Genomic DNA, 56,661 nt, shown 5'->3' on the forward strand with positions numbered 1-56,661 from the left:
GTAAGCGCCAACGCTCGGCCAAGCGCAGGCGTAATCGTGCTGGGCGCCTGTTTTGCGTCATGGCCCGCAGCCTCGCTCGCAGCAAACACATTGCGCTGGGCGGTTTTTACCGTCGGATGGCGGGTCGCCGAGGTGGATTGATCGCCAATATCGCCCTGGCGCGCAAACTCGCGGCGCTGTTCTGGCGCGTCATGGTCAAAGGATTGGACTATGTCGAACACGGACTCCAGTACTACGAGGCACAGGCGCTGGAAACCAAACAACGTTCCATGCGTCGACTCGCCAAGCAGCTCGGGTTCTCCGTGACGCCCATCCAGACTGAAGCTCAAAATGCTTCTGCCTGAAAGTTGAGGAAGAACGATATGACGACCGCCCAATCTCCCCCCTGACCATCCCCCTGTCGAGGAGAACTCGGAGAGGGTTCATGGAAAGCCGGCGAGGAACGAGCGTCTCGAACCACGGCCTAGGCGCCTGCGCTAAGTCCCTCCACTGGCGTTCCCGACCGTCGCGTCAACCGCCGCCTTGGTGCGTAGGCACGCCGCTCGGGACGAACTCCATATACGGGTTTTGCAAGGCGGGCCCATGCGTCTTTCGATCCGAGTGATCCGGTAGGCCGAGTCAGCTGAAGTGCGGTATCAGCTGCCGGCGCGCCATTTCCATGTACTTCTCGTCGTAGAAGTTGTAGGGAATCAGCGTCTTGTCGAGGATCTTCGTCCGCTCGGCGGCCGCTTTGGGCAGCCGCTTGATGTGCGTATCTATCCAGATGATGTTTTCGGCCTCGTCGACCATGATGTTGGTCAGGTGCAGGTCGCGATGATAGAACCCCGCTTCGGCGAGTTCGATCACCAGATCGCAGAACCTGGCCATGAAGGCGATGCGGGCCGTCTCGTCGAGCCGTTCGAAGTATTCCCTGCCTGTGCTGCAGTCAGCCAGAAACTCCATCGCATACAGCGAGCCCAGCGGGTTGAAGGGGTTCAGCGCGACGCCGTACAGGCGTACATCGATGGTGCGTTGCCCCAGGCGGGCGAGGGTGCGGTTGCTGAGATACTCCTTCAGCGCATCAAGGCCGCCGGCCAGACGCTTGGAGATGATGTCCCTGGACAGCCAGCGCCAGAAGTGGGCGCGCGGAGAGTACTTGTCACGGGAGATCTTGAACAGGCTGTTGGAGACCGGCTCCAGGTAGAAATGGCTGCTGCTGACGCGCTCCAGGTGCTGCATCCATGGGGTCTGGGACAACTCCTGGGCAACCTGCATACCGCCGACGTTGCGAGCCAGGTACCAGCGCCGACGGCCGGCCAGATTGAAGCGACGCAGTGCCATGTTTCGAAGATTACCTGACCAGACGGTGTGAAGGAGGCTCATGCTCGTCGCTGCGCGTGGCCCTGTCAACCGGGGCGACGGCGCGCTCTGGCACCTTCGCGGGTATGCTATTCTGCGCCCTTTGACTGGCTGGACGATGGCGAAGCATCGCATGAGCAGACGCAGAATCGAACGTGAGCTGGGACGTCGCTTCATCTCTTGGCGGCACGACTACACGCCGGCCCCCATGCCGATGGACGCGGTGAAAAGCGCCGTCGTCTATGTGCCCAAGGCGCTCGGTGACAGCATGGCGACTTTTCCCGCCATCCGGGCGCTGCAGCAGCGCGGGGTGGAGAAGATCATCGTGGTGGCATCGAGGCACGCCGAGGCGGTGTTCGTCCCTTTGCGCGATGAAGGGGTCGAGGTCAGGAGCATTCCCCACGACCGCGCCTATCGCGAGGTCAAGCAGATGGCGCGGTCGATCAACGCCGATCACGGGCGCATCGACCTGTGCGTCGAGGCGACCCTGCGCGACGCCTCCAGCGCGGTTTACTTCGTTGGCACCCTGAAGGCGCGAATGAACCTGCAGTTCAGCGGATCCAGGATGAAGTGCTATCTGCCCAAGGTCAGCGATCGCGCGCTTGCCATGTACGCAAGCGAAGAGTCGGTGCCGCGCTGCTGGGCGGCGCTGATGAGCGATGCGGGCGTGGGCGAGGTGGCTGGACGTTTCGAGCTGCCGATTCCGCTTGAGATCGAGCGCCAGGTAGGCCAGGCGCTGGAGCCGCTCGGGCGCTACATCGCGCTCAACCTCGACGGTGGCGACGATGAGCGCAAGCTGACCCTCGAGAAGGGCTGCGAGATCTGCCAGATCCTGATCGAGCGCTATCGCTTGCCGGTGGTGCTGATCGCTTCTCCCGCGGGGGAGGCCAAGGCCGCGGCATTGGCCGCGCGATTCCCCACCGCCACGCTGCCTGAACTGCCGCGTTCTATCCATCACAGCGGTGCGATCGTCAAGGGCGCCGAGCTGCTGGTCAGTCCCGATACCTCGGTGGTGCACATTGCCAGCGCCTACGATCGCCCCGTGGTCGCGTTCTATTCCAAGCAGCTGGGGCTTTGGCTGCCGCAGTCGACACGCCAGGCGGTGGTGGTCAAGCCGGGTGACGTCAACGCGCTCAGCGCCGCTGAGCTCATCGCCGCGCTGGACGATATCGACGCCAGCGGCCAGGAGAGGTCGCGAACATGAGCCTCAAGGGACTGGACCGTCGCATCGGCAAGCGGCTGCTGGAGGCGAGGAACGACTTTCGCCCGGATCCTTTCATCCTCGACGGGATCGAAAGCGCAGTGGTCTACATTCCCAAGGGGATCGGCGACGGCATGGCGGTCTTCCCTGCGATTCGTGCGCTGCTCGAACGCTCGATCGCACGCTTGATCATCGTCGCGTCTCCCGCCAACGCGATGGTGTTCGAGCCGCTGCACGGCGTCGAGGTGGTGACGGTTCCCCACGAGCGCGCCTATCGCGCCATCGTCCGTCTTGGTCGCGAGCTGCGGGCCGAGCTCGGACGTGTGGATCTTTGTATCGAGGCGACCTCGCGGGACAACTCTGGATCGATCCGCTTCGTCGGCGCACTGCGCGCGCGAATGAACCTGCAGCTCAGTGGTTCGAGGATGAAATGCTATGCACCCTTCAGCGCGCGAGCGGTACAGATGTATTTCGAGCGCGACCTGCCGGTTCCATGGTGCTGGGCGGCGCTGATGCAGGATGCCGGTATCGCCGAGGTCGAGGGCAAGTTCGAGCTGCCGCTGCCGCCGGGAGTGGAGGAGGAGGTCGACGCTTGGCTCGATGGGCGCGGTGAGTTCATCGTGCTCAATCTCGATGGCAGCACGCCGGACAAATGGCTCTCGCTGGAAAGAGGAGAGATGGTCGCGCGTTGCCTGGAGCAGCGCTACGGCTTGCCGATCCTGGTCATTTGCAGTCCCTCGGGCGAAGCCAAGGCCGCTGCGTTGGCGCAGCGGCTTAAGTTCGTCACCCTGCCGGCGCTGCCGCGCTCGATCCACCACAGCGCCGCGCTGATCGCGCGTGCAGCGCTGGTGGTCACCCCGGATACGTCGGTGGTGCACATCGCCTCGGCCTTTGATCGACCGGTGATCGGCATCTATCGTAAAGCCAACGGCCATTGGATTCCGCTGTCGACCGTGAGCGCGACGATCGTCACCGATGGTGAAGTGGAAAAGCTCAGTGAGCAAGCCCTGGTCCAGGCGCTGGACGAGATCGGCCCACTGCCGCCGGCGCATAGTACTGGCGGCCTTGACGCTGTGCGCCTTGGTCCCGGCGCCTGAGCTGGGTTCTGCCAACGAGGATCCGCGATGTCTTCATCATCCCAGCTGCTGGTCTTCACCGACCTCGATGGTTCGCTGCTCGATCACCACAGCTACGATTGGTCACCCGCCGGCGACTGGCTCACGCGGCTGCGGCTGGCGGGCGTGCCGGTGGTGATCGATACCAGCAAGACCGCGGCTGAGGTCGGTCGGCTGGTGGTCGAGCTCGGACTCGAAGGACAGCCGTTCGTGGTCGAGAACGGCGCGGCGATCCATCTGCCCCCGGATTGGCGAAACGAGGGTGAGTCCGGGGTGGTCGAGCTGGGGGGAGGGGCATCGATGATCCGCGCCGCACTCGTACGGCTGCGCGAACGGCATGGTTTTCGCTTCGAGGGCTTCGGCGACGTCGATGCGGCCAAGATCGCCCAATGGACCGGGCTTGCGCTCGAGGATGCCGAGCGGGCTTCGCGTCGGGATGGCTCCGAGCCGCTGCGCTGGCTGGACGACGAGGGCCGGCTCGATGCCTTCGCGGCGGCGCTGGCCGAACACGGCCTGGTGCTCACCCGCGGTGGGCGCTTCCATCACGTGATGGCGGCGGGAGTCGACAAGGGGCGGGCGCTGGTCTGGCTGGTCGAGCGCTATCGCCAGCGCTTCGGTGGCCGGCCTGCGAGCCTGGCGCTGGGGGATGGCGCCAACGACCTGCCGATGCTGGCCGCAGCCGATCGTGGGGTGCTGATTCGCACCCAAGGCGCGCCGCTTAAGGCCCGTTTCGATCGGCCGGAGCGCGTCTACCTGACCCGCGAGAGCGGACCGGAGGGCTGGCGGGAGGGGATGGACCATTGGCTCGGGCAGGGCTGGCTCGGGCAGGACTGGATGGTGTGATCCCGGCAGTTCCCGCCTGCGCTCGGGAACCTTGCCAGCGATGGCCGATCTCACTTCTTGTCCCTGGCCGCTCGTGGGTCGAGGCTGCGTGTGGCGCTCGGTCATCGCAGTCCGGCTGTCGCAAGACAGCCATCGCAAGACAATGACAACGAACTATCTTCGTAAGGCGGCGCCCTACGCTAGGGCGACGAGCACAGGAGCGGCGTATGAGCGATTTTCACCAGGATGGCGTGATCACTACCTTGCACAACCTCGGCGAGCGGCCGGTCGAGGCGCTTGAAGAGGAGTTGAAGCGCTTTTCCAGGCGGCGGCCGATGGGATTGATCCTTCCTTCGCTGTTCTCTGAGCTCGAAGGCCCCGCACTGACCCACATCGTCGACGAACTGGCCAAGGTGCCCTACCTGACCGAGATCATCATCGGTCTCGATCGCGCCGATCGCGACCAGTTCCTCTATGCGCGCGATTTCTTCTCCCGCCTGCCGCAGCGCCATCGCATCCTATGGAACGATGGGCCCCGGCTCAAGGCGCTCGATGACGAACTGGCGGCGGAGGGGCTGTCTCCCGAGGAGCCGGGCAAAGGGCGCAACGTCTGGTTCTGCTCGGGGTATTCGCTTGCATCGCATCGCACCGAAGCGGTGGCGCTGCACGACTGCGACATCGTCACCTACAGCCGGGACATGCTGGCGCGGCTGCTCTATCCGGTCGCACACCCCCAGTTCAACTACGAGTTCTGCAAGGGCTACTACGCCCGGGTCGCCGATGGCCGGCTCAACGGCCGGGTGGGGCGGCTTTTGGTCACCCCGCTGCTGCGCTCGCTGCAGATGATCTATGGCCCTTCGGAATATCTCACCTACCTGGCCAGCTACCGCTATCCGCTCTCGGGCGAGTTTGCCATGCGCAGCGACGTGCTCAGCAACATCCGTATCCCGAGCGACTGGGGGCTCGAGATCGGCGTGCTCTCAGAGGTGCATCGCAACTACAGTATCAAGCGGCTTTGCCAGGTCGACATCGCCGACAACTACGACCACAAGCATCAGCCGCTTTCCGAGGATGACCATACCCAGGGGCTCTCGCGCATGAGCCTCGACATCGCCAAGGCGCTCTATCGCAAGCTCGCCACCCTCGGCGTGCAGATTTCCAGCGAATCGTTTCGTACCCTCAAGGCGACCTACTATCGCACCGCGCTCGATATGATCGAGAACTACTACCACGATGCGACGATGAACGGGCTCGAACTCGACCGGCACAGCGAAGAGCGCACGGTGGAGCTGTTCGCGCAGATGGTGATGGACGCGGGCGCGGTTTATCTCGAGACACCGCGGGACAAGCCTTTCATTCCGAGCTGGAATCGCATCCAGTCAGCCTTCCCCGACCTGCTTGAGCGGATGTACGAGGCGGTGGAGCTGGACAACGAAGGCAAGGTTTGAGGCCAGGCACGACACGGGTCGCCAGTGGCTATTCATTCAATGCCAATGCCACGGCATCGCAGGCTGCGATCAAGTCCTCCACCAGCCGCTCGTTCACGTCCAATTCGCCTTCGTACTCGGCGACGTTGCGCTGGTGGTGGCACTTGTCCAGTACCCGCCATACCTCTGGGCCGAGTCCCAGCGTGTGTGGCAGCACCTGGAATACGATATAGCGATTGCTGGCGCGATAGCCCTTGCAGCGCAGGGCCGCCAAACTGAGTGCGTGCGCCGCGTTGTAAGCCAAGTCGAATTGGCTCTCCAGCGCCAGCGCAGCATTCTTGGCATCACGCAGTCGTGCAATGCCTGAACGCTTCAGGCCTTCCAGTTCACGGGAGTCGGGTGGTTCGGCGGTGAGCGGCTTGCCGGGCCCGGTGAGGTTTTCAAGCGGTGAGGTCATCCATCCCTCCAATTATCCAGATCTTGGGTTGCTGGAGTACTCGTTGCAGAAAGGCATTCTCCTCCCGCAGCCGCTTAGCGTAGTCCGCACGTGTATACAGCGTGGGGTTGACCGCGCGACCCAACCGCGCTTGTGCGCCATCCAGCACTCGCATTAGATCGGCATAGCCTAGGGTGTCGGAGATAATCATTAGGTCGATGTCACTGTGTGCGGTATCGCTGCGCTTGGCGACCGAGCCATAGACGAAGGCCGCAACGATATCGCCAGCGATGGGCCCGAGCGCCTCGCCCAGCGGGCCGCCCAGGCCTATGGTCTTTTGCATGATGCTGACCAGTTCATCATGGATCGGCGAGTGTGGATCTGCCTGATAGCGCTTCTGGTTGCCTGTACGCTGGACGGTGATCAGTCCGACGGCTGCCAGTTTGGCCAGTTCGCGCTGCACGGCACCCGAGCCGGCACCGGTGGCGGCAATCAGTTCGCTCACGCCATAATCGCGATGTGGCTGACCATACAATAGGCCCAGCACGCGTTGCTGGGTTTGGGTAAACAAGGCATCAGCCAGGCTCACAGGACGTGGTATGCCAGGCGTTGCTGTCGCATGACGCTTATTCACTGATCAGTCACTCCGCATGCCCATATTGGGTAGGAATATACCCATATTGGGCATATTCCTACCCAATATGGGCATTGTCAATTCATTCTCAAGAGGGTTGGATGGGGGCAGCCTAGATGCCCTGTATCTATGTCCGCCGATCGAGGCATCTTGCGATGCCCGCGTATCTGCTTACGTTCAGCTCGGCCTCTGTAGCGTGCTGCCGCTGCAGCCGTGCGGCGGCACGCTTCAGGGGGCGATTTTTTCCGACCGGCTCAACCTGGCTGGCTGACCAGCCAGGCGCTGTAGTAGGGCTTGAGCAGGGGCTTCTCGGCCAGCGGGTCGAAGTGGCCGAGCAGGTCCTCCCAGCGATCGGTCAGGTAGGCCTGCGGCAGGTGTAGCTCGATCGGCTGGTCGGTGACGCTATGGATCGCCAGCAGTCTTCTGCCATCGGCCATCGGTCCGCGCAGGAAGGCGAAGATTCCGGGGCCGAGATCGATCACCCGCTGCGGCACGTTGGGATGGAAGCAGGGCTCGCGCCGGCGTTTGTTGAGCAATTGGGTCATCGCCTTGAACACGAAGCGGGTCGGGGTCATCGCGCCGATCAGGTGGTCGAGCTCTTCGCGGCGCCAATGCTTGCGGTTGATCGCGCGCAGTTTGCCGGTGCGCGAGACGTTCTCGTGGTCGTTGGTGGTGCCGGTGAGGCTATGGAAGTAGACGCCGGGGATGCCCTGTAGTCCCATCATGATCGTCTGGCTGCAGAGGAAACGCAGGATCTGCCAGGGGTCCTCGCCCTTGCGCGTGCCTTTCATCGCATCGAAGTAGGTGATGTTGATCTCGTAGGGTGAGTCGCGCCCGTCGCTGTCGGTCTTCATGCTGATGTAGCCACCGAAGCGCTGCATCAGGTCGAGCAGCTGCTTGATCTCGTGATCGGGTAGCAGCCCTTCGAGGGCGCGCACGCCGATGCCGTCATGGCTCGCGGTGAAGTTGAAATAGGTGCAGTCGTTGGGCAGCTCCGGCAGGGTGGCCGCCCATTCGGTGAGCGCCGCGGCGTCTCCCGAAGTCAGGGTATGGACCAGCAGCGGCGGCAGGGTGAACTGATAGACCATGTGCGCCTCGGCGCCGTCCCCGCCGCTGCGGTCGCCGAAGTAGCTCAGGTTTTCCAGGTGGGGCACGTTGGTTTCGGTGATCAATAGCGCCCCGGGAGCGACATGGTCGATGATCGCGCGGATCAGACGCACCACCGCGTGGGTCTGCGGCAGGTGGATGCAGCGGGTGCCGAGCTCCTTCCACAGGAAGGCGACGGCGTCGAGTCGCACTAGCCTCACGCCCTGGGCGAGGTAGTGCAGCAGCACGCCGAGCATCTCGAGCAGTACGTCCGGGTTGGCGTAGTTCAGATCGATCTGGTCGTCGGAGAACGTCGCCCAGACATAGCGCTTGCCGCGCCTGGTGTAGACGGGCACCAGCAGCGGGGTGTTGCGCGGCCGGGTCACCATCGAAACGTCGGTGCCTGGGTCCAGTTCGATGAAGTAGTCGCGACCGGGCTGGGTACCGGCGAGGAAGTCGGTGAACCACAGCGACTCGCGCGAGACGTGGTTGATCACCAGGTCGGCCATCAGGTTGTGATGCTTGGTGATGCGATGGATGTCGGCCCAGTCGCCCAGGTCCGAATTGACCTCCCTGAAGTGGACCACCGAGAAGCCGTCGTCCGAGCTCCAGGGGAAGAAGGGCAGGATGTGCACTGCGCTGAAGGTGTCGCGCATCTGCCCGTCGAGGAAGTTGTCGAGCGCCTGCAGCGGCGTCCGGTGGCCCTCGCCATCGATCAGGCTGTCGCCGTAGCAGATCAGGATCTGAGTCGCCTCGCTCCACAGCGCCCGCGACGGGGTGGCGATCTCCTGGCGATAGTGGCCAAGCTGCTGGAGCAGGCGCCGGAGTATGGCTTCGGTGCGCTCCCCGCCGTAGATCAGGTACAGCTCCGCTCGTGCGCGGTCGATGAATTCCTGTTCGGAGAGAGCCTCAACCCGAGGGGCAAGGGGATTGGCGGATACGTCGACATCTGCTGGGGCCATCCAAGAGTCCTCGATCGTTGGCATTGTGGTCGCGCAAGCCATACCCGGCGGCCATGCTCGAGTTCCTTTGCGGCACTTGGCCCGGACGACCGGGCGAGGAGCGGGCTGAGCGCGGTGCGCAGGGTACGGTGTCTCCTAAGCATAAGACCTAAGTGGAGAAAAGTGGCAGGCGCCATGGCTTAAATCGATTGCTTTTCCCCCTGTCCATGGCCCAAACTTGCCGCGCAGTCAGGAGGGGAGTATTCCCCGGTCGAGCATCGACCAGTGCCGTTCTCGTCAGCACGGGCCAAAGTGGCCCCGGGAGCGGCGGCGCGAGCAAGCCCTCGGGCGTTCGCGTGGAAGAGACCTCCGGTAAACCCGCGCTCGGTCCCTATCAGGATGGGAGCGTAAATTCCGTTTGCCGGAGGCAACCACATGCATGTCCCCCTTTGGGTGTGGATCGCGACCATCGCCGCGATCGCCGCCATCTTCGTGTTCGATTTCTTCACCCACGTCCGTAAGCCCCACGCGCCGAGCTTCAAGGAGTCAGCGCTGTGGTCGGCGTTCTACGTCACTCTGGCGCTGCTGTTCGGCGCGGGGCTCTGGTACGTCTGGGGCCATCAGCACGGTGTCGAGTACCTGGCAGGCTTCATCACCGAGAAGAGCCTCTCGGTCGACAACCTGTTCGTCTTCGCGATCATCATGGCCAAGTTCGGTGTGCCACGTGAGTTCCAGCAGAAGGCGCTGCTGATCGGTATCGTCATGGCGTTGATCATGCGCGGTATCTTCATCGCGGTCGGTGCCGCGGCGATCAATCAGTTCAGCTGGGTGTTCTACATCTTCGGGCTGTTTTTGCTCTACACCGCGTTCAAGCTGGCCATCGAGAGCTTCTCCCACAGCGAGGGCGGGGGCGAGTACGAACCCAACGCGCTGGTCAAGTACGCCCAGCGGCACCTGCCGATGCGTGACGATTTCGACAGCAACAAGCTGCTTTCGAAGCTCAACGGCAAGCGGGTATTCACTCCGATGATGCTGGTCATCCTCGCCCTCGGGGTCACTGACCTGCTGTTCGCGCTCGACTCGATTCCCGCGATCTATGGGCTTACCCAGGAGCCCTACATCGTCTTCACCACCAACGCCTTCGCACTGCTCGGCCTGCTGCAGCTCTACTTCCTGCTTGGTGGGCTGCTCGACCGGTTGGTCTACCTTGGCTTCGGACTGGCGCTGATCCTCGCCTTCATCGGGGTCAAGCTGATGTTCCACGCCCTGCACTTGAACACCTTGCCATTCATCAACGGCGGCGAGTCGGTCGGCTGGGCACCGGACATCCCGACCTGGCTGTCGCTCACCGTGATCATCAGCATCCTGGTGATCACTACCGTCGCCAGCCTGATCAAGAGCCGCGGCGCTCAGAGCACCGCTGATTGACGGACTCGCAGGCAGCAGCAAACTGGAACCCGGCCCGCCATCATTCGGCGGGCCGTTTTTTTCGCTCGCGCGCAGGCGGGGTTCATGCCGCTTGCGACGATTCAGACCCGGGCGACCTTGCGGTAGGCGACGACCGCGATCTGGGCGATGAGGCTGCCGATCACCGAGGTCACCAGGCCGGTGACGCTGAATTGGAGCTCCGGCAGGATGGCGAAGATCGAGGCGATGAAGCTGGCCATCACCGCGCCTAGGGCACCGACGCCCATTGCGCCGAGATAGCCGATGCTGAAGCGGGACGATATGGCCAGGTTGGCGAGCGCACCGATGACGGCGCCGGTAATGATCCAGGAGATGATATCCATCGAAGGGTCCTCGTTTGCAAAGATGTGGACAGGGTGGTTTCCCATTTGAAGACAAGCTTAATCAATAGTTTTCCAAGCGTCGCCTCATTCCCTTGTGCATGGGTGTCGACCCAGGGTGATGGGGCGGTGGCGAATGACGTGTTACTGTTGGTAATGTCGCAAGCCGAGCCGCGGCGTCCGATACCCTCGGGCTCCGGTGCGATGGCGACTTCCACTGGCAGATGATGGATTAGCGTAGTATGCACTGTCCCTTTTGCGGCGCGCACGAGACCAAGGTAAGCGATTCGCGGCTGGTCGCCGACGGCGACCAGGTCCGTCGGCGGCGCCAGTGTCTGGGCTGCGGCGAGCGCTTCACCACCTACGAGACCGCTGAGCTGATCATGCCCCGCGTGGTCAAGGGTGACGGCACGCGCGAAAGCTTCGACCAGACCAAGCTTCGCGCAGGCATGATGCGCGCGCTCGAGAAGCGTCCGGTCAGCGTCGAGCGCATCGAAGCGGCGCTCGAGCACATTCGCCAGCGCCTGCGCGCGCGCGGCGAACGCGAAGTGGTGGCGCGGGTGATCGGTGAAGAGGTGATGCGCGAACTGAAGCTGCTTGACCAGGTCGCCTACATTCGCTTCGCTTCCGTCTACCGCCGCTTCGAGGACGTCGACGAATTTCGCGCCGAGATCGATCGATTGACCGGGGAGCCTTCCTCCACTTCACGCAGCGATGAGTCCGAACCGCGATGAATAAAGCAGAGCAGCAGATCGATGGCGGCGCCGCCGACATGCGCAGCGCCGGCCCACGTCATCCCGACGAGCACTTCATGGCGCGGGCGTTGCAGCTCGCCGAGCGAGGCCTTTATACCACCGCGCCCAACCCCCGGGTCGGCTGCGTGCTGGTGCGGGAGGGGGAGATCGTCGGCGAAGGCTGGCATCGCCGGGCGGGAGAAGCCCACGCGGAGATCCTTGCGCTCGAGGATGCGGGCCCGCGGGCCCGTGGCGCCACCGCCTACGTCACCTTGGAGCCTTGCGCTCACCAGGGACGCACCGGCCCCTGCGCCGATGCTTTGATTGCGGCCGGCGTGGCGCGCCTGGTGGTGGGGATGGAAGATCCCAACCCCGCGGTCTCGGGCAGGGGGATCGCGCGCTGCCGTGAGGCTGGTATCGACGTGACCACCGGGGTCGGCGAGGCGCAGGCACGGCGGCTCAACCCCGGCTTCATCTCGCGGATGAGCAGGGGCCGGCCATACGTGCGGCTGAAAATGGCGATGAGCCTGGACGGTCGCTCGGCGATGGCCAGCGGTGAGTCCCAATGGATCACCGGCAACCAGGCGCGGCGCGAGGTGCAGCGCTTGCGCGCCCGCTCCGGCGCGGTGATCAGCGGGGTCGAGAGCCTGGTCCAGGACGACAGCCGGCTGACCGTGCGCGAAGAAGAGTCCGGACTCGCCCCGGAGCAGATCGTCGCCCAGCCGCTGCGCGTGGTGGTCGACTCGCGTCTGCGCATGCCGCTGGCCGCGAGCATGTTGAGGGAGGAGGGGCGGACGTTGATCTTCACCCGCAGCTCCGACGAGGCCAAGCGCGCCAATCTCGAGGCGGTGGGGGCAGAGGTGCTGGTGCAGCCGCTCAGTGAGCAAGAGGAAGAGAGCGCCGCGCGCAGCGGTGTCGCCAGGGTCGATCTGGTCGCGATGATCGAGCATTTGGCCCGCATCGAGCAGTGCAATGAGGTGCTGGTCGAGACCGGTGCCAGTCTCGCCGGGGCGATGTTCAAGGCCCAGCTGGTCGACGAGCTGGTGCTCTTCGTCGCCCCGACGCTGATGGGCAGCTTCGCCCGACCGCTGCTCGATCTCGAGCTGACCGCGATGGACGAGCAGCAGCGCCTGGTGATCGACGACATTCGCGCGATAGGCAAGGATTGGCGTATCATCGCCCGCCCGGTGAGTGGCGACGACTGATCTCCTTCCCGAGGATGCTCGTCGATCGCACTTCGCGATGGGCACCATGGATCAGCAATTAAGGATGGCTCAAGGGCATGGCTCTATCTCCGATCTCCGCGCTGGTCGAGGACATCGCGCGCGGCAAGATGGTGATCCTGATGGACGACGAGGATCGCGAGAACGAAGGTGACGTGATCATGGCCGCCGAATGCGTCGAGGCCGAGCACATCAATTTCATGGCCCGGCATGCGCGCGGCCTGATCTGCATGCCGTTGTCCAAGGGACGGGCCAAGCAGCTGGGCCTCGACCTGATGGTGCGTGACAACGGCTCCGGCTTCGGCACCAAGTTCACCGTCTCGATCGAAGCCGCGAGCGGCATCACTACGGGTATCTCCGCCGCCGATCGCGCTCGCACGGTGCGCGTCGCCGCCGCGCGCGGCGCGGTGCCCGCCGACATCGTCCAGCCTGGGCACGTGTTCCCGCTGATCAGCGAGGATGGCGGTGTGCTGCGACGTGCCGGGCATACCGAGGCGGCCTGCGATCTCGCCGCGCTCGCCGGTTTCGAGCCCGCCGGGGTGATCTGCGAGGTGATGAACGAAGATGGCACCATGGCACGGCGCGACGATCTCGAGCGCTTCGCCGAGGAGCATGGGATCAAGATCGGCACCATCGCCGAACTGATCCAGTATCGCATTCTCCACCAGCGCACCGTCGAAAAGGTCAGTGAAGAGCCGGTGACCACCGCCTTCGGTGATTTCACCCTGCATGTCTTCCACGATGGGATCATCGACCGCCACCATCTCGCCCTGGTCAAGGGCAAGCCCTCGCACGACGAGATCACCACCGTTCGTGTCCATGTGCCGGACACCCTGCGCGACGTGCTCGCGCTGCAGAACCAGGGGGCGCGCGGCTGGGCCGGCCTCGAGGCCCTCGAGGCGCTGGCCCGTGCCGAGCGCGGGGTGATGGTGCTGCTCGACGACGACTGCTCGCGCCTGGATCTCAAAGATCAGCTCGATATCTTCACCGGGCGCCGTCGGGTGCCCCGCGATCGAGCGTCGGACGGCAGCGGCAATTACCTGTCGATCGGCACTGGGGCGCAGATCCTGCGTGCGCTCGGCGTCGGCAAGATGCGGTTGCTCAGTTCGCCCTGGCGCTTCTCGGCGCTGTCGGGCTTCGGCCTCGAAGTGATCGAGCAGCTCGGCGGCGATACCTTTGAGCCGCATCAGCCGGTAGAATAAGCCTCCCGCGTTGCCGCGGGCGCTACGCGCGGCAACCCTAGGATTTCGATTCGAGCCGCTGTCGCGGCTCCCATTTACTTGTCGGAAACGCCCATCTCGCGGGCAGAGAACACCATGCATCCTATCGCTCAAGTGGAAGGCCGATTCGTCGATGTCGACGGCCATTACGTCATTGTGGTCGGCCGGTTCAACCATCACGTCGTCGATTCGCTGGTCGAAGGCGCGGTCGATAGCCTGGTACGCCACGGCGTCGATGAGCGCCAGATCGACATCGTCCACGTTCCCGGGGCCTGGGAACTGCCGCTCGCGGTCAAACGGGTGCTGTCGCGTCGCGCTCCCGACGCGGTGATCGCCCTCGGCGCGGTGATCCGCGGCGGCACACCGCATTTCGAGCACATCGCTGGACAGTGCAACTCGGCGATGAACCGGCTGCAGCTGGATTTCGATACGCCGGTCGCCAATGGGGTGCTGACCGTCAATTCGATCGATCAAGCGATCGAGCGCGCCGGTACCAAGGCGGGCAACAAGGGGGCCGAGGCGGCGATGGCGGCGATGGAGATGGTGTCGCTGCTGCGTCAGCTGGACGAAGCTCAGGAGGTGGCGTCGTGAATCACCCCAGCCCTTCCGCCAAGTCTCCATCCAAGTCCCAGCTCGCACGCCGCGCGGCGCGCGAGCTGACCATCCAGGCGCTCTACCAGTCGCAGCTGCAGCAAAACGAAAAAGCGATCTCGACCATCGAAGCCGAGTTTCGCAGCCAGCTCGCCGATGACGACATGCCCGACCACGAGAACTGGGTCAAGGTAATGGCGATCGCCGACCTGGCGCTGTTCCACACGCTGCTCCACGGGGTCGCCGCGGCTTGTAGCCAGCTCGATGCCTCGCTTTCGCCGCTGCTCGACCGCAGCATCGACGAACTCGACCCGATCGAGCTCGCCATCCTTCGCCTGGGCGCATACGAGCTCGCCGAGCGCCCCGAGGTACCCTACCGCGTGGTGATCAACGAGGGCGTCGAACTGGCCAAGTCCTTTGGCGCGACCGACGGACACAAATACGTCAACGGCATCCTCGACAAGCTCGCGGCGCGGCTGCGCAGCGTCGAGGTCAAAGCTCGCGGCCGTTGAGCGGGTACGCCCATGCTCGGCGAATTCGATCTGATCAAGCGCCACCTGGCCGCTCTGCAGCGGGGTAGCGCCCTGCGCTCCGACGGCTATCCGGAGTCACGCGATGCCCTCGCTGGGGTCGAGCTCGGCGCGGGCGATGACTGCGCGCTGCTGGTGCCAAGCCCGCATCACCTTCTGGCGGTGAGCGTCGATACCTCGATCGCCGATGTCCACTTCCCCGCGGATGCGCCGGCCGAGGCGATCGGTCATCGCGCGCTGGCGGTGAGCCTGTCCGATCTGGCCGCGATGGGCGCCCAGCCGCGCTGGTGTCTGCTCGCGCTGAGCCTGCCGGAGGTGGATGAGGCTTGGGTCGGCGAATTCTGCCGCGGCTTCCACGCTTTGGCTGCGCGCAGCGGGACCCGCCTGGTGGGGGGCGACCTGACCCGTGGGCATCTTTCGATTTCCGTCACCGTGCATGGCGAGGTTCGCCCCTCGGCGGTGCTGCGCCGCGACGGTGCCGAGGCTGAGCAGCTGATCGCGGTGAGCGGCCCGCTCGGCGGCGCCCGGGGTGGGCTCGAGGCGTGGCGCGGCGGCAGCCGCGCGTACGAACAAGATCCGCTGTTGCAGGCCTATCTGCGCCCGCAGCCCCGGATCGAGGCCGGAATCGCGCTCGCTGAGCTGGCCAGCGCCGCCCTCGATGTCTCCGACGGCCTCCTGGCCGATCTCGATCATCTTTGCCGGGCTTCCGGGGTGGGGGCGAAGATCGACCTGACCCGGCTGCCGCTGGCACCGGGACTGATCGCGGCGCTTGGCCACGAGCGCGCGATCGCCGCTGCCCTCGACGGCGGTGACGACTACGAGCTCCTGTTCACCCTGCCCGAACACTATCTTGCCACCGCCCGCGCTCGCCTCGCCGGCTGTGGCTGCGAACTCAGGGTGATCGGCCGAACCACCGAGGCGTTGGGGATTCGCAACTGGCAAGGCGCACCCCTGGCCGCGAGGGGCTGGCGCCACTTCGATGGTGACGGGGACCAGGCATGAATCGAGCGCCCGCCAGCATCTGGCGCAACCCGATCCATTTCCTGGCCTTCGGGCTTGGCAGCGGCGCCGCTCCCTTCGCGCCGGGCACCTTCGGCACACTGGCGGCGATCCCCTTCTTCTGGCTGCTCTCCTGGCTTCCGCTCTCGCTCTATCTGCTGGTGGTGCTGGTCGCCACGGCGGTCGGTATCTGGCTTTGTGGCCGCACCTCCCGCGACCTCGGCGTGCATGATCATTCCGGCATCGTGTGGGATGAATTCGTCGGCTACTGGATCACCATGGCCGCGGTGCCATTCTCCTGGGAGGCGGCGCTGTGGGGCTTCGTCGCCTTTCGCATATTCGATGTGATCAAGCCTTGGCCGATCCGTACCATCGACCGACGCGTCGCCGGCGGCTTCGGCATCATGCTCGACGACATCGTCGCCGGTATCTACGCCTGGAGCATCATCCATCTTTGGCTGTGGCTCTACTGAGCCTGCCGGGCGTGTCGCAAATCGCGGATTTCCTTCAGTTTCGATCGATCATCACCCATGCGCAGCCGCCGCCGGCGTGCCATCATGTCTGTGGTGTGCGCCGGCGGCGGGATGTGTCGACGGAGATCGGCGGCGGTGCGTCTTCGACGCCCGGGCGAGTGACATGGAGAGGGTGCGACAGATGAGAAGAGGGGCGATGAAAAAGGGGTTGGTCGGTGCCGGCGCGGTGCTGCTGGTGGTCGTGGTGATCGGCTATCTGGCCGGCATCGTCTATAGCCGCCACCTCTTCATGGAACGTCTCGACGAGACGCTGGTGAAGATCAGCGTGGAGAGCGGGATCGCGGTTTCCAAGCAGCAGGTCTCGTCAGGATTCTTCTCCACCAGCATGAGGCTGGTCGCGCACCTCGATCGTTTCGACGCCGGTGGCGAGCGAAGCGAACTGGTGGTTCCGCTCACCGCCCGTCACGGTATTTTCTCCACCAGTCTCGATGGACAGCTCGACCTCGAGCACGTCGCCGGCGATACGCGGGAGGCGCTGTTCGCCGACCTGCTCTCGCCTGGTCGATCGGCCGAGTTCACCGCCAGCGTCAGCCACCTGAGCGAGCGTCTCAAGTCGGAGCTGCGCCTGCCGCAGATCGATCGTGCGGGCGACGAGCGCCTGCCGGCGATGACGCTGCATGCCGGTGTGCTCCGGCTGAATGGGGTCGAGGGAGACTTCGATCTCAGCGGCGAGTGGCAGTCGGCCAGCTTCATCACTCCGGACGCCCAGCTGCAATTCGGTCCGCTGCGGTTCGTGAGTCGCTATGCGGGCGAAGAGGACAACTTCCACCAGGGCGATGAGCTGACCCTCGATCGCGTACAGTTCCAGGGTGCCCGCTCGCTACCGGTGACGCTGGAGCGCATCGACTATCACGGCCAGACCTCCTTCGCCGCCGATAATCTGCGCTATACCCTGGCGCTCGCGGTGGGGGACGCCAGCGTCTACCAGCAGCGCCTGGGCAGTGCGCGGCTTTCGGCGACGCTCGATAATCTCGATGGTGCCGCCTCGCAGCGGCTTCTGAAGGGGCTCGAACAGGGGCTCTCTTCGCGCCGCTCGGCGGCTGAACCGATCACCGACTGGACCGCGCTGGTCGAACCGCATTGGAACGACCTGCTGACCGTGCTGGCAGGCTCCCCGCAGCTGACCGTGGATGAGCTCGAACTTGAGACCTCGATGCTCGAGAAGCCCATCCATGTCGAAGGCGCGCTGAACTTCGACGGCCGGGACATCATGGCACTCGAACCCGACGCGCTGCGCGCCGAAGATGGCTGGCGGCCGCTGCTGTCGAGGCTCTATGGCGATTTCGATCTCGACAACGCGCCCCCGTTGGTATCGCTGATCGCCGGCGTTGCTCCCGACCAGAGTTCGCTCAACATCACGCTCGACGATGGCACCCTGTCGATCAACGAACAGCCCTGGTTCAAGCTCTTCTGAGTTCCCGTCAGCACGAGCCGACCCATCGTCCCCGATGAGCGCCGGCTCGTGCTATCGCCCCCACCCTTGATATGGGCGAGCTCCGCCCACATTGCACAGGCATCCCCATCAATCCTGTTCGCCGAGCACGTCAATCAGGCCGGCGATGTGACGGCCAGGCCGTCTGGACAAGGAAGACGCCATGAGCGAACGCAACGAACTGCGTTTGAGTGATGAAATCGAAGTCTCCCCTCAGACCGAAGCCCCAGAAGGTGTTCTCGAACTTTCCCTCGATGACGAAGCGAGCGTCGCTCAGCCAGGGCAGGGCAGCGCCTATGCGCAGGCAGGGCAGGCGATCGTTCCCGCTGGTGAGGTCCTGCCTGAGCGCATCTATCTGCTGCCGATCAACAATCGACCGTTCTTTCCCGCCCAGGTGCAGCCGCTTTTGATCAATCGCCAGCGCTGGGAAGAGACCATGCAGCGGGTAGCCAATACCAGCCATCACTGTGTCGGGCTCGCCTTCGTCGGTGATATCGCCCGCGACGTGCCCGAGGACAGCGACTTCCCGCTGATCGGCACTGCGGTGAAGGTGCATCGCGCCCAATCCCAGGACGAACAGCTGCAGTTCATCGCCCAGGGCGTGCGGCGCTTCCGCATCGTCCGTTGGCTGTCGCGCAAGCCACCGTTTCTGGTCGAGGTCAGCTATCCGAAGGAGCCTGTCGATCGCGACGCGGACGAGACCCGTGCCTACGCGATGTCGGTGATCAATGGGATCAAGGAGCTGCTGCCGATCAACCCGCTCTATGGCGAGGAGCTCAAGAACTATCTCAATCGCTTCAATCCCAATGATCCCGGCCCGCTGACCGACTTCGCCGCGGCGATCACTTCGGCCAAGGGCCCGGAGCTGCAGAAGGTACTCGAGACCCTGCCGGTGCTGCAGCGGATGCAGGCGGTGCTGCCACTGCTGCGCAAGGAGATCGAGGTCGCCCAGCTGCAGAGCGAGATCTCCGAGCAGGTCAATGCGCAGATGCACGAGCGCCAGCGGGAATTCTTCCTCCGCGAGCAGCTCAAGGTGATCCAGAAGGAACTGGGGATCTCGAAGGACGATCGCCAGAACGACGTCGAGACCTTCCGCGAGAGGCTCGAAGGCAAGTTGCTGCCGGCGCGCGTGCAGACCCGGATCGACGAAGAGCTCGACAAGCTGTCGGTGCTCGAAACGGGCTCGCCCGAGTACGGCACCACTCGCAACTATCTCGACTGGCTGACCGCGCTGCCGTGGGGCATCACCTCCACCGACCAGCTCGACCTCACCCACGCGCGTGGGGTGCTCGATCGCGATCACGATGGGCTCGACGACGTCAAGGAGCGGATCATCGAGTTTCTCGCCGAGGGCGCTTTCAAGGGCAGCGTCGGCGGTTCGATCCTGCTGCTGGTCGGTCCGCCAGGGGTCGGCAAGACGTCGATCGGCCGCTCGATCGCCGAGGCCCTGGGCCGCCGGTTCTATCGGTTCTCGGTCGGCGGGATGCGCGACGAAGCGGAGATCAAGGGCCATCGGCGCACCTACGTTGGCGCCATGCCGGGCAAACTGGTCCAGGCGCTCAAGGAGGTCGAAGTCGAGAATCCGGTGATCATGCTCGACGAGATCGACAAGCTGGGCCAGTCGTTCCAGGGAGATCCCGCCTCGGCGCTGCTTGAGGTGCTCGATCCCGAGCAGAACGTCGACTTCCTCGACCACTATCTCGATGTGCGCCTGGACCTTTCCAAGGTGCTGTTCGTCTGCACCGCCAACCAGCTCGACACCATCCCAGGTCCGCTGTACGACCGGATGGAATCGATCCGGCTCTCCGGCTACATCGCCGAGGAGAAGATGGCGATCGCCAAGCATCACCTCTGGCCCAAGCTGCTCAATCGCGACCGCATTCCGAAGAAGCGGATCACGCTCACCGACGCGGCGCTGCGTCAGGTGATCGAAGGCTATGCTCGCGAGTCGGGGGTTCGCCAGCTCGAAAAGCAGCTGCATCGCATCGTGCGCAAGTCGGCGGTCAAGCTGCTCGAGGGCGAAGACAACGTCAAGGTCTCGGTCAACAACCTGGAGCAGTTCCTCGGCGCGCCGCTGTTTCGTCGCGAGCGGGTGCTCAAGGGGATCGGCGTGGTCACGGGGCTGGCCTGGACCTCGATGGGCGGCGCCACGCTGCCCATCGAGGCGACCCAGGTCCATGCCTTGACCCGTGGGCTCAAGCTGACCGGCAAGCTCGGCGAGGTGATGCAGGAGTCGGCCAACATCGCCTATAGCTACGTGATCGCCAACCTCAAGGATTTCGGCGTCAGCCAGGATGCCTTCGACCAGTCGTTCATCCATCTCCACGTCCCCGAAGGCGCGACACCGAAGGACGGGCCTTCAGCGGGGGTGACCATGGCTACCGCGCTGCTCTCGCTGGCCAAGCGCCGGGAGATCAAGCAGGGCCTGGCGATGACCGGCGAGCTGACGCTCACCGGGCAGGTGCTGCCAGTGGGTGGGATCCGCGAGAAGGTGATCGCCGCGCGGCGCAGCGAGATCTTCGAGCTGGTGCTGCCGAAGGCCAACCAGCGCGACTACGACGAGCTGCCCGACTATCTCAAGAAAGGGATGACGGTGCACTTCGCTGAGCGCTACCGCGACGTGGCCAAGGTCGTCTTCGTCTGACCCTTGGGCGTCCCGCGAGCGGCCCGCTGGCGACAGCGGGCCGTTTGCATTTCAGCCCGGGGTCTCAGCGCTGTGCAGGCGGAAGGCCGCGTTGATCAGTGCGACGTGGGAGTAGGCCTGAGGGAAGTTGCCGACTTGGCGTTGATGGCGGGTGTCGTACTCCTCGGCAAGCAGGCCAACGTCGTTGAGCAGCCCGACCAGACGCCGCATCAGGCCGCGGGCCAGCTCGAGTTCGCCGATCAGCGCATAGCACTCGACCAGCCAGAACGAGCAGGCGAGGAAGGTGCCTTCTTCGCCGGAAAGCCCATCGACTCCCTCGCCGGTGTCGTAGCGCTGGAGCAGGCCGTCCTCCATCAGCCGCTCGGCGACCTTGTGGACGGTGGCGACCATGCGCGGATCGTCCGCTGGCAGGAAGCCCGAAAGCGGCAGCAGCAGGAGGGCGGCGTCCATCTCTTCGTGGCCGTAGCTTTGGACGAAGTATCGGCCCTCGGCATCGAGGCCATTGGCGCAGACGTCGGCATGGATCCGGTCGGCGATGCGCTGCCAGCGGCGCTGATGGCCGAGCAGAGAGCGCGGCAGCGGCGCCCGGCTGATGCGGTCGAAGGCCAGCCATGCCATCACCTTGGAGTGGACGAAGTGGCGACGCTCGGCGCGAATCTCCCAGATGCCGTCATCCGGCGCGCGCCATAGCGTCTCGAGGTAGTCCATGAAGGCGACGATCTCGTGCTGGGTCTGCGGGATCATCTCGAGACCCTTGGGGTCGTCGGTGTCGAACGCGCCCACCAGCTCGCCCCAGATGTCGAGCTGGAACTGCTGGGCGGCGGCGTTGCCGATCCTTACCGGGTGGGCGCCCTCGTAGCCAGGCAGCCAATCGGCGATCCATTCGTCGAGCCGGCGCTCGCCGGCGAGCCCGTACATCACCTGGAGCTGGTGGGGCGCACCGGCCACCGCGCGGCGCACCCAGCCGCGCCACGCCACCGCTTCCTCCACGTAGCCGGCTTGGCGCAGCGCCGACAGAGTGAAGGAGGCGTCGCGGATCCAGCAGTAGCGGTAGTCCCAGTTGCGATGTCCACCCAGGGTCTCCGGCAGCGAGGTGGTCAGGGCTGCGGCGATGCCGCCGGTGGGGGTGAAGCTCAGGCCCTTGAGCGTGATCGCCGAGCGCAGCACCTGGTCGCTCCATTCTCCCGCCGGCCGGCAGTGGGAGGACCAGTCGTGCCAGAAGGCTTCGGTGTGATCGAGGGCGGCATAGGCGTCGAAGTCGTCCGGTGCCTGCGCGTGGGCGGGACAGTGCTGGAGCACGAAGACCAGCCGCTCGCCGGCGCAGACGTCGAAGCGCTGGGCACCGTCGAGATGTTCGGCGAGGGTATGCGCTGGCGCGCGCAGCACCAGCTGGTGGGGCCCGGCGATCAGCGCTGTGCGCTCGTCGTCGCGAGCCCGGATCCAGGGTATGGTGAGGCCATAGTCGAAACGTGCGCAGAGTTCGTGGCGAAGCCGCATCCGTCCCGATATCCCCTCGACCAGGCGCACCACGCAGCTGACCTGGTCATCACGCATCGGCATGAAGTCGATGATGCGAAGCTCGGCGTCGGCGGTGATGAAGTGGGTCTCGAGCACCAGGCCGCCATCGCGGTAGTGGCGCTGGCTGCGGTACTCGAGGTCCGGCGTCAGCGCCCAACGGCCGTGCTCGGGGCCGCCGAGCAGCGCGCAGAAGAAAGCGTCGGAGTCGAAGCGCGGCAGGCACAGCCAGTCGATCGAGCCGTCGGTGCCGACCAGCGCACCGCTGCGGCAGTCGCCGATCATCGCGTAGTCTTCGATGCGAAGGGGCATGGCAGTCTCCTGTGTGGAAGCGGACATCCCCCAGACTAGACTAATGGTCAGCGACTTACGCCATCCTCGCGGTCAGTCGCGATCGACCGCGAAGGGCGACCAGGCTTGGCGCGACGGCATCACTTCGAGCCGATTGATGTTGACATGATCAGGCAGAGTCGCGACGTAGAAGATCTGCTCGGCGATGTCTTCCGCGGTGAGCGGGGTGGTGCCGCGATAGAGCTTGTCGGAGGCGCTCTGGTCGCCTTTCGTGCGTACCAGGGTGAATTCCGTCTCCGCCATGCCGGGTGCGATGTCGGTGACCCGCACGCCGGTGCCGATCAGGTCGCAGCGCAGGTTGTAGCCGAACTGTTTGACGAACGCCTTGGTCGCGCCATAGACGTGGCCGCCCGGGTAGGGCCATTGGCCCGCCACCGAGCCGATGTTGATGATGCTCGCGCCGGCACCGGTCTCGAGCAGCGTCGGCAGCAGCGTGTGGGTGACGTTGACCAGCCCGGTGACGTTGGTGTCGATCATCGTCTGCCAGTCTTCGAGCGCGACGCCCTGCGCCGGGCCGGGGGCGAGGGCGAGGCCTGCGTTGTTGACCAGTGTCTTGACCGCGCGGAACTGCTCCGGCAGGGCGGCCACCATGTCCTGCACGGCCTTCGCGTCGCGGACGTCGAGCTCGGCGACGTGGACCGGCACCTTGGATTCGAGCTCTCCCTTGATTTCGTCCAGGCGCTCCTTGCGGCGGCCGCTGAGGACCAGCGACCAGCCGGCCTCGGCGAAGCGACGGGCGGCCGCGCGGCCAAAGCCCGAGGTGGCGCCGGTGATGAAAGCGATCTGACTCATGGGTCGAACTCCTGATCGAAAATCCTGTTGATGGAAGCGGGTGGCCAAGCCTGGTTCTCTGCGGCCGAACGGTTGCGGCTCTACAAGCGCTCTCTGGACTTTAGATTCCCGCGGCGAACGATGAAAGGTACAGATGGTGGCGGGGCGCGTGACATCCGCGCGGGCTGTCCCTTCACCGGACCCGCTCTGTCCCTGTGCGCCGTCGTCTAGAGTTCCTTAGAGTATCCTCACAAGCACGCGCGGTCCGAGGCGCGTCGCATTCGTCACCATCAACGATGGAGCGCACATGGATATCTCGATCGACCCCGTAGCGGCAGTCACCAACGACGACGTCAAACGCCTCGACCGCCAGGGTGTATTCCACTCGTGGTCGACCCAGGGCAGCCTCGATCCGCTGGTGATCAAGGGCGGCGCCGGCTGCAGGCTCTGGGACTTCGACGGTCGCGAGTACCTCGATTTCTCGAGCCAGCTGGTCAACACCAACATCGGCCACCAGCATCCCAAGGTGATCGCGGCGATCAAGGCCCAGGCCGAAACGCTGACCACCATCGCGCCAGCGCATGCCAACCTGGCGCGCGGTGAGGCGGCCGCTCGGATCCTGGCGCGCGCGCCGAAGGGCTTCGCCAAGGTGTTCTTCACCAACGCCGGCGCGGATGCCAACGAGAATGCGATCCGCATGGCGCGCGCCTTCACCCAGCGCGACAAGGTGCTGTCGGCCTACCGCTCCTATCATGGCAGCACCGGCTCGGCGATCGCCGCCACCGGCGACTTCCGCCGTGTGCCCAACGAGTTCGCCCGCGGCCATGTGCACTTCTTCAATCCCTTCCTCTATCGTACCGAGTTCTGGTCACGCGACGAGGAGGAGGAGTGCGCCCGTGCGCTGCAGCATCTGCGCCGGGTGATCGAATGCGAAGGACCGGGCTCGATCGCCGCGATCCTGCTCGAGAGCATCCCCGGCACCGCGGGCGTCCTGGTCCCGCCGCGCGGCTACCTGCAAGGCGTGCGCAAGCTCGCCGATGAATTCGGCATCGTGCTGATCCTGGATGAAGTGATGGCCGGGTTCGGGCGTACGGGCAAATGGCTGGCCCTCGAGCATTTCGACGTGGTTCCTGACCTGATCACCTTCGCCAAGGGGGTCAACTCAGGCTATGTGCCCGCCGGTGGCGTGATGGTGTCGCAGCCGCTCAGCGACTATTTCGACGATCACTTCTTCTACGGCGGGCTGACCTACTCGGGCCATCCGCTGGCAATGGCCGCGATCGTCGCTACCCTGGATGCGATGGACGAGGAGGGCGTGGTAGAGAACGCGGCCTCGATCGGGAGCCGGCTGCTGGGCCCGGGGATCGCAGCCTTGGCCGAGCGTCACGAAGTGATCGGTGAAGTGCGCGGGCTCGGCGTATTCCATGCCATCGAGCTGGTCTCCGACCGCCAGCGGCGCACTCCGCTCGGCGCGGAACAGATGGGCAGGCTCAAGCGTGCGATGGTGACCCGTGGCCTGCTGCCGTTCGTGGTCGAGAACCGCATCCATGTGGTGCCGCCCTGCATCGTCACCCCGGCCGAGATCGAACAGGGGCTCGCCATCATCGACGAGGCGCTCTCCGAGCTGGCGTGAGTTCGGGCGGGTGATTCACTCGCCGTTGAAGATCCGCGACAGCAGCTCGATCCCGGGCTCGATTCGCTCGACGTCGATCGCGTCGAAGCCCAGGCGCATGAAGTTGCGCGGCGGCACCTGATCGAAGAAGTGCTGGAAGCCCGGCTCGATCAGTATGCCGCTCTGCGATGCGCGCCACGCCAGGCGCTGGGTGTCGCAGGCCTCGGGCGTGGCGATCCAGAAGGCGCTGGCGTGGTCGCCGCTGATCCGCCGGCAGTCCGGCAGGTGGCGGCGCAGCGCCCCGTCGAGCAGTTCCCAGCGCTGGCGCGAGCTCTGCTGCTGCAGGCGCAGGGCGCGATCGTAGTGGCCCTGGGCGAGGAACTGGGCGAGCTGGCGCTGCAGGCTCGATGGCGGGTGGCGGTACATCAGCCGGCGCAGCGCGCGCAGCTCGAAGATCAGCTCCGCGTCGGCGACCAGGTAGCCCAGGCGCAGGCCGGCGGAGAGCGATTTCGAGAAGCTGCTCAGGTAGATCACCCGATGGCCGCGCTGGTCGCTCTTCAGCGCTGGCAGTGCGTCGCGCTCGATATTGGTCTCGGCGTCGTAGTCGTCCTCGATCACGATCTGGTCGCGCTGCACCGCCTGGTCGAGCAGCGCCCTGCGCCGAGCGCGGCTCATCGGTACGCCGCTCGGCACTTGGTGGCTCGGGGTGACGTAGAGATAGTCGCAGTCGTGGGTCGCAGCTTCGAGGGTGAGTCCTTCGGCATCGACCGGGCAGCCCACCAGCTGCGCACCCTGCCGGGCGAAGACGCTGGCCGCTTCGCGGTAGCCGGGATTCTCCATCGCGACGCGGGTCGCGCCGGTGAACAGCAGCTGGGTGACCAGGAACAGCGCATTCTGCGAACCGAGGGTGATCAGGATCTCATCCGCATCGGCGAGGATGCCGCGCTTTGGCAGCACCCGGGTGCGCAGCTGCTCGATCAGCGCCGGGTCGTCCTGGTCGTAGCGATCGTTGAGCCACTGGCGGTCGCGGCGCTCCTCGAGCAGCTGCCGGCTGGCTTCGCGCCACTGGCCGAGCGGGAAGCGCTGGGCATCGCGCTGGCCGTAGATGAACGGGTAGCGATAGTCCATCCAGTTGCTCGGGCGCAGCACGCCTTCGAAATGGCTGGGTCGATGAGAAAAGCGACGGTGCCAATTCGGTGCATGTTCGGGCTCGTCGAGCCGCGTCGATGATTCGCCGGCGAACGGCGGTGCATGGTAGGACTCATGGAGATAGTAGCCGCTGCGCGGCCGGCTGATCAGATAGCCGTCCTCGACCAGGCTTTCGTAGACCAGCGCCACGGTGTTGCGTGAGACCCCGAGCTGGTGGGACAACCGGCGACATGAGGGCAGCGCCTCGTTGACCGGCAGCGTGCCGGTGCAGATGGCATCGAGCAGCGCCTTGCGTATCTTCTCCTGTAGGCTGCCGCGCTGGTCCGTCTCCAGCTGGAAGTAGCGCTCTATCATCTCATGCTCCGTCGATTCCCCGCGTCTTTGGGTAGCAAGATTCGTGCCGTATGGGGTTCCCATCTGACACAAGCAATCCCGCCAACTGGCTCTATGGCTCCGTCGAGGCGATTCACTAGGGTAGGGGCCAAGGCGATTCGCCCTAATGACTGATCGACTACAACGATAACGAAACGCCTTGGAGAGCTGACGTATGCATGCCCCTGCCCCTTTCTCCCGCTTGTTCACCGCCACCGCGCTGATGCTGACCACCCTCGGGATGCTCGCGGCCCCGCTGGCCCAGGCCGCCGATCTCGATGAGATCGAGTCGCGGGGCTACATGAGCGTGGCCACCGAGGATGACTACGCACCGTTCAATTTCATGAACAATGGCCAGCCCGACGGCTTCAACAAGGACATGATCGACGAGCTGAAACAGTATGCGTCGTTCGACGTTCGCCAGGATATCCTGCCGTGGACCGGGCTGCTCGCTTCGGTGGCCAATCGCCAGTACGACGCGGCGATCACCGGTGCGTCGCTGACCGTCGATCGGCTCCGTGCGCTCAATTTCGCCCCGCCGATCGCCTCGGCCCAGCACTTCTACGTCAAGCGCAAGGGCGATGACCGGCTCAACTCGGTCGCTGACCTGAGTGGCAAGATCGTCGGTGTCCAGGCAGGCAGCGCGCTGCTCGCTCGGCTTCCCGAGCTCGAAACGATGCTCGAGGCTTCCGGTGGCAAGCTTGGAGAAGTGGTGCAGTACCAGTCCTACCCCGAGGCCTATGCCGATCTCGCCAATGGACGGCTCGACTACGTGATCGATTCGATCGTGCCGGTCAACAACCTGGTGAGTACCCGACCTGACGTCTTCGAGCGCGGCCAGGCGGTTTCCGGCGGCGGCTTCGTCGGCTGGCCGGTGCCGAAGACGAGCCCTGAGCTGCTCGCCTTCCTGACCGAGTTCCTCGATCACCTGCGCGAGAACGGCCGCCTGGCCGAGCTGCAAGAGAAGTGGTTTGGCGAATCGTTCGACGATCTGCCCACCGAGCCGATCACCACGGCGGACCAGTTCCGCGAGTTGGCCGGCCTCGAAGAGTAGTCCCGTCGTCGCGGCGGCGCTCGCCGCCGCGGATTGAAATCCAGCCGCTTCGCCGCGCTATGCGCGGTGCGAGGAGTCGTCTTTGAATTCGCAAACCTGGCTGCTGCTGCTCGAAGGAGCGTGGACCACGGTATGGATCTCGGCCGTCTCGATCGCCATCGGGGTGGTCCTGGGGCTTGGCATCGCCCTGGTGCGGATGCTGAGGATTCCATTCGTCGACCAGCTGTTGGTGCTCTACGTCAGCATCGCGCGGGCGACGCCACTGGTCACGCTGGTGCTGTTCATCTTCCTCGTCGCGCCGACCTTCGGCATCGTGATGAATCGCAACCTGGCCGCGATCCTCGCCCTGACGCTCAATACCGCTGCATTCAACGCTGAAATCTGGCGCGGTGCCTTCCTCTCGTTCTCCAAGGAGCAGCGTGAGGCGGCGATGGCCTGCGGGATGACACCGTGGCTCTGTTTTCGCCGGATCATGCTGCCGCAGATGATCACCGTGAGCCTCCCTGGGCTGGTCAACGAGATGTCGTTTCTGATCAAGGGCAGCCCTGCGATCGCGGTGATCGGTATCGTCGACCTGACCCGCGTGACCAATCGCATCTCTGCGGTTACTTACGAACCGCTGCCACCGATCCTCGCCGCCGCCTTACTCTACATGGTGGTGATCTACGCCCTGATCCAGCTGCAGGCGCTCGCCGAGTGGCGCGCCCACCGGCTAGCGGTCTGAGGAAAATCCGATGGAAAACTGGCAAATCGTCTGGGAAGCCCGGGACAGTCTGATCTCAGGCCTGTTCACCACGATCGAGATATTCCTGATCGGCAGCGTGCTCGCCTTCCTGCTCGGCTGCCTGGTGGTCTACCTGCTCGAGCAGGCCGGCCCCTGGCTGCGCCGAGCGCTGCGGGTGGCGATCGATTTGATGCGTACGCTGCCGTTTCTGATCTTCGCTTACCTGCTTTACTACGGCTTGCCGAGCCTCGGGGTGCGGCTCGACGCCTGGACCGCGGGCCTGATCGCGCTGGTGATCTACCACGGCGCCTACTTCGCCGAGATGCTGCGCGGTGCGCGGCTGGTGATGCCGGCAGGCGGCGTGGAGGCGGCTCGGGCCTGTGGCTTCCACGGTTTCACCCTGTTCCGTCGTATCCTGCTGCCGCAGCTTTTGATCCGGGTCCGGCCGCTGATCGGCAACCAGCTGATCTACTGCCTCAAGGACACCGCCTTCCTGACCATCATCACGGTCAACGAACTGACGGCGGCAGCCAATTCGATCCAGGCGATCTATTTCATTCCGATGGAGGCGTTCGTCGCCGTGATCGGGCTTTACTGGATGGTCAGCATCGTCATCGAGCTGTTGGTCAAATGGGCCGGCAGGTTCGGCCGCAAGCGAGGATTCGATCATGTCTGAGGTTCCCGTCGTCAGCCTCGAGGGCGTGTCGAAGAGTTTCAACGGGGTGGAGGTGCTGCGCGACATCCATCTCGAAGTCGCCCGTGGCGAGGTGGTCAGCGTGCTTGGGGCGTCCGGCTCGGGCAAGTCGACCATGCTGCGCTGCATCAACTGGCTCGAGCAGCCGGATCGCGGCACGGTCAAAATCAACGGCGAGCATATCGGTGTCGACGCGCAGGGCAAGCAGATGTCGGTTCGCGCGTTGGCCAGCCTGCGTGCGCGCACCGGGATGGTGTTCCAGAGTTTCAATCTATGGCCCCACCTCACCGTGCTGCAGAACGTCATCGAGGCGCCGGTGCACGTCAAGCGGATTCCGCGCAGCCGTGCGGTGGAGGAGGCGCTGGCGCTGCTCGACAAGGTCGGCATGGGGCATAAGCGCGATGCCTACCCCTACACCTTATCCGGTGGGCAGAAGCAGCGGGTGGCGATCGCGCGCGCCTTGGCGATGGCGCCGGAGGTGCTGCTGTTCGACGAGCCGACCTCGGCGCTCGACCCGGAACTGGTCGGCGAGGTGCTGGCGGTGATGCGCGCACTCTCCCTGGATGGCTACACCATGGTGGTGGTCACCCATGAGATGGAGTTCGCCCGCGCGGTGTCCGACCAGGTGGTGTTCCTCGACAAGGGCAAGCTGATCGAGCGCGCGCCTCCCGAGCGGTTCTTCACCGCCCCCGAGAGCGAGCGGGTGCAGCGCTTCCTCGCCACTCACCGCTAGCGAGCGGTTTACGCACATGGCGCGAGATGCCCCCACTGTGGCAAGATGAGGGTCAATTTCCGCTTGGCGTATCGCTCGACGCCCCGTGCCGACCGTCACGGGGCGCTCCCAGTCCCGCCCACGCCGCGACGCCGCTTCACGAGAGCGGCGTCGCGGCGGCGTCTTTGACCTTCCCCCGCACCGCGAGGTGGGCATGGCGTTGGCGAGGCTGAGCTTCTTTTCTCACCGGAACGAAGGCGAACACGGCCGTTCCGCCGGCGCTCGATCGAATGGTGTGCTGCGACGACCAGATCCGGGTCGCGACCCATCCGCTCGATCCATAGCTACGTGACGAGGAGGCTCCATGCCCACATACCGTTCCCGTACCACCACCGCGGGCCGCAACATGGCCGGCGCGCGCGCTCTGTGGCGCGCCACCGGCATGCAGGACGGCGATTTCGAAAAGCCGATCGTCGCGGTGGCCAACTCCTTCACCCAGTTCGTGCCCGGTCACGTCCACCTGAAAGACATGGGGCAACTGGTCGCTCGCGAGATCGAGCGCGCCGGCGGGGTGGCCAAGGAGTTCAACACCATCGCGGTCGACGATGGCATCGCCATGGGCCACGACGGGATGCTCTATTCGCTGCCCTCCCGCGACATCATCGCCGATTCGGTCGAGTACATGGTCAATGCGCACTGCGCCGATGCCTTGGTGTGCATCTCCAACTGCGACAAGATCACACCCGGCATGCTGATGGCGGCGATGCGGCTCAACATCCCGGTGATCTTCGTTTCCGGCGGGCCGATGGAGGCGGGCAAGACCAAGCTGCTCAACCACGGGCTCGATCTGGTCGATGCGATGGTGATGGCCGCCGACGACAGCGTCGATGACGAGACCCTGGCCGAGGTCGAGCGCAGCGCCTGCCCGACCTGTGGCAGCTGTTCGGGGATGTTCACCGCCAACTCGATGAACTGCCTCACCGAGGCGCTCGGCCTGGCGCTGCCGGGCAACGGCACGGTGCTCGCCACCCACGCCGATCGCAAGCGTCTGTTCGAGCGCGCCGGCCACACCATCGTCGAGCTGGCGCGGCGCTACTACGAGCAGGACGACGCCTCGGTGCTGCCGCGCTCGATCGGCTCGCGCGATGCGTTCAAGAACGCCATGACCCTCGACATCGCGATGGGCGGTTCGACCAACACCATCCTGCACCTGCTCGCCGCGGCCCAGGAAGGCGAGGTCGACTTCACCATGGCCGACATCGACAAGCTCTCCCGCGAAGTGCCGCAGCTCTGCAAGCTGGCACCGAACACCCAGAAGTACCACATCGAGGATTGCCACCGTGCCGGTGGGATCATGGGGATCCTCGGCGAGCTCGACCGCGCCGGGGTGCTCAATACCAGCCTGCCGACCGTGCATGCCCCGAGCCTCGCCGCCGCGCTCGACGAGTGGGACATCATGCGCAGCCCCTCGCCCGAGGTGGTCGAGTTCTTCAAGGCCGGGCCTGGCGGTGTGCGTACCCAGCAGGCGTTCTCGCAGAGCGCGCGCTGGCCGAGCCTCGACGGTGACCGCGCCCAGGGCTGCATCCGCGATCTCGAGCACGCCTTCTCTCCCGAAGGCGGCCTTGCGGTGCTGTTCGGCAACATCGCCGAGAGCGGCTGCGTGGTGAAGACCGCAGGGGTCGACGACTCGATCCTGGTGTTCGAGGGCCCGGCCCATGTGGTCGAGTCCCAGGACCAGGCGGTCGAGCACGTGCTCAGCGGTAAGGTGAAGGCGGGTGAGGTGGTGGTGATCCGCTACGAGGGGCCGAAGGGGGGGCCGGGCATGCAGGAGATGCTCTACCCGACCTCGTATCTCAAGTCCAAGGGGCTCGGTAAGGCCTGCGCGCTGCTCACCGACGGGCGCTTCTCCGGTGGCACTTCGGGGCTCTCGATCGGCCACGTCTCCCCCGAGGCCGCGGCGGGCGGTGCGATCGGGCTGGTCGAGCAGGGTGACCTGATCCGCATCGACATCCCCAGCCGGCGTATCGACGTGCTGCTCGACCCTGCCGAGCTGGCTCGTCGCCGGGAGGCGATGGAGGCGCGCGGTGACAAGGCGTGGAAGCCCTCGATCGAGCGCGTCCGCCGGGTCAGCGCTGCGCTCAAGGCCTATGCGATGCTCGCCACCTCCGCCGACCGCGGCGCGGTGCGGGACCTGGCCAAGCTCGAGGATCGTTGACCCCGCGTTATCGCTTGCCGTTCTGACACGCCCCCGCCATCGCGGGGGCGTGTGCGTTTCAGCCCTGGAACCTAGAACACGTACTCGACGCTGGCGCCGAAGTTGCGTCCCGGTTGGGTATAGCGGTCGATACCGGCGTTGGTGGCAAGACCGCGAACGTCGTCCCACACCCAATACTGCTTGTCGGCGAGGTTGAACACGCCGCCGCGCAGGGTCAGGTGCTCGCCGACGCGCAGGTAGCCGGTCAGGTCGTAGAGCTGGTAGGCGCCCGGGGCGTAGGGGCTTGCGCCGGCGTCGGCCTGGCTGACGTGATTGACGAAGGTCGCCGCCAGCTCGCTGCCCCAGCGCTGGCTCGGGGCGTCGTAGCCGAGGCTGACCACGCCCTGGACCGGCGGTACCGATTGGATCGCGCCGCCGTCCTCGAGGTTCTTGCCCTCGATGTAGGCCAATGCGCCGCGCAGCGACAGGCCCTGGGCCCAGCCGAAGGCCTGCGCCAGGTCGAGCACGCCCTTGGCCTCGAAGCCGCGGATCAGCGCACGGTCGAGGTTCCGGGTGGTGAATTCACCAAATGGATAGTTCGCGGGATCGATGCTGACCGAGGCGTTGCTCTCGATGAAGTTGCGGTAGTGGGTATAGAAGCTGGTCACTTCCGCGCTGCCCAGGCGCCCGTCGAAGCGCAGGCCGAGCTCGACGAAGCGGCTGTACTCGGGCTGCAGGTCGGGGTTGGCGACAATCCGGTAGGGGCGTCCGGCGACGGCATAGTCGTAGTAGAGCTCGTCGTAGGAGGGCGCGCGGAAGCCGAAGCCGGTCTTGCCGAACAGCTGGAGGTTGGGGGTGAACCGCCAGGTGCCGCCGATCTGGCCGGTGAGCGCGCGATCCTCGGCGTCATCGTAGGACTGCGAGGTCAGGCCGTCGTTGTCCAGGTCGTAGGAGTAGCGGTCGAAGCGCAGCGCCGGGGTGAGCGAGCCTCGATCATCGGCGAACGACAGCCGATCCTGCAGGTAGAGCCCTATGCGGGTCGCCGTGCCGGGGGGCGAGAAGCGGGTGGCCTCCACGCTCCCTGCGTCGAGGTTGAAGTCGCTGTTGCGGTTGTTGTAGGCGTCGCGCTTGATCACTACCCCGTAGGCGAGCTGCTGCGGTACACCGAGCTCCAGCGCCTTGGCGAAGTCGGCCTTGAGCTGCCAGCTGTTCTGGGTGTATTCGCGGTCGACCTTGCGGTCATAGGCGCTGGCGGCAGTGGCATAGGTGAACGAACTGTCGTCGATCGTCGAGGTGCGCTGCCAGTCGAGGCGCCAGCGGACGTCGTCGAACATCGCGGTGTCGAGCATCGCATCCTGGTAGATGCCGAGGCGGGTGCGGGTCAGCGAGTCGTCGGTGAAGTAGTCGCGATAGCTCGAGGTCTCCGAGGAGAACGTGTGCAGCTGCGAGGAGGCGCGATACTTTTGCGCGACCATGCCGATGCGGCCGTTGTCCATCACCCGCTGCAGCTTGAGCAGCAGGTCGTAGTTGTCGATGTCGCCCGGGTCCGGGGTGGTGCGCGACGTGCCGCTGGTGCGGTCGTCGCTGCCGTTGCTTTCGTGGTTCCTGGTGGCCTGGCCGTGGCGGTTGGTCAGTACCAGCATCGATTCGTACTCGCCTCGACGCGCCGCCAGGGTGGTGCTCTCGAAGAACCCTTTCCGATCGCTGCGGTATCCGGCCTTGAAGCTGGCGTAGCTGTCGTCCCCGCTCGGGGCGAGGAAATCCTCGGGCGCCTTGAGCCGCATGTCGACCACGCCGCTGAGCCCCGATCCCGCCACGGCGTCGCCGCCCTTGATCACGTTGATCCCGGCGAGGGACTCGACGTCGACGCTGACCCGGCTGCTTTTCAGATAGGTCGAAGTAGGACCGTAGCTCTCCGCCATCTCGAGTCCGTCGAGTCCGATCGATACCCTGTTCTCATCCAGTCCGCGCACGTTGAAGCCGGCGAGGCCGAAGCGTCCCTTGTTGGTCACCAGTACCCCGGGTTCGTAGCGGGTGGCGTCCGCGATCGAGTAGGACAAGGTGCTGGCCAGCTTCTCCGCGTCGACCGTGGCGACGGTGCTCTGTTCCAGAGTGGTGCGCTCGACCGCGGAGGGCGCGCGCTTGGCGTTGACTTCCAGCGTCGGCAGCGAAACCGGATGCTCGCTTTGCTGGGTCATGGCGGTCTGTGCCTGGGCCGCGGAGGCGGCCAGCGATATGGCGATCGCCAGCGGAGAGACGAGCAGGCTGGCCGGCCGGCGTTGGCAACGCGTGGCCGAGTGTGGCGAGGTCTTCATGATGGCTGGTTGGGTGCCCTTGAATGTTATATGGCGAAAGGTTCGAGGATCGTTTTTTAATGATATTTATTGTCATTGGTATTCTAATGTCGTTCGCATTCCTGCGCTATGCCCGCATAGGGTCCAAGACCCAGCATTAGGAGGGCGCCTGCCCGGCGTACCACCATCGATCAGGCTCGATGCCCGGGCGAAGGCTGACGTGTGCGCGAAATTTTCTCGAAGTTGGTGGTTTTCTTGCACGAAGTGCGTGATGAGCAGAGGGGATTCGAAATGAGAAGGCTGCAATGCAGGGGCGTCGCCGTGCTGCTGCTGTTCGGTCTGCTGGGCGCTGTCCGCTTCGCTTGGGCCGCGGCCGATACCGTGGTGGTCGGCGGCGATGTCGCCGAGATCGTGGCCGAACTGGGGCGCACCGAGGTGCTGGTGGGCCGCGACGACACCGGCGTCTATCCCGCTGAGATCGCGCTGCTGCCGTCGGTCGGCTATCTGCGCAGGCTCTCCGCGGAGAGCGTGCTTTCGCTCGGTGCCCGACGGCTGCTGGTCAGCGACGCGGCGCAGCCGCGCGAGACGCTCGCCCAGCTCGAGGCGAGCGGCGTCGAGGTGGTGCGCATCGACGCTGGGCAGGATTTCGATGCGCTGGAGCGCAAGGTCCGGCAGGTCGCCACCGCGCTCGATGCAAAAGCCCAGGGTGAGGGGCTGATCGCGCGCCTCGACGAGCAGCGTGCGCGGGTCGAGGGCCTGGCGCCGCTCCATTCGCGTGCGCTGTTCATTCTCGGCCACGGCGGGGCGCCGATGGTGGCGGGCCGGGGCAACTCGGCGGATGCCGCGATGCGCCTCGCCGGGCTCGACTGGCGGCCCGACTTTTCCGGCTACAAGCGAGTGGGGGGAGAAGCGCTGGTGGCGCTCGCCCCCGAGGTGGTGCTGATCTCGCCTATCGGTCTAGAAGCGCTGGGCGGCGAGGAGGCGCTGTGGCGCATGCCGGGTATCGGCATGACCCCTGCGGGACGAGAACGACGCTATATCGAGGTCGACGAGCAGGCCTTGCTCGGCTTCGGTCCGCGCACGCCTGAAGCGATCCTGGCGCTGCACGCCGCGCTGGCCGAAGACGAGGCCGGTAGATGAGCGGTGGGCAAGCGAGGCCCGAGACGAAAGTGTTGGTGCTGCTCGGTCTACTCGCGCTGGCATTGATGATCGGCGCCAGCAGTGGGGTGATCGGCCTGTCGCCCCGGCTGCTGTTCGGCGACTGGCCCGATGCGCTCGGCTGGCAGGTGTGGTGGCAGCTGCGCCTGCCGCGGCTGCTGCTCGGCGTGCTGATCGGGGCGATGCTGGCCGCCGGCGGCGCCGCGATGCAGGGGCTGTTTCGCAATCCGCTCGCCGATCCGACCCTGCTGGGGTTGGCCAACGGTGCCGGGCTCGCGGTCGCGGCGCTGATCGTCCTCGGTGGGGGAATGGCCGGGCCGCTCGGCCTCTATGCGCAGTTCCTCGCCGGCTTCATCGGCGCCTTGGTGGTCAGCGCGCTGGTGTTCCAGATCGGTCGGCGCTATCGAGGCCGCGAGGCGGTGGTGACCCTGCTGCTCGCGGGGCTGGCGATCAATGTGATCGCCGGTGCCGGGGGAGGGCTTCTCGCCTTCATCGCCAGCGACGAGCAGCTGCGCCAGCTGAGTCTCTGGGGGATGGGGAGCCTGGCCCATGCGCTATGGCCTGCGACCCTTGCCGCGATGGTGCTGCTGCCGCTGGCGCTGCTGGGGCTCGCCCGCTGCGCGCGTGGGCTCGATCTGCTGCAGCTCGGTGAGCTGACCGCGCACGCTGCCGGCCTCGATGCGCAGTCGCTGCGTCGCCGAGTGATCCTCGCGGTCTCCCTGGGCGTGGGAGCGAGCGTCGCCCTGGCCGGTATCATCGGTTTCATCGGCCTGCTCGTGCCCCATGTGCTCAGGCTATGGATGGGGCCGGGCCACCGTTTGCTGCTGCCGGCATCGATGGTGGGCGGCGCGCTGCTGTTGGTGGTCGCCGACACCCTGGCGCGGACCATGATGTCGCCCGCGGAGGTGCCGGTGGGGCTTTTGACCAGTCTGCTCGGTGGTCCCTACTTTTTATGGCTGCTGCTGCGTCGGCGCCGTACTGCGATGGAGTAGCCAACATCGATGTTGACCCTCGAAGAAGCCTGTCTCGACACCACGCCACGCCTTGCGGCGATCAGCGATCGCCTGGCGCCGGGCGAGCTGCTTGGCGTGATCGGCCCTAATGGCGCGGGCAAGAGCACGCTGATCTCGCTGCTCTCCGGCTACCGTGCGCCTTCACGGGGGCGGGTCTTGTTCGACGGTGTGGCGCTCGCCGATCACGACCCTGCGGCGCTGGCGCGCCGGCGTGCGCTGGTCGCCCAGGCGGAGGCGCCAGCGTTCGACTGGCGGGTGTCCGAGTTCCTGGGGCTGGGCGGCGGCACCAGCGATGGCATTGCCCGTGCGATCCATGCGCTCGAGCTCGAAGCGTTCGAGGCTCGGGGCATCGGTGGCCTGTCCGGTGGCGAGCGCCAGCGAGTGATGATCGCCCGAGCGCTGTGCCAGCTGGATGCGCTGGAAGGGGATGGAACGCTTACCCGCCTGCTGCTGCTGGACGAGCCGAACAGCGCCCTCGACATCGGTCACCAGCAGCGGCTGATGCGCCTTCTGCAGCGGCTTGTCCGGGAGCGCGGGCTAGGGGTGGTGTGCGTGCTGCACGATCTCAACCTCGCCGCCACTTATTGCGACCGGCTGTGGCTGCTGCGCGACGGGGCGCGTGTGGCCAGCGGCACGCCGCGGGAAGTGTTCGCCAATGGCGGGATAGCCGAGGTGTTCGACGTCGAGCTGGAGATCAGCCTGTGCGATGAACGGCCGCGCCTGCGCTTGCGGCAGTAGCCGTCGGTATCACCACGGCAGCGGGGTGTCGTCCGCGTTCGAACCGGTAATGTCGTAGTCGGAGAGGCTGTCGAGGTAGTCTCGCGCCATGTAGAGCGCTGCGATGCTGCGCGCTTCGTGGAAGTCGTCGCGGTTGAGCAACTGGTCGAGCTGGTCGAGGCGAAAGCGAACCACCTCGAGCGGTTCGGGCTCGTCGCCCGGGAGGCGCTCGGGATAGAGGTCGGTGGCGAGGACCACGGTGATGCGATGGGCCATGTAGTTGGGCGCGATGCTCAGTTCGGTGAGCGGTTCGATCGAGCGCGCACCGAAGCCGCACTCCTCCTTGAGCTCGCGATTGGCCGCGGAGATCATGTCCTCGCCCAGGTCGATGGAACCCTTGGGCAGACCGAGCAGGTAGCGCTCGAATCCCGCGGCGTACTCTCTTACCAGCAGGACGTGCTCGGGGTCGGGCATCGCCACGATCATCACCGCGCTGAAGCCCCCCGAACTGCGCAGACGTTCGAAGGTGCGTCGCTCGCCGTTGGCGAAGCGCAGATCGAGTTCTTCGATGCAGAAAAGGCGTGAGCGGGCGAGCTCGCGCCGGGCGGTGATGGTCGGTTTTTTGGCGGGCATGGCCATATCCTCGGCAAGTCGTGCGATGGGCGCACCTTTTCTCGGATCGTGCGCGCCATGCAAGGTTCCATCCTTGGCCCTGGGCGAGCGATTGTCCACTGCTTGCCGCGTTGCTCTTGGTGAATTGCGAAGTCGCCCCCATCTTGATTCCCAACCCAGACGCCGGCCGGTTCGGCGACGAGAGGAGCGACGATGGATCAGGTTCGACTCGACAAATGGCTGTGGGCTGCGCGCTTGTTCAAGACCCGGGCATTGGCGAAGAAGGCGATAGAGGGCGGCAAGGTCCACTACGATGGCGAGCGTGCCAAGACCAGCAAGCAAGTGGCTGCGGGGGCGCGGCTCAAGGTGACCCAGGGATGGGACACCCTCGAGATCGAGGTGCTGGCGCTGAGCGACCAGCGCCGTGGTGCGGACCACGCACGTACGCTCTACACCGAGACGCCGGCCAGCCGCGAGCGTCGCGAGCGCGAAGCGCAGAACCGCAAGCTTGCCCACCAGAGCATGCAGGCACCGCCGCATCGGCCGGACAAGAAGTCTCGCCGCGAGATCCATCGCTTCCAGCGCCAGGGCTTCGACGACTGAAACCCCATCCCTGCCGGTGTTCTCTGCGCGTGTCCACGCCGGACGTGGACTTTCCAAGGCTATCGCGCCCGTGTTCGTTCGCGCGGCGCCCTCGATGGATTTTTACCGATGACTCAATCCGAATCCGATCGGCTGCAGCGTTTCCTGTTCGACGATACCCAGGTACGCGGTGAGCTGGTGCAGCTCGAAGACAGCTACCAGAGCACGCTCTCCCGCCACGATTATCCCGCGCCGGTAGAGCGCCTGCTCGGCGAGCTGCTCGCCGCCTGCGCGCTGCTCACCGCGACGATCAAGCTCGACGGCGTACTCAGCCTCGAGGTGCGCGGCGATGGACCGCTTTCGCTGCTGATGGCCGAGTCGAATCCCGGCGGTACCGAGATCGCGCAGCGGCTGCGCGCGATCGCACGCTTCGATGAGCAGGCGCTGGCAACGCTCGATGATGCGAGCTTGTCCTCGCTGGTCGGTACCGGGCAGGTGGTGATCACCCTCGACCCGCGCGGTGGGCAGCGCTACCAGGGGATAGTCGCCCTCGACCAGGCGACCCTGAGCGGCTGCCTGGAGGATTACTTCGCGCGTTCCGAGCAGTTGCCGACCCGGCTCTGGCTCGCCGCGGGCGAGCGCCGCGCCGCAGGGCTGCTGGTCCAGAAGCTGCCCGAGGACGGCCGCCAGCCGGATGTGGACGCGTGGGACCGGATCAATGCGCTGGCCGAGACCATCACCGGCGAGGAGCTTTTGGAGCTTGCGCCCGAGCAGGTGCTCTATCGGCTGTTCCACGAGGAGCGCGCCCGGCTGTTCGAGCCGGCGCCGCTCGCCTTCGGCTGCACCTGCTCGCGCGAGCGCTTCGCCCAAGCGCTGCATCGGCTCGGCGCCGACGAGCTGCGCTCGGCGGTCGCCGAACAGGGGCGCATCGATACCCAGTGCCACTTCTGCAACACGCACTATGTGTTCAGCGCCGCGGACGTCGAGGAGCTGATCCAGCGCCCCGACGCACCTTCCCCGACCTTGCACTGATCGCTCGCCGGACGAGTCATGAAGCCCGCGCGCGCAGCGCGGGCTTTTTTCGTCTGGCCATATTGGCGTCTGCGCTGCGGTGAATGTCGGTCCGCCGAGGGGAGAATGGTAGCCGATGCCGTCGCGAAAGGGCGATCGGGGCTTTCTCTTTCGACCTTCGTCGCATCGAAAAGTGGTAATAAAACACCGAAAGAGACGTGAGGGCGCTGTCTCGATACGCTCTTAGGGCTAGACGAAAGTAGACTTTCATTCATCGTAAATATCGGTGCTGAAAGGGATTTTACCCTCGATGGCTTTTTGACATACTGGCTCGCCTAGGTGCTTGAACAGCCGTGTGGAGCACCGCCCAGGTCAGTGCGACGGGGAGACGCCGTTCCCGTACGTGCGTGCCGATAACTGAAGCCTGGCCCTAAGAGGCTGGCCAACGAGAGAGAGCGGCTTTTCGCCACCTAATGCCATGACCATCGAACAGTCGAAATCCACCTTCTCGGTGCAGTACGACCCACGCCATCGGGTGCGGCTCAATCCCTGCGCCACTGAGCTGATCGAGCTGTCGCTCGCACGCGGTGAAACCCGCCTCGCCGCCAACGGCGGTTTGACCGCCGAGACCGGTGCGCGCACCGGGCGCTCGCCCAAGGATCGCTTCATCGTCGACGAGCCCGGCTCGCGATCGCTGATCGACTGGGGCGAGGTCAATCAACCCTTCGATTCGACCCGCTTCGAGGCGCTGTGGGGGCGGGTGGAGAGCTATCTCGGTGAGCGTGAGAACTTCGTTTGCACGCTGCATGTGGGCGCCGACGAAAATCACTACCAGCCGGTTCGGGTAGTGGCCGAGAACGCTTGGCATGCGCTCTTCGCGAACACCATGTTCGTGCGCCCCGAGGCCTACAACCCCTTGGACAAGCCGGAGTGGACGATCCACAGCGCGCCGTGGTTCGTCTGCGAACCGCAGCGAGACGGCACCCGCTCCGAGGCCACCACGATCATCGATTTCGCTGGTCGCAGGGTGCTGCTCGCCGGGATGCGCTACGCCGGTGAGATCAAGAAGGCGATGTTCTCGGTGCTCAACTACCTCCTCCCCGAGCAAGACGTGCTGCCGATGCACTGCAGCGCCAACGTCGGTCAGGACGGTCGCACCACGCTGTTCTTCGGTCTCTCCGGCACCGGCAAGACTACGCTCTCCGCCGATCCCGAGCGCTACTTGATCGGTGATGACGAGCACGGTTGGGCTCCCGGTGGGGTATTCAATTTCGAAGGCGGCTGCTATGCCAAGACGATCGACCTGTCGGAGCAGAACGAGCCGATCATCTGGAACGCGATCCGCTTCGGCACGGTGCTCGAGAACGTGGTGCTCGACGAGCACCGGGTACCCGACTACGCCGATACCCGGCTGTCGCAGAACGGTCGCGCCGCCTATCCACTCGAGCACGTCGAGCGGCGCGTGCCCGAGAACCGCGGTCCCGAGCCGAGCTCGATCGTGTTCTTGACCTGCGATATGACCGGGGTGCTGCCGCCGGTGGCGCGACTCTCCAAGGAGGCCGCCGCCTACCATTTCCTTTCCGGCTACACGGCCAAGGTCGGTTCCACCGAGATCGGCTCCACCTCCGGGCTCGAAGCGACCTTTTCGACCTGCTTCGGCGCGCCGTTCTTCGCCCGTCCACCGCGGGTCTATGCCGATCTGCTGATCAAGCGTCTCGAAGCCTTCGGCACCCAGGTCTACCTGGTCAATACCGGTTGGACCGGAGGGGCCTATGGGCAAGGGGGGAAGCGCTTCAGCATTCCCGTGACCCGAGCGGTGATTCGCGCGATCCAGAGTGGTGAGCTCGACCAGGCCGAGACCCGGCATCTGCCAGGGATCAATCTGGATGTTCCGGTAGCGGTGGAGGGGGTCGATCCCCGCCTGCTCGATCCGCGCGAGGCGTGGGACGACACGCCTGCCTTCGAGGCCCAGGCAAAGCAGCTCGCTACTCGTTTTCGTGACAATTTCGCCCGCTTCGAGAACATGGACCCGCGGATCGAGGCCGCCGGCCCCCAGCTCTGACGCTCGATTCGAGCAGTCCACGCAGGCCTCGATTGCACCACCGGCGCAATCGGGGCCTGCGCATTTTGGCCCGCGGCGGCCAAAAGTGGTCTAATCGGCGCTCATCGCAACCAGGAAGAATTAGGTGCCATGATTGACCGCCAAACGCTCGATCTTTCCGCCGTCATCTCCGCGCGCATTGCCGCCGAGCTCGATGTTCGCCCTCAGCAGGTGGTGGCCGCCATCGCGCTGCTCGACGAAGGCTCGACGGTGCCGTTCATCTCGCGCTATCGCAAGGAGGTCACGGGCGGTCTCGATGATAGCCAGCTGCGTACCCTCGAGGAGCGGTTGCGTTATCTGCGCGAACTGGAGGATCGGCGTCGCGCGGTGATCGAGGAGATCGCGCAGCAGGGCAAGCTCGACCCCGCGCTCGAGCGCCAGCTGCGCGATGCCGAGACCAAGCAGCGGCTCGAGGATCTCTACCTGCCATTTCGCAAGAAGCGCCGCACCAAGGCGCAGATCGCCCGTGAGGCGGGGCTCGAGCCGTTGGCGGATGCCTTGCTCGACGATCCGGGTCTCGACCCCGAGGAGGCCGCCGAGCCTTACGTCGCGGCCTCCAAGGCGCTCACCAACGATGATGGCGAATCGCTCGCCCTGGCCGATGTCAAGGCGGCGCTCGATGGCGCCAAGCAGATCCTGATGGAGCGCTTCTCCGAGGATGCCGAGCTGCTCGCCCGGCTGCGCGACCGGCTGTGGGAGGAAGGCGAGCTCAATGCGCGCGTGGTCAAGGGGCGTGAGCAGGAGGGGGCCAAGTTCTCCGACTACTTCGAGCATACCGAGCGTCTGGCCCTGGTGCCTTCGCACCGGGCGCTGGCGATGTTCCGCGGTCGCAACGAGGGCGTATTGAGCCTGAGCTTGACGCTGCCCGACGAGGCGCAGGCCAAGGTGCATCCCGCCGAGATCGAGATCGCTCGCACGGTGGGGATTCGCGACCAGGGCCGCAAGGCGGATCGGTGGCTGGCCGAGGTGGTGCGCTGGACCTGGCGGGTGAAGCTCTACACCAGCCTTGAAACCGAGCTGTTCTCGCGCCTGCGCGAGCAGGCCGAACTGGGTGCGATCGGGGTGTTCGCCGCCAACCTCAAGGACCTGCTGCTCGCAGCACCAGCGGGCGCGCGGGCGACGCTGGGGCTCGATCCGGGGCTGCGCACCGGGGTCAAGGCGGCGGTGATCGACGCCACCGGCAAGCTGGTCGATACCGCGACCATCTATCCCCACGCGCCGCACAATCGTTGGGACGAATCGCTCGCGACACTGGCCCGGCTTTGCAAGCAGCATGGCGTCGAGCTGATCGCGATCGGTAACGGTACCGCCAGCCGTGAGACCGATCGTCTCGCCCAGGCGTTGATCCGTGAGCTGCCGCCGGTGGAAGGGCGCCCGGTCGGCAAGGTGGTGGTCAGCGAGGCCGGCGCTTCGGTCTACTCGGCCTCCGAGTATGCGGCGCGTGAGTTCCCCGGGCTCGACGTGACCCTGCGTGGCGCGGTGTCGATCGCCCGCCGGCTGCAGGATCCGCTGGCCGAGCTGGTCAAGATCGAGCCTAAGTCGATCGGTGTCGGCCAGTACCAGCACGATGTCTCCCAGCTCCAGCTCGCCCGTGCGCTGGATGCGGTGGTCGAGGACTGCGTCAACGCGGTCGGTGTGGATCTCAATACTGCCTCTCCCGCGCTGCTGGCGAGAGTCTCGGGGCTGAACTCGACGCTCGCCGCCAACATCGTCGCCGCCCGCGACGAGCGCGGCGCGTTCAGGAGCCGACGTGCGCTGCTCGAGGTCAGCCGGCTGGGACCGAAGACCTTCGAGCAGTGCGCTGGATTTCTCAGGATCATGAACGGTGACGATCCGCTCGACGCATCCAGCGTCCACCCCGAAGCCTATCCGGTGGTCGAGCGCATCGCCGCTCGTGCCGGGCGCGACAAGGGCAGCCTGATCGGAGACAGCGCTTTCCTCAAGAAGCTCGACCCCGCCGAGTTCGTCGACCAGCGCTTCGGGGTGCCGACCATCACCGACATCCTCAAGGAGCTCGACAAGCCGGGGCGCGACCCTCGTCCCCAGTTCGCCGTCGCCGAGTTCAAGGAAGGGGTCGAGAAGCTCTCCGATCTGTCGCCCGACATGGTGCTCGAAGGAGTGATCACCAACGTCACCAACTTCGGTGCTTTCGTCGACATCGGCGTGCACCAGGACGGGCTGGTGCATATCTCCGCGCTGTCCGAGCGCTTCGTCAAGGACCCTCGCGAAGTGGTCAAGGCCGGCGATATCGTCAAGGTCAAGGTGCTCGAGGTCGATGTGCCGCGCAAGCGCATTGCGCTGACCATGCGGCTCTCCGATCGCGCCGAGCGCCAGCCGGCGCAGGCCCGAGGGGAGCGCCGCGGCGATGACCGCCGCCGCTCGGCGCGCGACGAGCCGCGAGAGGGCAGTGCGCCGATGGGCGCGCTCGGTGCTGCGCTGCTCAAAGCGGGAGCGGCCAAGCGGGATCGTTGAGCGATAGCGTCGAAGAGTCGACGAATCTGCGACGAAGCTTGAAAGCCCACGGCGCGTATTCATAATGAGTGCCAATTTGGTCCCGTTCCGTTCGTTCATCGGATCGGACAGGATCCTGGATCCCGAGGGCGCGGGTCGTTGCGCCGCGCGACAGCGTGGCGTCGGGTTCGATCCGCGCTGACTTAGAGAAGGTGCACATCCTTGTCGGAACAATTCGCCCGAATCGTCGCGGCTCTCGAGGCGCCGGTGCGCCAAGGCAGGACCGGCCGTATCCGCCGCGGTATCGAGAAAGAGGGCCTGCGCGTCGACCCGCTCGGCAGGATCAGCCAGCTGCCCCATCCGCGCCAGCTGGGCTCCAAGCTCACCCACCCGTACATCACGACGGACTACTCCGAGGCGCTGCTCGAGTTCGTCACTCCGGTCTACTCCCGGCCGAGTGACGCGCTCGACTTCCTCGCCGACCTGCACCGTTTCAGCTATCGCCAGCTGGGTGACGAGCTGATCTGGCCTGCCAGCATGCCTGCCTGGCTCGACGGCAATGCAAGCGTGCCGATCGCTGACTACGGTAGCTCCAATACCGGGCAGATGAAGCAGGTCTACCGGCGTGGCCTCGACGTGCGCTACGGGCGGATCATGCAGTCGATCGCCGGCATCCACTACAACTTCTCGCTGCCCGACGCGATGTGGCGCGAGCTGGCCGCGCTCGAAGGAAAGTCGGGGGTCGGGCTTTGTGAGTATCGCTCCCAGGGCTACTTCCGGCTGATTCGTAACTTCCGCCGCACCAGCTGGCTCTTGATGTACCTGTTCGGCGCCTCGCCCGCTTTCGATCGCAGCTTCCTAGATGGGCGCAAGGTCGAGGGCTTCGAGGCGCTGGGGCGGCGAACGCTGGTGTCGGAGCATGCCTCGACCCTGCGGATGAGCGATTTGGGCTATCACAACAAGGTCCAGGACCAATTGAAGGTCTGCTTCGACTCCCTCGATGAGTACGTCGATACCCTGCGTCATGCGGTGAGCACACCCTGGCCGGACTACCAGCGCACCGGGGTCGAGGTCGACGGGCAGTGGCGGCAGCTCAACGCCAACATCCTGCAGATCGAGAACGAGTACTACAGCGACATCCGGCCCAAGCGGGTGGCGCGCCACAACCAGACGCCGACCCAGGCGCTCGAGGCCGATGGTGTCGAGTACATCGAGGTACGCTGTCTCGATATCAATCCGCTGCTGCCGCTTGGCATCGACGAAACCCAGATCCGCTTCCTCGACGCCTTCCTGATTCGCTGCCTGCTCGCCGACGACGCGCCGATCGGTGCGGCCGAGTGCGCGCGACTCGACGCCAATCGTGGCCGGGTGGTCACGCAGGGACGGGATCCGGGCCTGATGCTCGAGTTCGAGGACGGTGCGCTTTCGCTCGCCGAGGCGGGTGGGCGGCTGTTCGACGAGCTGCGCGCCGCTGCGGGGCTGCTCGATCTTGCCGAGCGGAACACCCCGCACGCGGATGCGGTCGAAGCGCTCGCACCGCGGATCGGCGATCCCGCGTTGACGCCGGCGGGAGAGATATTCGCCGCGCTTTCGCGCGAGGGTGAGGACTTCATCGATTGGACCCTCGAGCGGGCCAGGGAGCAGGCGGCCGAGTTCCTCGGCACGCCGATGGATCGTGCCCGCGAGGCGCTGCTCGACCAGCTCGTCGAGACCTCGCTGATCCAGCAGCGCGATATCGAGGCCGACGACGAGCTCTCCTTCGGTGAGTACCTGGCCGGCTACTTCGCCCGGGCCGAGGCCGTCGCCAAGCGTGCCTGAGGCTGAGCGTCCGGCGGTGGATGCCGCTGGACCCCTTTTCCGAATACTTCTCATGACATGGAAGATCTTTGAATCATGATCGACAAGCTGAGCCGGATCATTTGTCGCGGCTGGTGCCTGCTCGGGGTACTGATGTGTATCCTGATGATGGCGGTGGCGCTGCTGCTCGAGCATCTGTGGGGGCTCGAGCCCTGTCCGCTATGCATCTTCCAGCGCATAGCGGTGATCGCGACCTTCCTCGTGCTGCTGCCGGGGATCTTCCATAACCCCAAGGGCAAGGCCGGCGCGGTCTACGGAGTGGCGGCGCTGATCACCAGTGGCGCGGGCATCGCTCTGGCCGGGCGCCACCTGTGGCTGCAGAGCCTGCCGCCCGATGCGGTGCCCTCTTGCGGCCCTGGGCTGGACTACATGCTCGAGGTGCTGCCGTTCTGGGGCGTGATTTCCCAGGTGCTCTCCGGCTCTGGAGAGTGCGCCGAGATCCATGGCATCTGGCTCGGCATCACCCTGCCCGGCTGGACGATGATGGGCTTCGCCGTGCTGGCATTGATCAGCATCGCGTTGATCTTCTCCTCGCTGCGCCGCGGCCGGCGCGGGCCGAGCAAACGCCTGCTCTGAGTCGTGTCGGGTCCCCGGGATGCGCTGCACCCGGGCCCTGCTGAAGAAGCCCTCGTGCATCCCATGTCGGGGGCTTCGTCGTCTCCATGGGGTGCGACCAAAACGCGCGGCGGCTCGCTTGCACCACCTGTGGGGCTGGTTGATCATGGAGTTCGGATTTGGATCAGGGCAGGCGACATGCCTGCCCTTTCCAGCAAGCGAGTCATGGGACTGACCAAGCGAGTCGAGGAGAGACACGTGCTTATCCAACAACATGTTTCCAACGTCGAGCGCTGGGGTGGCGTCAACCTGGTGATCGATCGCTGGCTCGAGCAGCGCCATCAGCTGCTGCTCTCATTCAGTGCCCTCGATGATGCCTGTGATCGCGACCTCACCACTTTCGATCGCGGCCTGCTCGACCGCTTCAGTGAACAGCTGCTCGACTACCTGAGCCTTGGCCACTTCACGCTCTACCCCATCCTCCAGCAGGAGGCGCAGGAGCATGGCGACGGCGACGCGCTCGCCGCCGCGACTCAACTGCTCGAAAACCTCGACCCCTCCACCCAGATGGCGCTCGCCTTCGAGAGCGATTTCTCCGACGCTCATCGCTGTCGCGAGAATCTAGCGATGCTGCCGGCCTGGCTCGAGAGGATCAAGCGGGGGATGAGCGAGCGCTTCACGCTGGAGAACCTGCTGATCGCCCGGCTCCACGCCGTGCACGCGCCGACCTCCGAGTTCGTCGCCGATCTCGGTCAGCGGCTTGGCGAAAGCTTCCAGCATTGACGAGGAAGAGGGGAGTTCGCCGCGAGCGTGGAGGCGCTCTCCTCGCTCGCGGGTCGCGAGTGCGTGCAGTCCGGGCTGGTCAGCGCAGGCTCATCACCGTCCAGCCGCGTCGCTCGGCCTCGATTTTCAGCGTCGGGTCGGGGTCGACCGCCACCGGGTGATCGACCCGCTCGAGCAGCGGCAGATCGTTGCGGGAATCGCTGTAGAACCAGCAGCCCTCGCGCTCGATCTCTGGATGTTCGGCGAGCCAAGCCTCCAGTCGGGTCACCTTTCCTCGCTGGAAGCTCGGCACGCCGGCGACACGGCCGGTATAGGCGCCATCGCGCTCCTCGACCTCGATCGCGATCAGTTCATCGACCTTGAAGCGCTCGGCGATCGGTGCGGTAACGAAGCGGTTGGTGGCGGTGATGATCATCAGGAAGTCGCCGGCCTCCCGATGCCGGTCGAGCAGCGCCTCGGCCTTGGGCAGCACCATCGGCTCGATCACCTGCGACATGAAGCCGCGCCGCCAGGCCTCGAGCAGCTCGCGGGGGTGCTGGGCGAGCGGCTGGAGCGAGAACGAGAGGTAGTCGTCGATGTCGAGGGTGCCCGCTTCGTAGTTGCGCAGGTATTCATCGTTGGCGCGCCGGTAGCGTTCTTCGTCCACTGCGCCGACGCGAATCAGATATTCTCCCCACGCATGGTCGCTGTCGCCGCTGATCAGGGTGTTGTCCAGGTCGAAGATTGCGAGTCGCAAGTTGGTCATCTCCTAAATATTCGAACGCGATGTGTAGCGCGATGCTTGGCTTGGAAATCCTTTCGAAAACCGTTCGTTTCCGGGACGTTCACCATGAGCGGGTTTTGAGAGGAATTCCTAGCGCATGCTACCCCAAGCGTTCCGCGGTCGCTCGCCCGGAGCACGGCGTATTGATGCCCTTTCTCGCTTTGTGGAAGAATGGCTGCAATAGGTGCCGTCGCTTTTGCGCGGTACCGTCGAGAATCACAGTGCATGCCGGGGAGCGGGATCCAACTGATCGGCCCCGGCGCTGGCACCGGTGAAAGAGATAAGGGGTATGACCCGTGATCGACCCTGATGGCTTCCGCCCCAACGTTGGCATCATCATCGCCAACCCTGGAGGGCAGCTGCTCTGGGCCAGGCGGGTGGGGCAGGACGCTTGGCAGTTCCCGCAGGGCGGGATCAATTCCGATGAGACCCCCCAGCAGGCGCTCTATCGTGAGCTGGAGGAGGAGATCGGGCTTTGTGCACGAGATGTCGACGTCATTGCCTGCACTCGTGGCTGGCTGCGCTATCGTCTGCCGAAACGAATGATCCGTACGCACTCGCAGCCGCTGTGCATCGGCCAGAAGCAAAAATGGTTCCTGCTGCAGATGCGCTGCAACGAAGCGCGGATCTGTTTCGATTCGACGCCCAGCCCTGAGTTCGACGGCTGGCGCTGGGTCAGCTACTGGTATCCGCTCGGTCAGGTGGTGTCGTTCAAGCGCGAAGTCTATCGGCGTGCGCTGCGCGAACTGGCACCGCGTCTGCATCACTCGGTGGGGCTCGAAGAGCACAGCCGGGGCTGAGGTGAGCGACCTGGGAAACCTCCCGCCCTGCGGTGGGAGGTTTTCTTGCGCCTGTACGTCTAGGACCGGTACCTGCCTCCGATCGAGCGGAGGGCGCCATCACTTGATCAGGCAGCCCTGGTAGCAGGTAGAATGGCGCCCGCGCTGGGCAGGCACTCTTCGCTTGCTCGCCGCCCGCGCGATTTAGTGCCGGACGGCACCAGCAAGCCTGCGCATTGGCGCGCCATGAGAGGAGAGATGACCGCATGCGCTATCCCGATTTCGACCCGGTACTGTTTTCGCTGGGCCCGATCCAGATCCACTGGTATGGGCTGATGTACGTGGTCGGCTTCGTCTCCGCCTGGTGGCTGGCGCGGCTTCGCGCCGAGCGGATCGGCCTCGACCGTCAGCAGGTCGGCGACATGATCTTCTACGGCGCGCTCGGCGTGGTGCTCGGCGGTCGGCTCGGCTACACGCTGTTCTACGGCTTCGATCAGTTCCTCGCTGATCCGCTGTGGATCCTGCGGGTGTGGGAGGGTGGCATGAGCTTCCACGGTGGGCTGCTCGGGGTGCTGGTCGCAGCGCTGCTGTTCGCGCGTCGCCACAAGCTCGCCTTCTTCCAGCTCACCGACTTCATCGCACCGATCGTACCGGTGGGGCTCGGCGCCGGCAGGATCGGTAACTTCATCAACCAGGAACTGCCCGGCCGGGTGAGCGACCTGCCCTGGGCGATCGACTACCCGCTCTATGGGCCAGAGATGCGCCATCCCTCGGCGCTCTACCAGTTCGCCACCGAAGGCGTGGTGCTGTTCGTGGCGCTCTGGTGGATATCGAGCAAGCCTCGGCGTCGCGGGCTGATCTCCGGGCTGTTCCTGGTGCTCTATGGCGGTTTGCGTTTCATCACCGAGTTCTTCCGCATGCCCGACCCGCAGCTGGGCTTCATCGCCTTCGGCTGGCTGACCATGGGCCAGCTGCTTTGCGTGCCGATGGTGCTGGTCGGTGTCCTGCTGATGGTCTGGTCGCGCAACCAACCGGTCGACCGTGGTGCACGGACGGCTCCCACTTCGGATTCCGCGTCCGCGCCTTGAGCGCGGACGAGCGAGAGGCCCCAGATGCAGCCCTATCTCGACCTCATGCGGCGCGTCCTCGACGAGGGGACGCGCAAGAGCGACCGCACTGGTACCGGCACCCTCAGCGTGTTCGGCCACCAGATGCGCTTCGATCTCGCCGCGGGTTTTCCGCTGGTCACCACCAAGAAGCTCCACCTGCGCTCGATCATCCACGAGCTGCTGTGGTTCCTGCGTGGTGAGACCAACATCGCCTACCTCAAGGAGCACGGGGTGAGAATCTGGGACGAGTGGGCCGACGAGAACGGCGAGCTCGGCCCGGTCTACGGCTATCAGTGGAGAAGCTGGCCGCGCCCGGACGGCGGCCACGTCGACCAGATCGCTCAGCTGGTCGACTCGATCAAGCGTAATCCGGACTCCCGCCGGCTGATGGTCTCGGCCTGGAACCCGGCGCTGGTGGACGAGATGGCACTGCCGCCGTGTCACGCGCTGTTCCAATTCTACGTCGCCGACGGCCGGCTCTCCTGCCAGCTCTATCAGCGCAGCGCCGATGTCTTCCTCGGTGTGCCTTTCAACATCGCAAGCTATGCCCTGTTGACCCAGATGGTCGCGCAGGTCTGCGAGCTGGCGCCGGGGGAGTTCATCCATACTCTGGGCGATGCGCATCTCTATCTCAATCACCTCGACCAGGCTCGCGAGCAGCTCGCGCGGTCGCCTCGCCCGCTGCCCCGGCTGGTATTGAATCCCGAGATCGACGACCTGTTCGCCTTCCGCTTCGAAGACATCGCGATCGAAGGCTACGACCCCCACCCGCACATCAAGGCCGAGGTCTCTGTATGAGCGCGACGCGGATCGCGATGATCGCCGCGCTGTCGCGCAACCGGGTGATCGGTGTCGATGGCAAGCTGCCCTGGTACCTGCCCGAGGACCTGCGCTTCTTCAAGCGGATGACCAACGGCAAGCCGCTGATCATGGGGCGGGCGACCTTCGACTCCATAGGTCGCCCGCTGCCCAACCGGCTCAACCTGGTGATCACTCGCGATCCCGGCTTTTCCCATCCCGGCGTGCGGGTCTGTTCGAGCCTGACCGATGCGCTCGAGGTCGCCGAGCACCAGGCGCTGCTAGACGGCGTCGAGGAGTTGATGGTGATCGGTGGGGGACAGATCTATGCCCAGGCGCTGGGGCTGGCGAGCCGGCTCTATCTCACCGAGGTGGATGTCGAGATCGAGGGCGACACCTTCTTTCCGACCCTCGATGCGAGCGAGTGGGAGGAGCAGGAACGGGTCGAGGGAAGCCCCGATGGAGGTCAGCCCGCCTATCGCTTCGTCACTCTGCGGCGCTGCGCGCCAAGGTGAATGAATGATCTGTCCCCTTGTCGGCGAAGGGATTTAATCTATCATGGCGCAGAAAGGACAAGCGTTTTCGTGGTAGTAACGGGGGCAGGCAAGGTGACAGATCATCTCGATACGCTGATCGACGCACTCGATCGAAGGGCGCATGCAGCCATTCTCGAGCTCGAAGCGGCGACGCAGCGTGTCCGTGTGTTGGAGGCCGAGAATCAGGCGCTAAGGCGGCGTCTCGGCATGCTGGAACCACAGCCTGGCGTGATCGAGCGAGCCCGGCCGCCAGATGTCGAAGCCTCTTCCGAACCACTTCCCGAAGCCTCTTCCGAAGCCTCTTCCGAGGCGTCCTCCGAGGCGACGGCGGACCCCTCCAGCGAAGCTCCCGTCGCTTCCACTTCACGTTCCGCGCCCGTCGAAGGTGAGCCGCATCCCTCTCCCCAGGCACTGCTGGAGCAGTGGTATCAGCGCTACCCGGCGACTTTCTTCAAGGCCCATACCCGTCCTCTCAAGGTCGGCATCCATCAGGATCTGGTCGCTCGCGAGCCCTGGCCAGCCAAGCTGATTCGTCGCACGCTGGCCAATTACGTCAATCTTCCCCGCTATCTCAAGTCGGTACGCACTGGCGTCGAGCGTGTCGACCTCGATGGCCAGCCGGCCGGTGCGATCAATGAAGACGATGCCCGCCATGCCCGCGAGCAGCTCGAAACGCTGCAGGCGCGCAAGCGCGAGCGCGAGGCGCGCCTTAGTGCGGAGCGGATGTCCCGCAAGCTTGCCGAACTGAGTGCGCGACACGGGCATTGAAGCGTTTATCGGGCTAATATATCGCAGCCTAACTATTGGCGTTTGGCCAAATACCGCATGATGAGCCGCCTCGCCCAGTGGTACCGAGCGAGACGATACGATTTCGTGACGCCTCTCCTTCGGGTCCGGGCCGAGAATGGGAAGTGGGACTTTGCGACCTGCATCGATGGATAGAGGGAGATAGCCCTTCATGTACCTTCGCGAGCTCTCCTGGGGTGGGGTGTTCTTCAGCCCCATGCTCTTCTACGCCTTCGTCAGCCTGGTGCTCGCCGCGGTGATCCGAGCGCTGGTGCACAAGTCCCCATTCGGGCGTCTGATCTGGCAGGAAGCCTGGTTCGACGTCGCGCTGTTCGTATGTCTGCTTGCCGGGGTGACCTACGTCGCCGGTGCTTATCAATGGTGATTCAATGGTGATCGCTCGATGCGTACGTTGACGAGACTGCTCTTCGCACTGGTGATGCTCGCCCTCGCGGTGGCTGCCGGGGTGTGGACCTGGAACTACTACATGTATACCCCCTGGACGCGTGACGGTCGGGTGCGCGCCGAGGTGGTCACCATCGCCCCCGACGTTTCCGGCTGGATCTCTCGCTTGGAGGTTCGCGACAACGCGCACGTCGATCAAGGAGAGGTGATGTTCGCGGTCGACGACGCACGCTATCGCGCCGCCCTCGACGAGGCCAAGGCGCGCGCGGAGAGCGCGCGGGTGACGTGGGAGCAGAGCTTGCACGATTACCAGCGCCGCCAGCGGCTTTCGAGCCAGTCGATCTCGCGCGAGGATCTCGAGACCTCCCGGCTCACCGCCGCCGCCAACGAGGCCAGCTACCACGCCGAGCAGGCCGCCGTGGAGAGCGCCCAGCTCAACCTCGATCGTACGCTCTACCGTGCGCCCGTCTCGGGTCATGTGGTCAATCTGGCGCTGCGCCAAGGTGACTACGTCAACCAGGGCAGCGCGCAGATGTCGCTGGTCCGCGACGGCTCCTACTACGTTACGGGCTACTTCGAAGAGACCAAGATGCCCTCGATCCAGATCGGCGACGCCGCCGACATCTGGCTGATGAGCGGCACCCAGCGCCTGAGCGGACGAGTGGTGAGCATCGGCAGGGGGATTTCGAACAGCAACACCACCGCAGGCAACGAACTGCTTCCCGACGTGGCGCCTACCTTCACCTGGGTGCGACTGGCCCAGCGCATACCCGTCGACGTAGTGCTCGACGAAGTGCCCGAGGGCACGCTGCTCAGCGCGGGGATGACCGCGACGGTACGCATACGCCCGCCGGTGGCAGAAGATGCACGGACGCCATCGCCCCAGGCCTCCGACGAGGCGGCGCCGGGCGCCGACTGAGATCAGCCCATGGCCGAGACCTTCAAGCTCAATCCCAAGCTCGCCGTCTTTCTCACCCCGACCCCCTTCGCGCTGACCTTCGCGCTCAAGGGCATCATCGCGATGGCGCTGGCGCTCTACGTGTCGATGCTGATGGATTTCGATCGCCCCTACTGGGCGATGATCTCGGCGGTATTTCTGCAGATTCGTCCCGAGAGCGGGCAGGTGATCGAGAAGGGCATGTTTCAGCTGCTCGGTACCATCCTCGGTGGCGGTATCGGCCTGCTGGTACTCGCGCTGTTCGTTCAGGCCTCGGCGCTGGCGCTGGCCACGCTTTCGATGCTGGTGTTCGTCTGCGCCACGTTCTCGGCGATGACCCACAACTTCAACGTCACCTATTTCTGCGCGATGATCGCCGCCACCATGATTCTGGTGGTGGTGATCTCGGTGGCCTCGACGCCGACCAGCAACAGCATCTTCGAAGTCGCAGTGCAGCGGGTCAGCGAGATAGGCATCGGCTCCATCTGCGCCACTCTGGTCAGCATGCTGCTCTGGCCGGTGCGAGTGCGCCAGGCCATGGTGATGCATGCCAACGACGTGATCGCCAAGGCGTTCGCCAGCGTCGAGCTGCATCTCGATCCGGAAGACAAGCGTACCGAACGCCATGCCTCTCTGCTCGGTGTGATCGATTCGGTGATGCTGCTGGAAGCCGACACCAGCCCGGTGATCTACGAAGGCCCCACTGGTCCAGGGCGCGCGCGCGCAGCCCATCTGCTCTCCCAGCGCACGCTCAGCCTGATCGCCGAAATGCAGGTGCTGGGCCACTTCATTCGTGAGCATCCGGACTGGATCGACGATGTCGTCAGCCCGCTGATGGAGGACCTGCGCAATTCGGTCCACCAGGCCAAGGCCGAGCAGGATCACGTCGCGCGGCGTGAACTCATGGTCGCCTTGCGCAAGCGGGTCAACGCTTTCGATGTTTCGCGGCTCAGTACCGCGCTTCAGCACCGGGCGGTGCAGGCGATCCAGGAGGTGGTCCAGCTGATGCTGGTGATGCTGGATGCGCGCGGCGCGGTCGAGAACGCCGAGAGCATGCGGCTCAAAGCGGTGCGCATTTCACGGCATCACGATGTGCTGCTGAGCGTGATCATCGGTCTTCGCTCCTCGCTGATGTTCGCCCTGGCGTCGATCCTGTGGATCGCCTCCGGCTGGGACACCGCGTTCCTGATGATGGTGATGCTGGTGATCTTCAGCGTCATGTTCGCTTCTTTTCCCGCGCCGACGATGATCATACGTTTCCTGATCGTCGGTACGGTCGCCGCCCTCCCGGTCGGGATACTGTTCGGTGGGGTGCTACTGGCCAATGCGCCGCGCGACTTCGAGATGCTGATAATGGTGTTCGGCGCGCCATTGTTCATCGCGCTGATGGGGTTCACCAACAGGATGACCCTGGCCTACAGCCTGGGGTTCTGCCTCACCTACATCATCATGACGCTGCCGGGCAACGCGATGACCTTCGACGTGGTCGGCTCGGTCGAGCGGGGGTTGACGGTGCTGATCGGAGTGATCGTGCTCCACACGCTGTTCCGGCTGGTGGTCGAGCCGAATGCGCTGATCATGCGCCGGCGCTTGATCAGTGCCACTGCGATGGATATCTCCGAACTGGGCACGACGAGCCAGAGCGACGTGGAGGAGTGGTTCAACGGGCGGATGTTCGGGCGCATCCAGCGGCTCGCCCGCTACGAAAACAATCTCTCCGACCGGCAGCGCAGCCAGCGCAATCTGATCGAGCAGGGCCTGCTCGGGCTCAACCTTGGCCATGTCGTCATCAAGCAGGCTCGCCGTCTCGCCATGGTCGACGACCAGCCGCGGATGCGCGTGGCGATGCGTCGCTGGCAGCAGTCGCTGGCGCAGGGATACCAGGCCAGCGCCTGGGGGGTGGCCGATGACCAGGATTTCCTCCGTTACACCCGGCTGATCTATCGGCTGATGCGCGATTCCGGGCGATTCGAGCCCGCGCAGCTCAAGCAGTTCGAGGGGCTTTGCTATCGCCTCCTGCTGTCGCTGCGTCGCAATGCCGGGGTCAGCGAGGACCAGATCCAGCAGTTGGAGACCCACCTGCTCAGCGATGATTTCGATGTCGCCGAGCCGCCGATGGATCCTGACAATGACCGCGATCTCAGCGGCGATGATGGGCCAGAAGAGCCGCGTACCTGATCAGTGGCAAAGCCCCTCGGCTTGTACGACGCTTGATGTCGGGTGCAGCATCGCGCCCGATACTGCGATGAGGAGGCACCTCGATGGATTTGGGTATCAAGGGCCGAGTGGCACTGCTCACCGGTGCAGCGGGTGGCATCGGTTTCGCTACCGCCACGCTGCTCGATCAGGAGGGCGTGTCGCTGGTGCTGTCGGATCTCGACCAGGCGGCGTTGGAGCGATGCGCCGAGACGCTCACCGGCGACCCGCTTTGCGTTGCCGCCGACGTGACTGATCAAGCGTCGGTCGATGCGTTGGTCGAGAAGGCGCGCGAACGTTTCGGCGCAATCGATATCGTCGTGCATGCGGCCGGGGTGACCGGCGCCAAGGGTGACCCGCTCGAACTCAGCGATCGGGACTACGAGGAGGCTTGGCAGATCGACTTCATGTCGGCGGTGCGTATCGCCCGTACCACCGTGCCTTCGATGCGCGAGCGGGGCTGGGGACGATTGGTCTGCATCACGTCCGAGAACGCAGTGCAGCCCTACTGGGAAGAGGCGGTCTACAACGCCGCCAAGGCTGGGCTCGGCACCTTCATCAAGGGGCTTTCCTACCGTGAGGCGGCGCACGGCGTGCTGTGCAATACCGTGGCGCCGGCGTTCATCGAGTCACCGATGACCGACGGGATGATGGAAATCCGTGCCAAGCAGCTCGGTGTCTCCTTCGACGAAGCGGTGGCGAGTTTCCTCGAGGAGGAGCGTCCGGGCATCGTGCAAAAGCGCCGCGGCCGGGCCGAAGAGGTGGCCGCGGTGATCGCGCTATTGGTCTCCGAGCGCGCCTCGTTCATCAACGGTGCCAACCTGCGCGTCGACGGCGGCTCGGTGATCGCGGTGCAGAACTGATCCGGTACGGCAAATGAACGAACGTGGCACCGAAGCCCTGCTGCTCGCCAGCCGTCCAGTGGCGGCACTGGGCGTCGAGCATTTCACCCGCGCCTGGGTCGATCCGGGCGCGGGTGCCTTGCTCCTGGCCCCGCGCTATCTGAGCGTCGACCCCTACATGCGCACCAGGATGCAGCCCCAGGGCTATGGCTACGTGTCGCGCTGGGACGCCGGCTCCAGGCTTTCGGCCTGGACCCTGGCCGAGGTGCTGGCCAGTGACGACCCGGCCTGGATGCCGGGGCAGTGGGCAGTAGGTCATCTGCCGGTACAGCGCGAGATTCGCTGTGACGGCGATGGCCTGGTCGCATTGCCACTCGGCCCTGCACCGCTCGCCTGGCTGCATCCGCTCGGCATGACCGGCCTCACCGCATGGCTTGGCATGCGCGAGATCGGCCGGGTCGAGCGGCGGGACCGGGTGCTGGTCGGTGCCGCCGCCGGTGCGGTGGGGTCCATCGCCGCCCAGCTCGCGCGGCTC

The 56,661-nt window shown here is 65.3% G+C and carries 51 protein-coding genes and 1 pseudogene (1 of these 52 only partly in view); 41 read left to right on the forward strand and 11 right to left on the reverse strand.

Going from position 1 to position 56,661, the window contains the following annotated elements:
* A pseudogene (locus tag Q376_RS25085) lies at positions 1 to 344 on the forward strand (hypothetical protein); the annotation flags it as partial.
* Between the two features lie 274 nt (positions 345 to 618).
* Here the strand turns inward: Q376_RS25085 and Q376_RS23490 are convergent.
* Positions 619 to 1,320, reverse strand: a complete 702-nt coding sequence (locus Q376_RS23490) for a hypothetical protein (protein ID WP_052365525.1) — start codon at positions 1,318 to 1,320, stop codon at positions 619 to 621.
* Between the two features lie 151 nt (positions 1,321 to 1,471).
* Between Q376_RS23490 and Q376_RS0118570 the strand changes: the two genes are divergently transcribed.
* The 4 genes from Q376_RS0118570 to Q376_RS0118585 all read left to right on the forward strand — a co-directional run bounded on the left by Q376_RS0118570 (position 1,472) and on the right by Q376_RS0118585 (position 5,924).
* A complete protein-coding gene (locus Q376_RS0118570) occupies positions 1,472 to 2,542 on the forward strand; it encodes a glycosyltransferase family 9 protein (protein ID WP_162177924.1) in 1,071 nt (356 codons plus the stop codon).
* Complete coding sequence (locus Q376_RS0118575; protein ID WP_027351566.1) at positions 2,539 to 3,636, forward strand: glycosyltransferase family 9 protein; 1,098 nt, start codon at positions 2,539 to 2,541, stop codon at positions 3,634 to 3,636. Before Q376_RS0118570 ends, Q376_RS0118575 begins: the two co-directional genes overlap by 4 nt.
* A 27-nt stretch (positions 3,637 to 3,663) precedes the next feature.
* Positions 3,664 to 4,497 (forward strand): HAD-IIB family hydrolase, encoded by an 834-nt coding sequence (locus tag Q376_RS0118580; RefSeq protein WP_027351567.1) that lies wholly within the window; start codon positions 3,664 to 3,666, stop codon positions 4,495 to 4,497.
* 206 nt (positions 4,498 to 4,703) lie between these two features.
* Entirely contained in the window at positions 4,704 to 5,924 is a 1,221-nt protein-coding gene (locus tag Q376_RS0118585; protein WP_027351568.1) for a glycosyltransferase family protein, read from the forward strand.
* 28 nt (positions 5,925 to 5,952) lie between these two features.
* Here Q376_RS0118585 and Q376_RS0118590 read toward each other — a convergent pair whose 3' ends face one another.
* The 3 genes from Q376_RS0118590 to Q376_RS0118600 all read right to left on the reverse strand — a co-directional run bounded on the left by Q376_RS0118590 (position 5,953) and on the right by Q376_RS0118600 (position 9,021).
* A complete protein-coding gene (locus tag Q376_RS0118590; protein ID WP_027351569.1) occupies positions 5,953 to 6,360 on the reverse strand; it encodes a hypothetical protein in 408 nt (135 codons plus the stop codon).
* Positions 6,344 to 6,844 (reverse strand): transcriptional regulator, encoded by a 501-nt coding sequence (locus Q376_RS0118595; protein ID WP_211266724.1) that lies wholly within the window; start codon positions 6,842 to 6,844, stop codon positions 6,344 to 6,346. Before Q376_RS0118595 ends, Q376_RS0118590 begins: the two co-directional genes overlap by 17 nt.
* 383 nt (positions 6,845 to 7,227) lie before the next feature.
* Entirely contained in the window at positions 7,228 to 9,021 is a 1,794-nt protein-coding gene (locus tag Q376_RS0118600) for a sugar phosphorylase (protein WP_027351571.1), read from the reverse strand.
* A 414-nt stretch (positions 9,022 to 9,435) separates the two neighbouring features.
* On the opposite strand from Q376_RS0118600, the gene Q376_RS0118605 reads away from it, so the two are divergent.
* Entirely contained in the window at positions 9,436 to 10,428 is a 993-nt protein-coding gene (locus Q376_RS0118605; protein ID WP_027351572.1) for a TerC/Alx family metal homeostasis membrane protein, read from the forward strand.
* Between the two features lie 101 nt (positions 10,429 to 10,529).
* Here Q376_RS0118605 and Q376_RS23495 read toward each other — a convergent pair whose 3' ends face one another.
* Complete coding sequence (locus Q376_RS23495) at positions 10,530 to 10,790, reverse strand: GlsB/YeaQ/YmgE family stress response membrane protein (RefSeq protein WP_043448823.1); 261 nt, start codon at positions 10,788 to 10,790, stop codon at positions 10,530 to 10,532.
* Positions 10,791 to 11,029: 239 nt separating this feature from the next.
* Between Q376_RS23495 and nrdR the strand changes: the two genes are divergently transcribed.
* The 9 genes from nrdR to lon all read left to right on the forward strand — a co-directional run bounded on the left by nrdR (position 11,030) and on the right by lon (position 20,693).
* Entirely contained in the window at positions 11,030 to 11,521 is a 492-nt protein-coding gene (gene nrdR, locus Q376_RS0118615; protein ID WP_027351573.1) for a transcriptional regulator NrdR, read from the forward strand.
* Positions 11,522 to 11,559: 38 nt separating this feature from the next.
* Positions 11,560 to 12,726: a bifunctional diaminohydroxyphosphoribosylaminopyrimidine deaminase/5-amino-6-(5-phosphoribosylamino)uracil reductase RibD gene (gene ribD, locus Q376_RS0118620; protein WP_027351574.1), complete on the forward strand. Its 1,167-nt coding sequence runs from the start codon at positions 11,560 to 11,562 to the stop codon at positions 12,724 to 12,726.
* Positions 12,727 to 12,803: 77 nt separating this feature from the next.
* Complete coding sequence (gene ribBA / locus Q376_RS0118625) at positions 12,804 to 13,946, forward strand: bifunctional 3,4-dihydroxy-2-butanone-4-phosphate synthase/GTP cyclohydrolase II (protein WP_027351575.1); 1,143 nt, start codon at positions 12,804 to 12,806, stop codon at positions 13,944 to 13,946.
* Between the two features lie 114 nt (positions 13,947 to 14,060).
* On the forward strand, positions 14,061 to 14,555 hold the full coding sequence (gene ribH / locus Q376_RS0118630; RefSeq protein WP_027351576.1) for a 6,7-dimethyl-8-ribityllumazine synthase: 495 nt from the start codon (positions 14,061 to 14,063) through the stop codon (positions 14,553 to 14,555).
* On the forward strand, positions 14,552 to 15,067 hold the full coding sequence (gene nusB, locus Q376_RS0118635; RefSeq protein WP_027351577.1) for a transcription antitermination factor NusB: 516 nt from the start codon (positions 14,552 to 14,554) through the stop codon (positions 15,065 to 15,067). Before ribH ends, nusB begins: the two co-directional genes overlap by 4 nt.
* Positions 15,068 to 15,079: 12 nt before the next feature.
* Positions 15,080 to 16,087: a thiamine-phosphate kinase gene (gene thiL, locus Q376_RS0118640; RefSeq protein ID WP_027351578.1), complete on the forward strand. Its 1,008-nt coding sequence runs from the start codon at positions 15,080 to 15,082 to the stop codon at positions 16,085 to 16,087.
* The gene (locus Q376_RS0118645) at positions 16,084 to 16,557 is read left to right on the forward strand and encodes a phosphatidylglycerophosphatase A family protein (protein ID WP_027351579.1); all 474 of its coding nucleotides are present in this window, start codon (positions 16,084 to 16,086) and stop codon (positions 16,555 to 16,557) included. The genes thiL and Q376_RS0118645 overlap by 4 nt, the downstream gene beginning before the upstream one ends.
* Before the next feature lie 196 nt (positions 16,558 to 16,753).
* Positions 16,754 to 18,031, forward strand: a complete 1,278-nt coding sequence (locus tag Q376_RS0118650; RefSeq protein WP_027351580.1) for a DUF945 family protein — start codon at positions 16,754 to 16,756, stop codon at positions 18,029 to 18,031.
* Between the two features lie 181 nt (positions 18,032 to 18,212).
* The gene (gene lon / locus Q376_RS0118655) at positions 18,213 to 20,693 is read left to right on the forward strand and encodes an endopeptidase La (RefSeq protein ID WP_027351581.1); all 2,481 of its coding nucleotides are present in this window, start codon (positions 18,213 to 18,215) and stop codon (positions 20,691 to 20,693) included.
* Between the two features lie 51 nt (positions 20,694 to 20,744).
* On the opposite strand, the gene Q376_RS0118660 is transcribed toward lon, so the two are convergent.
* Together Q376_RS0118660 and Q376_RS0118665 are read right to left on the reverse strand one after the other, a co-directional pair.
* Positions 20,745 to 22,520 (reverse strand): glycoside hydrolase family 15 protein, encoded by a 1,776-nt coding sequence (locus Q376_RS0118660; protein ID WP_027351582.1) that lies wholly within the window; start codon positions 22,518 to 22,520, stop codon positions 20,745 to 20,747.
* Between the two features lie 72 nt (positions 22,521 to 22,592).
* The gene (locus Q376_RS0118665; RefSeq protein ID WP_027351583.1) at positions 22,593 to 23,351 is read right to left on the reverse strand and encodes an SDR family NAD(P)-dependent oxidoreductase; all 759 of its coding nucleotides are present in this window, start codon (positions 23,349 to 23,351) and stop codon (positions 22,593 to 22,595) included.
* 286 nt (positions 23,352 to 23,637) lie between these two features.
* Here Q376_RS0118665 and Q376_RS0118670 point away from each other — a divergent pair, with 286 nt between their 5' ends.
* The gene (locus Q376_RS0118670; protein ID WP_027351584.1) at positions 23,638 to 24,963 is read left to right on the forward strand and encodes an aspartate aminotransferase family protein; all 1,326 of its coding nucleotides are present in this window, start codon (positions 23,638 to 23,640) and stop codon (positions 24,961 to 24,963) included.
* 15 nt (positions 24,964 to 24,978) lie between these two features.
* Here the strand turns inward: Q376_RS0118670 and pdxR are convergent, their stop codons facing one another.
* The gene (pdxR, locus tag Q376_RS0118675) at positions 24,979 to 26,445 is read right to left on the reverse strand and encodes a MocR-like pyridoxine biosynthesis transcription factor PdxR (protein WP_027351585.1); all 1,467 of its coding nucleotides are present in this window, start codon (positions 26,443 to 26,445) and stop codon (positions 24,979 to 24,981) included.
* A gap of 193 nt (positions 26,446 to 26,638) precedes the next feature.
* Between pdxR and Q376_RS0118680 the strand changes: the two genes are divergently transcribed.
* From Q376_RS0118680 to ilvD, 5 genes are all read left to right on the forward strand, one after another.
* On the forward strand, positions 26,639 to 27,517 hold the full coding sequence (locus tag Q376_RS0118680; RefSeq protein ID WP_245598996.1) for a transporter substrate-binding domain-containing protein: 879 nt from the start codon (positions 26,639 to 26,641) through the stop codon (positions 27,515 to 27,517).
* An 82-nt stretch (positions 27,518 to 27,599) separates the two neighbouring features.
* Positions 27,600 to 28,241, forward strand: a complete 642-nt coding sequence (locus Q376_RS0118685; RefSeq protein ID WP_027351587.1) for an amino acid ABC transporter permease — start codon at positions 27,600 to 27,602, stop codon at positions 28,239 to 28,241.
* Positions 28,242 to 28,251: 10 nt separating this feature from the next.
* Positions 28,252 to 28,917: an amino acid ABC transporter permease gene (locus tag Q376_RS0118690; RefSeq protein ID WP_027351588.1), complete on the forward strand. Its 666-nt coding sequence runs from the start codon at positions 28,252 to 28,254 to the stop codon at positions 28,915 to 28,917.
* The gene (locus Q376_RS0118695; protein ID WP_027351589.1) at positions 28,910 to 29,668 is read left to right on the forward strand and encodes an amino acid ABC transporter ATP-binding protein; all 759 of its coding nucleotides are present in this window, start codon (positions 28,910 to 28,912) and stop codon (positions 29,666 to 29,668) included. Before Q376_RS0118690 ends, Q376_RS0118695 begins: the two co-directional genes overlap by 8 nt.
* Before the next feature lie 343 nt (positions 29,669 to 30,011).
* The gene (ilvD, locus tag Q376_RS0118700) at positions 30,012 to 31,862 is read left to right on the forward strand and encodes a dihydroxy-acid dehydratase (RefSeq protein WP_027351590.1); all 1,851 of its coding nucleotides are present in this window, start codon (positions 30,012 to 30,014) and stop codon (positions 31,860 to 31,862) included.
* Positions 31,863 to 31,933: 71 nt separating this feature from the next.
* Here ilvD and Q376_RS0118705 read toward each other — a convergent pair whose 3' ends face one another.
* Positions 31,934 to 34,156: a TonB-dependent hemoglobin/transferrin/lactoferrin family receptor gene (locus Q376_RS0118705; RefSeq protein WP_027351591.1), complete on the reverse strand. Its 2,223-nt coding sequence runs from the start codon at positions 34,154 to 34,156 to the stop codon at positions 31,934 to 31,936.
* Between the two features lie 270 nt (positions 34,157 to 34,426).
* On the opposite strand from Q376_RS0118705, the gene Q376_RS0118710 reads away from it, so the two are divergent.
* The 3 genes from Q376_RS0118710 to Q376_RS23500 are packed head-to-tail and all read left to right on the forward strand — an operon-like array spanning position 34,427 to position 37,044.
* Positions 34,427 to 35,275: a heme/hemin ABC transporter substrate-binding protein gene (locus tag Q376_RS0118710; RefSeq protein ID WP_027351592.1), complete on the forward strand. Its 849-nt coding sequence runs from the start codon at positions 34,427 to 34,429 to the stop codon at positions 35,273 to 35,275.
* Positions 35,272 to 36,285 carry a FecCD family ABC transporter permease gene (locus Q376_RS0118715; protein ID WP_027351593.1) on the forward strand — a complete coding sequence of 338 codons (1,014 nt, stop codon included), beginning with the start codon at positions 35,272 to 35,274 and terminating at the stop codon, positions 36,283 to 36,285. The genes Q376_RS0118710 and Q376_RS0118715 overlap by 4 nt, the downstream gene beginning before the upstream one ends.
* Positions 36,286 to 36,294: 9 nt before the next feature.
* Complete coding sequence (locus tag Q376_RS23500; protein ID WP_052365526.1) at positions 36,295 to 37,044, forward strand: ATP-binding cassette domain-containing protein; 750 nt, start codon at positions 36,295 to 36,297, stop codon at positions 37,042 to 37,044.
* Positions 37,045 to 37,053: 9 nt separating this feature from the next.
* Here the strand turns inward: Q376_RS23500 and nudE are convergent, their stop codons facing one another.
* A complete protein-coding gene (nudE, locus tag Q376_RS23505; protein ID WP_052365550.1) occupies positions 37,054 to 37,662 on the reverse strand; it encodes an ADP compounds hydrolase NudE in 609 nt (202 codons plus the stop codon).
* Between the two features lie 186 nt (positions 37,663 to 37,848).
* Here nudE and Q376_RS0118730 point away from each other — a divergent pair, with 186 nt between their 5' ends.
* From Q376_RS0118730 to Q376_RS23510, 7 genes are all read left to right on the forward strand, one after another.
* Positions 37,849 to 38,238 (forward strand): RNA-binding S4 domain-containing protein, encoded by a 390-nt coding sequence (locus Q376_RS0118730; protein WP_027351594.1) that lies wholly within the window; start codon positions 37,849 to 37,851, stop codon positions 38,236 to 38,238.
* A 108-nt stretch (positions 38,239 to 38,346) separates the two neighbouring features.
* Positions 38,347 to 39,249 (forward strand): Hsp33 family molecular chaperone HslO, encoded by a 903-nt coding sequence (hslO, locus tag Q376_RS0118735; RefSeq protein WP_027351595.1) that lies wholly within the window; start codon positions 38,347 to 38,349, stop codon positions 39,247 to 39,249.
* A gap of 457 nt (positions 39,250 to 39,706) precedes the next feature.
* Positions 39,707 to 41,290, forward strand: coding sequence for a phosphoenolpyruvate carboxykinase (locus Q376_RS0118740; RefSeq protein ID WP_081803653.1), 1,584 nt, complete (start codon positions 39,707 to 39,709; stop codon positions 41,288 to 41,290).
* A 129-nt stretch (positions 41,291 to 41,419) separates the two neighbouring features.
* A complete protein-coding gene (locus Q376_RS0118745) occupies positions 41,420 to 43,801 on the forward strand; it encodes a Tex family protein (protein WP_027351597.1) in 2,382 nt (793 codons plus the stop codon).
* A gap of 201 nt (positions 43,802 to 44,002) precedes the next feature.
* On the forward strand, positions 44,003 to 45,598 hold the full coding sequence (gene gshA, locus Q376_RS0118750; RefSeq protein ID WP_027351598.1) for a glutamate--cysteine ligase: 1,596 nt from the start codon (positions 44,003 to 44,005) through the stop codon (positions 45,596 to 45,598).
* A 75-nt stretch (positions 45,599 to 45,673) separates the two neighbouring features.
* The gene (locus Q376_RS0118755) at positions 45,674 to 46,213 is read left to right on the forward strand and encodes a disulfide bond formation protein B (RefSeq protein ID WP_027351599.1); all 540 of its coding nucleotides are present in this window, start codon (positions 45,674 to 45,676) and stop codon (positions 46,211 to 46,213) included.
* Positions 46,214 to 46,450: 237 nt separating this feature from the next.
* Positions 46,451 to 46,975, forward strand: coding sequence for a sigma D regulator (locus tag Q376_RS23510; RefSeq protein ID WP_245598998.1), 525 nt, complete (start codon positions 46,451 to 46,453; stop codon positions 46,973 to 46,975).
* Between the two features lie 79 nt (positions 46,976 to 47,054).
* On the opposite strand, the gene Q376_RS0118765 is transcribed toward Q376_RS23510, so the two are convergent.
* A complete protein-coding gene (locus tag Q376_RS0118765) occupies positions 47,055 to 47,711 on the reverse strand; it encodes a histidinol-phosphatase (RefSeq protein ID WP_027351600.1) in 657 nt (218 codons plus the stop codon).
* 323 nt (positions 47,712 to 48,034) lie between these two features.
* On the opposite strand from Q376_RS0118765, the gene Q376_RS0118770 reads away from it, so the two are divergent.
* The 10 genes from Q376_RS0118770 to Q376_RS0118815 form a co-directional block, all read left to right on the forward strand.
* Positions 48,035 to 48,538, forward strand: coding sequence for an RNA pyrophosphohydrolase (locus tag Q376_RS0118770; protein WP_027351601.1), 504 nt, complete (start codon positions 48,035 to 48,037; stop codon positions 48,536 to 48,538).
* Between the two features lie 245 nt (positions 48,539 to 48,783).
* Positions 48,784 to 49,605: a prolipoprotein diacylglyceryl transferase gene (gene lgt / locus Q376_RS0118775; RefSeq protein WP_027351602.1), complete on the forward strand. Its 822-nt coding sequence runs from the start codon at positions 48,784 to 48,786 to the stop codon at positions 49,603 to 49,605.
* A 24-nt stretch (positions 49,606 to 49,629) separates the two neighbouring features.
* The gene (locus Q376_RS0118780) at positions 49,630 to 50,424 is read left to right on the forward strand and encodes a thymidylate synthase (protein WP_027351603.1); all 795 of its coding nucleotides are present in this window, start codon (positions 49,630 to 49,632) and stop codon (positions 50,422 to 50,424) included.
* Entirely contained in the window at positions 50,421 to 50,939 is a 519-nt protein-coding gene (locus Q376_RS0118785; RefSeq protein ID WP_027351604.1) for a dihydrofolate reductase, read from the forward strand. Before Q376_RS0118780 ends, Q376_RS0118785 begins: the two co-directional genes overlap by 4 nt.
* Positions 50,940 to 51,032: 93 nt before the next feature.
* Complete coding sequence (locus tag Q376_RS23515) at positions 51,033 to 51,728, forward strand: ProQ/FINO family protein (RefSeq protein ID WP_052365527.1); 696 nt, start codon at positions 51,033 to 51,035, stop codon at positions 51,726 to 51,728.
* 190 nt (positions 51,729 to 51,918) lie between these two features.
* The gene (locus tag Q376_RS0118795; protein WP_027351605.1) at positions 51,919 to 52,131 is read left to right on the forward strand and encodes a DUF1656 domain-containing protein; all 213 of its coding nucleotides are present in this window, start codon (positions 51,919 to 51,921) and stop codon (positions 52,129 to 52,131) included.
* A gap of 18 nt (positions 52,132 to 52,149) precedes the next feature.
* Complete coding sequence (locus Q376_RS23520) at positions 52,150 to 53,070, forward strand: efflux RND transporter periplasmic adaptor subunit (protein WP_052365528.1); 921 nt, start codon at positions 52,150 to 52,152, stop codon at positions 53,068 to 53,070.
* A gap of 9 nt (positions 53,071 to 53,079) precedes the next feature.
* A complete protein-coding gene (locus Q376_RS23525) occupies positions 53,080 to 55,266 on the forward strand; it encodes an FUSC family protein (protein WP_052365529.1) in 2,187 nt (728 codons plus the stop codon).
* An 83-nt stretch (positions 55,267 to 55,349) separates the two neighbouring features.
* Complete coding sequence (locus Q376_RS0118810; protein WP_027351606.1) at positions 55,350 to 56,147, forward strand: SDR family NAD(P)-dependent oxidoreductase; 798 nt, start codon at positions 55,350 to 55,352, stop codon at positions 56,145 to 56,147.
* A 13-nt stretch (positions 56,148 to 56,160) separates the two neighbouring features.
* On the forward strand, positions 56,161 to 56,661 hold the beginning of the coding sequence (locus Q376_RS0118815) for an MDR family NADP-dependent oxidoreductase (protein WP_027351607.1). Its footprint extends 504 nt past the window's final position; 501 of the gene's 1,005 nt are visible here — the first part of the coding sequence; its start codon is at positions 56,161 to 56,163; its stop codon lies beyond the right edge, outside the window.

The organism is Halotalea alkalilenta DSM 17697 (assembly GCF_000621205.1).
In the GTDB taxonomy this organism is placed as follows: Bacteria; Pseudomonadota; Gammaproteobacteria; order Pseudomonadales; family Halomonadaceae; genus Halotalea; species Halotalea alkalilenta.

Bases quoted from the DNA above. Each gene is read 5' to 3' on its own strand.
- Q376_RS23490 (WP_052365525.1), bottom strand. From the start codon at position 1,320: ATGGCACTGCGTCGCTTCAATCTGGCCGGCCGTCGGCGCTGGTACCTG.
- Q376_RS0118570 (WP_162177924.1), top strand. From the start codon at position 1,472: ATGAGCAGACGCAGAATCGAACGTGAGCTGGGACGTCGCTTCATCTCT.
- Q376_RS0118575 (WP_027351566.1), top strand. From the start codon at position 2,539: ATGAGCCTCAAGGGACTGGACCGTCGCATCGGCAAGCGGCTGCTGGAG.
- Q376_RS0118580 (WP_027351567.1), top strand. From the start codon at position 3,664: ATGTCTTCATCATCCCAGCTGCTGGTCTTCACCGACCTCGATGGTTCG.
- Q376_RS0118585 (WP_027351568.1), top strand. From the start codon at position 4,704: ATGAGCGATTTTCACCAGGATGGCGTGATCACTACCTTGCACAACCTC.
- Q376_RS0118590 (WP_027351569.1), bottom strand. From the start codon at position 6,360: ATGACCTCACCGCTTGAAAACCTCACCGGGCCCGGCAAGCCGCTCACC.
- Q376_RS0118600 (WP_027351571.1), bottom strand. From the start codon at position 9,021: ATGGCCCCAGCAGATGTCGACGTATCCGCCAATCCCCTTGCCCCTCGG.
- Q376_RS0118605 (WP_027351572.1), top strand. From the start codon at position 9,436: ATGCATGTCCCCCTTTGGGTGTGGATCGCGACCATCGCCGCGATCGCC.
- Q376_RS23495 (WP_043448823.1), bottom strand. From the start codon at position 10,790: ATGGATATCATCTCCTGGATCATTACCGGCGCCGTCATCGGTGCGCTC.
- nrdR (WP_027351573.1), top strand. From the start codon at position 11,030: ATGCACTGTCCCTTTTGCGGCGCGCACGAGACCAAGGTAAGCGATTCG.
- ribD (WP_027351574.1), top strand. From the start codon at position 11,560: ATGCGCAGCGCCGGCCCACGTCATCCCGACGAGCACTTCATGGCGCGG.
- ribBA (WP_027351575.1), top strand. From the start codon at position 12,804: ATGGCTCTATCTCCGATCTCCGCGCTGGTCGAGGACATCGCGCGCGGC.
- ribH (WP_027351576.1), top strand. From the start codon at position 14,061: ATGCATCCTATCGCTCAAGTGGAAGGCCGATTCGTCGATGTCGACGGC.
- thiL (WP_027351578.1), top strand. From the start codon at position 15,080: ATGCTCGGCGAATTCGATCTGATCAAGCGCCACCTGGCCGCTCTGCAG.
- Q376_RS0118645 (WP_027351579.1), top strand. From the start codon at position 16,084: ATGAATCGAGCGCCCGCCAGCATCTGGCGCAACCCGATCCATTTCCTG.
- Q376_RS0118650 (WP_027351580.1), top strand. From the start codon at position 16,754: ATGAAAAAGGGGTTGGTCGGTGCCGGCGCGGTGCTGCTGGTGGTCGTG.
- lon (WP_027351581.1), top strand. From the start codon at position 18,213: ATGAGCGAACGCAACGAACTGCGTTTGAGTGATGAAATCGAAGTCTCC.
- Q376_RS0118660 (WP_027351582.1), bottom strand. From the start codon at position 22,520: ATGCCCCTTCGCATCGAAGACTACGCGATGATCGGCGACTGCCGCAGC.
- Q376_RS0118665 (WP_027351583.1), bottom strand. From the start codon at position 23,351: ATGAGTCAGATCGCTTTCATCACCGGCGCCACCTCGGGCTTTGGCCGC.
- Q376_RS0118670 (WP_027351584.1), top strand. From the start codon at position 23,638: ATGGATATCTCGATCGACCCCGTAGCGGCAGTCACCAACGACGACGTC.
- pdxR (WP_027351585.1), bottom strand. From the start codon at position 26,445: ATGATAGAGCGCTACTTCCAGCTGGAGACGGACCAGCGCGGCAGCCTA.
- Q376_RS0118680 (WP_245598996.1), top strand. From the start codon at position 26,639: ATGCATGCCCCTGCCCCTTTCTCCCGCTTGTTCACCGCCACCGCGCTG.
- Q376_RS0118690 (WP_027351588.1), top strand. From the start codon at position 28,252: ATGGAAAACTGGCAAATCGTCTGGGAAGCCCGGGACAGTCTGATCTCA.
- Q376_RS0118695 (WP_027351589.1), top strand. From the start codon at position 28,910: ATGTCTGAGGTTCCCGTCGTCAGCCTCGAGGGCGTGTCGAAGAGTTTC.
- ilvD (WP_027351590.1), top strand. From the start codon at position 30,012: ATGCCCACATACCGTTCCCGTACCACCACCGCGGGCCGCAACATGGCC.
- Q376_RS0118705 (WP_027351591.1), bottom strand. From the start codon at position 34,156: ATGAAGACCTCGCCACACTCGGCCACGCGTTGCCAACGCCGGCCGGCC.
- Q376_RS0118710 (WP_027351592.1), top strand. From the start codon at position 34,427: ATGAGAAGGCTGCAATGCAGGGGCGTCGCCGTGCTGCTGCTGTTCGGT.
- Q376_RS0118715 (WP_027351593.1), top strand. From the start codon at position 35,272: ATGAGCGGTGGGCAAGCGAGGCCCGAGACGAAAGTGTTGGTGCTGCTC.
- Q376_RS23500 (WP_052365526.1), top strand. From the start codon at position 36,295: ATGTTGACCCTCGAAGAAGCCTGTCTCGACACCACGCCACGCCTTGCG.
- nudE (WP_052365550.1), bottom strand. From the start codon at position 37,662: ATGGCCATGCCCGCCAAAAAACCGACCATCACCGCCCGGCGCGAGCTC.
- Q376_RS0118730 (WP_027351594.1), top strand. From the start codon at position 37,849: ATGGATCAGGTTCGACTCGACAAATGGCTGTGGGCTGCGCGCTTGTTC.
- hslO (WP_027351595.1), top strand. From the start codon at position 38,347: ATGACTCAATCCGAATCCGATCGGCTGCAGCGTTTCCTGTTCGACGAT.
- Q376_RS0118740 (WP_081803653.1), top strand. From the start codon at position 39,707: ATGACCATCGAACAGTCGAAATCCACCTTCTCGGTGCAGTACGACCCA.
- Q376_RS0118745 (WP_027351597.1), top strand. From the start codon at position 41,420: ATGATTGACCGCCAAACGCTCGATCTTTCCGCCGTCATCTCCGCGCGC.
- Q376_RS0118755 (WP_027351599.1), top strand. From the start codon at position 45,674: ATGATCGACAAGCTGAGCCGGATCATTTGTCGCGGCTGGTGCCTGCTC.
- lgt (WP_027351602.1), top strand. From the start codon at position 48,784: ATGCGCTATCCCGATTTCGACCCGGTACTGTTTTCGCTGGGCCCGATC.
- Q376_RS0118780 (WP_027351603.1), top strand. From the start codon at position 49,630: ATGCAGCCCTATCTCGACCTCATGCGGCGCGTCCTCGACGAGGGGACG.
- Q376_RS0118785 (WP_027351604.1), top strand. From the start codon at position 50,421: ATGAGCGCGACGCGGATCGCGATGATCGCCGCGCTGTCGCGCAACCGG.
- Q376_RS0118795 (WP_027351605.1), top strand. From the start codon at position 51,919: ATGTACCTTCGCGAGCTCTCCTGGGGTGGGGTGTTCTTCAGCCCCATG.
- Q376_RS23520 (WP_052365528.1), top strand. From the start codon at position 52,150: ATGCGTACGTTGACGAGACTGCTCTTCGCACTGGTGATGCTCGCCCTC.
- Q376_RS23525 (WP_052365529.1), top strand. From the start codon at position 53,080: ATGGCCGAGACCTTCAAGCTCAATCCCAAGCTCGCCGTCTTTCTCACC.
- Q376_RS0118810 (WP_027351606.1), top strand. From the start codon at position 55,350: ATGGATTTGGGTATCAAGGGCCGAGTGGCACTGCTCACCGGTGCAGCG.